Origin of the sequence: Streptomyces sp. NPDC052040 (genome assembly GCF_044548405.1) — a bacterium.
Taxonomy (GTDB): domain Bacteria; phylum Actinomycetota; class Actinomycetes; order Streptomycetales; family Streptomycetaceae; genus Streptomyces.
Window position 1 is genome coordinate 395879 of sequence record NZ_JBIUBV010000003.1, and the last position, 57671, is coordinate 453549.

General features: G+C 73.4%; 47 protein-coding genes and 1 pseudogene (2 of these 48 running past the window's edge). 30 read left to right on the forward strand and 18 right to left on the reverse strand.

Going from position 1 to position 57671, the window contains the following annotated elements:
* Window positions 1–939: the 5' portion of an MFS transporter gene (locus tag ACIHAA_RS10160; protein WP_399815182.1), read on the reverse strand. The gene continues 480 nt to the left of window position 1, outside the view; the window shows 939 of its 1419 coding nt (coding positions 1–939); the start codon lies at window positions 937–939; its stop codon lies beyond the left edge, outside the window.
* Between the two features lie 597 nt (window positions 940–1536).
* Between ACIHAA_RS10160 and ACIHAA_RS10165 the strand changes: the two genes are divergently transcribed.
* From ACIHAA_RS10165 to ACIHAA_RS10175, 3 genes are all read left to right on the forward strand, one after another.
* Window positions 1537–2463, forward strand: a complete 927-nt coding sequence (locus tag ACIHAA_RS10165; RefSeq protein WP_399815185.1) for a DUF3027 domain-containing protein — start codon at window positions 1537–1539, stop codon at window positions 2461–2463.
* A gap of 427 nt (window positions 2464–2890) precedes the next feature.
* Window positions 2891–6007 (forward strand): sacsin N-terminal ATP-binding-like domain-containing protein, encoded by a 3117-nt coding sequence (locus ACIHAA_RS10170; RefSeq protein WP_399815188.1) that lies wholly within the window; start codon window positions 2891–2893, stop codon window positions 6005–6007.
* Window positions 6008–6226: 219 nt separating this feature from the next.
* Window positions 6227–7018 carry a hypothetical protein gene (locus ACIHAA_RS10175; protein WP_399815190.1) on the forward strand — a complete coding sequence of 264 codons (792 nt, stop codon included), beginning with the start codon at window positions 6227–6229 and terminating at the stop codon, window positions 7016–7018.
* A gap of 76 nt (window positions 7019–7094) precedes the next feature.
* Here the strand turns inward: ACIHAA_RS10175 and ACIHAA_RS10180 are convergent, their stop codons facing one another.
* Window positions 7095–9512 (reverse strand): cation-translocating P-type ATPase, encoded by a 2418-nt coding sequence (locus ACIHAA_RS10180; RefSeq protein WP_399815193.1) that lies wholly within the window; start codon window positions 9510–9512, stop codon window positions 7095–7097.
* Window positions 9513–9667: 155 nt separating this feature from the next.
* Complete coding sequence (locus ACIHAA_RS10185; RefSeq protein WP_399815196.1) at window positions 9668–9943, reverse strand: DUF2530 domain-containing protein; 276 nt, start codon at window positions 9941–9943, stop codon at window positions 9668–9670.
* A gap of 247 nt (window positions 9944–10190) precedes the next feature.
* On the opposite strand from ACIHAA_RS10185, the gene ACIHAA_RS10190 reads away from it, so the two are divergent.
* Window positions 10191–11639 carry an NCS2 family permease gene (locus ACIHAA_RS10190; RefSeq protein WP_399815198.1) on the forward strand — a complete coding sequence of 483 codons (1449 nt, stop codon included), beginning with the start codon at window positions 10191–10193 and terminating at the stop codon, window positions 11637–11639.
* Between the two features lie 69 nt (window positions 11640–11708).
* Here ACIHAA_RS10190 and ACIHAA_RS10195 read toward each other — a convergent pair whose 3' ends face one another.
* Window positions 11709–11891, reverse strand: a complete 183-nt coding sequence (locus tag ACIHAA_RS10195) for a ribbon-helix-helix protein, CopG family (protein WP_399815200.1) — start codon at window positions 11889–11891, stop codon at window positions 11709–11711.
* Between the two features lie 201 nt (window positions 11892–12092).
* Here ACIHAA_RS10195 and ACIHAA_RS10200 point away from each other — a divergent pair, with 201 nt between their 5' ends.
* Both ACIHAA_RS10200 and ACIHAA_RS10205 read left to right on the forward strand, forming a co-directional pair.
* Window positions 12093–12530: a MarR family winged helix-turn-helix transcriptional regulator gene (locus ACIHAA_RS10200; protein WP_399815204.1), complete on the forward strand. Its 438-nt coding sequence runs from the start codon at window positions 12093–12095 to the stop codon at window positions 12528–12530.
* Between the two features lie 406 nt (window positions 12531–12936).
* On the forward strand, window positions 12937–14280 hold the full coding sequence (locus ACIHAA_RS10205) for an MFS transporter (RefSeq protein ID WP_399815205.1): 1344 nt from the start codon (window positions 12937–12939) through the stop codon (window positions 14278–14280).
* An 84-nt stretch (window positions 14281–14364) separates the two neighbouring features.
* On the opposite strand, the pseudogene ACIHAA_RS10210 reads toward ACIHAA_RS10205, so the two are convergent.
* A pseudogene (locus tag ACIHAA_RS10210) lies at window positions 14365–14761 on the reverse strand (Uma2 family endonuclease).
* A gap of 139 nt (window positions 14762–14900) precedes the next feature.
* Between ACIHAA_RS10210 and thpR the strand changes: the two are divergent.
* Complete coding sequence (gene thpR, locus ACIHAA_RS10215) at window positions 14901–15506, forward strand: RNA 2',3'-cyclic phosphodiesterase (protein ID WP_399815208.1); 606 nt, start codon at window positions 14901–14903, stop codon at window positions 15504–15506.
* 154 nt (window positions 15507–15660) lie between these two features.
* Here thpR and ACIHAA_RS10220 read toward each other — a convergent pair whose 3' ends face one another.
* From ACIHAA_RS10220 to ACIHAA_RS10230, 3 genes are all read right to left on the reverse strand, one after another.
* On the reverse strand, window positions 15661–16653 hold the full coding sequence (locus ACIHAA_RS10220; RefSeq protein WP_399815211.1) for an aldo/keto reductase: 993 nt from the start codon (window positions 16651–16653) through the stop codon (window positions 15661–15663).
* 64 nt (window positions 16654–16717) lie between these two features.
* Entirely contained in the window at window positions 16718–16984 is a 267-nt protein-coding gene (locus ACIHAA_RS10225) for a Uma2 family endonuclease (protein WP_399815214.1), read from the reverse strand.
* A 36-nt stretch (window positions 16985–17020) separates the two neighbouring features.
* Window positions 17021–17728 (reverse strand): GDSL-type esterase/lipase family protein, encoded by a 708-nt coding sequence (locus ACIHAA_RS10230; RefSeq protein ID WP_399815216.1) that lies wholly within the window; start codon window positions 17726–17728, stop codon window positions 17021–17023.
* A 140-nt stretch (window positions 17729–17868) separates the two neighbouring features.
* Here ACIHAA_RS10230 and ACIHAA_RS10235 point away from each other — a divergent pair, with 140 nt between their 5' ends.
* A complete protein-coding gene (locus tag ACIHAA_RS10235; protein WP_399815219.1) occupies window positions 17869–18837 on the forward strand; it encodes a WD40 repeat domain-containing protein in 969 nt (322 codons plus the stop codon).
* Between the two features lie 98 nt (window positions 18838–18935).
* On the opposite strand, the gene serC is transcribed toward ACIHAA_RS10235, so the two are convergent.
* Window positions 18936–20054 (reverse strand): phosphoserine transaminase, encoded by a 1119-nt coding sequence (serC, locus tag ACIHAA_RS10240; protein ID WP_399815222.1) that lies wholly within the window; start codon window positions 20052–20054, stop codon window positions 18936–18938.
* A 216-nt stretch (window positions 20055–20270) separates the two neighbouring features.
* Between serC and ACIHAA_RS10245 the strand changes: the two genes are divergently transcribed.
* Window positions 20271–23243, forward strand: a complete 2973-nt coding sequence (locus ACIHAA_RS10245; protein WP_399815225.1) for an FAD-binding and (Fe-S)-binding domain-containing protein — start codon at window positions 20271–20273, stop codon at window positions 23241–23243.
* Window positions 23244–23587: 344 nt separating this feature from the next.
* On the forward strand, window positions 23588–24712 hold the full coding sequence (locus ACIHAA_RS10250) for a lipid II:glycine glycyltransferase FemX (protein WP_399815227.1): 1125 nt from the start codon (window positions 23588–23590) through the stop codon (window positions 24710–24712).
* 25 nt (window positions 24713–24737) lie between these two features.
* Here ACIHAA_RS10250 and ACIHAA_RS10255 read toward each other — a convergent pair whose 3' ends face one another.
* Window positions 24738–25631 carry an EamA family transporter gene (locus ACIHAA_RS10255; protein WP_399815230.1) on the reverse strand — a complete coding sequence of 298 codons (894 nt, stop codon included), beginning with the start codon at window positions 25629–25631 and terminating at the stop codon, window positions 24738–24740.
* Window positions 25632–26026: 395 nt separating this feature from the next.
* Here ACIHAA_RS10255 and ACIHAA_RS10260 point away from each other — a divergent pair, with 395 nt between their 5' ends.
* The 10 genes from ACIHAA_RS10260 (at window position 26027) to ACIHAA_RS10305 (ending at window position 37009) form a co-directional block, all read left to right on the forward strand.
* A complete protein-coding gene (locus ACIHAA_RS10260) occupies window positions 26027–26341 on the forward strand; it encodes a hypothetical protein (RefSeq protein ID WP_399815232.1) in 315 nt (104 codons plus the stop codon).
* A 56-nt stretch (window positions 26342–26397) separates the two neighbouring features.
* Window positions 26398–26844, forward strand: coding sequence for a MarR family winged helix-turn-helix transcriptional regulator (locus tag ACIHAA_RS10265; RefSeq protein ID WP_399815235.1), 447 nt, complete (start codon window positions 26398–26400; stop codon window positions 26842–26844).
* Between the two features lie 237 nt (window positions 26845–27081).
* A complete protein-coding gene (locus ACIHAA_RS10270; RefSeq protein ID WP_399815238.1) occupies window positions 27082–27879 on the forward strand; it encodes a TIGR03084 family metal-binding protein in 798 nt (265 codons plus the stop codon).
* On the forward strand, window positions 27876–29597 hold the full coding sequence (locus tag ACIHAA_RS10275) for an acyclic terpene utilization AtuA family protein (protein ID WP_399815241.1): 1722 nt from the start codon (window positions 27876–27878) through the stop codon (window positions 29595–29597). The genes ACIHAA_RS10270 and ACIHAA_RS10275 overlap by 4 nt, the downstream gene beginning before the upstream one ends.
* Window positions 29594–31192: an acyl-CoA carboxylase subunit beta gene (locus ACIHAA_RS10280; protein WP_399815244.1), complete on the forward strand. Its 1599-nt coding sequence runs from the start codon at window positions 29594–29596 to the stop codon at window positions 31190–31192. Before ACIHAA_RS10275 ends, ACIHAA_RS10280 begins: the two co-directional genes overlap by 4 nt.
* A gap of 5 nt (window positions 31193–31197) precedes the next feature.
* Complete coding sequence (locus ACIHAA_RS10285) at window positions 31198–33036, forward strand: biotin carboxylase N-terminal domain-containing protein (RefSeq protein ID WP_399815246.1); 1839 nt, start codon at window positions 31198–31200, stop codon at window positions 33034–33036.
* A 20-nt stretch (window positions 33037–33056) separates the two neighbouring features.
* Window positions 33057–34217 carry an acyl-CoA dehydrogenase family protein gene (locus ACIHAA_RS10290; protein ID WP_399815248.1) on the forward strand — a complete coding sequence of 387 codons (1161 nt, stop codon included), beginning with the start codon at window positions 33057–33059 and terminating at the stop codon, window positions 34215–34217.
* Window positions 34218–34303: 86 nt separating this feature from the next.
* On the forward strand, window positions 34304–35035 hold the full coding sequence (locus ACIHAA_RS10295) for an enoyl-CoA hydratase family protein (protein WP_399815251.1): 732 nt from the start codon (window positions 34304–34306) through the stop codon (window positions 35033–35035).
* Window positions 35023–35637: a TetR/AcrR family transcriptional regulator gene (locus ACIHAA_RS10300; RefSeq protein ID WP_399815253.1), complete on the forward strand. Its 615-nt coding sequence runs from the start codon at window positions 35023–35025 to the stop codon at window positions 35635–35637. Before ACIHAA_RS10295 ends, ACIHAA_RS10300 begins: the two co-directional genes overlap by 13 nt.
* A gap of 331 nt (window positions 35638–35968) precedes the next feature.
* Complete coding sequence (locus ACIHAA_RS10305; RefSeq protein ID WP_399815255.1) at window positions 35969–37009, forward strand: isopenicillin N synthase family dioxygenase; 1041 nt, start codon at window positions 35969–35971, stop codon at window positions 37007–37009.
* Between the two features lie 91 nt (window positions 37010–37100).
* On the opposite strand, the gene ACIHAA_RS10310 is transcribed toward ACIHAA_RS10305, so the two are convergent.
* Window positions 37101–38201: a citrate synthase 2 gene (locus tag ACIHAA_RS10310; protein WP_399815259.1), complete on the reverse strand. Its 1101-nt coding sequence runs from the start codon at window positions 38199–38201 to the stop codon at window positions 37101–37103.
* Window positions 38202–38735: 534 nt separating this feature from the next.
* Here ACIHAA_RS10310 and pdxH point away from each other — a divergent pair.
* On the forward strand, window positions 38736–39374 hold the full coding sequence (pdxH, locus tag ACIHAA_RS10315) for a pyridoxamine 5'-phosphate oxidase (protein WP_399815452.1): 639 nt from the start codon (window positions 38736–38738) through the stop codon (window positions 39372–39374).
* Between the two features lie 428 nt (window positions 39375–39802).
* Window positions 39803–41266: a PAS domain S-box protein gene (locus tag ACIHAA_RS10320; RefSeq protein WP_399815263.1), complete on the forward strand. Its 1464-nt coding sequence runs from the start codon at window positions 39803–39805 to the stop codon at window positions 41264–41266.
* An 89-nt stretch (window positions 41267–41355) separates the two neighbouring features.
* On the opposite strand, the gene ACIHAA_RS10325 is transcribed toward ACIHAA_RS10320, so the two are convergent.
* On the reverse strand, window positions 41356–42171 hold the full coding sequence (locus ACIHAA_RS10325; protein WP_399815264.1) for an SIS domain-containing protein: 816 nt from the start codon (window positions 42169–42171) through the stop codon (window positions 41356–41358).
* Between the two features lie 304 nt (window positions 42172–42475).
* On the opposite strand from ACIHAA_RS10325, the gene ACIHAA_RS10330 reads away from it, so the two are divergent.
* Both ACIHAA_RS10330 and ACIHAA_RS10335 read left to right on the forward strand, forming a co-directional pair.
* Window positions 42476–43168, forward strand: coding sequence for a metal-dependent transcriptional regulator (locus tag ACIHAA_RS10330; protein ID WP_399815267.1), 693 nt, complete (start codon window positions 42476–42478; stop codon window positions 43166–43168).
* A gap of 667 nt (window positions 43169–43835) precedes the next feature.
* Window positions 43836–44693 carry an alpha/beta fold hydrolase gene (locus tag ACIHAA_RS10335; protein ID WP_399815271.1) on the forward strand — a complete coding sequence of 286 codons (858 nt, stop codon included), beginning with the start codon at window positions 43836–43838 and terminating at the stop codon, window positions 44691–44693.
* A 168-nt stretch (window positions 44694–44861) separates the two neighbouring features.
* On the opposite strand, the gene ACIHAA_RS10340 is transcribed toward ACIHAA_RS10335, so the two are convergent.
* From ACIHAA_RS10340 to ACIHAA_RS10350, 3 genes are all read right to left on the reverse strand, one after another.
* Entirely contained in the window at window positions 44862–46454 is a 1593-nt protein-coding gene (locus tag ACIHAA_RS10340) for a transporter (RefSeq protein WP_399815274.1), read from the reverse strand.
* Window positions 46451–47242 carry an ABC transporter ATP-binding protein gene (locus ACIHAA_RS10345; RefSeq protein WP_399815276.1) on the reverse strand — a complete coding sequence of 264 codons (792 nt, stop codon included), beginning with the start codon at window positions 47240–47242 and terminating at the stop codon, window positions 46451–46453. Before ACIHAA_RS10345 ends, ACIHAA_RS10340 begins: the two co-directional genes overlap by 4 nt.
* A 96-nt stretch (window positions 47243–47338) precedes the next feature.
* On the reverse strand, window positions 47339–47992 hold the full coding sequence (locus tag ACIHAA_RS10350) for a bifunctional DNA primase/polymerase (RefSeq protein WP_399815279.1): 654 nt from the start codon (window positions 47990–47992) through the stop codon (window positions 47339–47341).
* Window positions 47993–48374: 382 nt separating this feature from the next.
* Here ACIHAA_RS10350 and ACIHAA_RS10355 point away from each other — a divergent pair, with 382 nt between their 5' ends.
* Together ACIHAA_RS10355 and ACIHAA_RS10360 are read left to right on the forward strand one after the other, a co-directional pair.
* The gene (locus ACIHAA_RS10355) at window positions 48375–49760 is read left to right on the forward strand and encodes a transcriptional regulator (protein WP_399815282.1); all 1386 of its coding nucleotides are present in this window, start codon (window positions 48375–48377) and stop codon (window positions 49758–49760) included.
* A 335-nt stretch (window positions 49761–50095) separates the two neighbouring features.
* On the forward strand, window positions 50096–51565 hold the full coding sequence (locus tag ACIHAA_RS10360) for a hypothetical protein (RefSeq protein ID WP_399815284.1): 1470 nt from the start codon (window positions 50096–50098) through the stop codon (window positions 51563–51565).
* 21 nt (window positions 51566–51586) lie between these two features.
* Here ACIHAA_RS10360 and ACIHAA_RS10365 read toward each other — a convergent pair whose 3' ends face one another.
* Window positions 51587–52927 carry an ABC transporter substrate-binding protein gene (locus tag ACIHAA_RS10365; RefSeq protein WP_399815287.1) on the reverse strand — a complete coding sequence of 447 codons (1341 nt, stop codon included), beginning with the start codon at window positions 52925–52927 and terminating at the stop codon, window positions 51587–51589.
* A gap of 117 nt (window positions 52928–53044) precedes the next feature.
* Here ACIHAA_RS10365 and ACIHAA_RS10370 point away from each other — a divergent pair, with 117 nt between their 5' ends.
* Together ACIHAA_RS10370 and purU are read left to right on the forward strand one after the other, a co-directional pair.
* Entirely contained in the window at window positions 53045–53545 is a 501-nt protein-coding gene (locus ACIHAA_RS10370; RefSeq protein ID WP_399815290.1) for a hypothetical protein, read from the forward strand.
* A 107-nt stretch (window positions 53546–53652) separates the two neighbouring features.
* Window positions 53653–54534, forward strand: a complete 882-nt coding sequence (gene purU / locus ACIHAA_RS10375) for a formyltetrahydrofolate deformylase (RefSeq protein ID WP_399815293.1) — start codon at window positions 53653–53655, stop codon at window positions 54532–54534.
* Window positions 54535–54695: 161 nt separating this feature from the next.
* Here the strand turns inward: purU and ACIHAA_RS10380 are convergent, their stop codons facing one another.
* Window positions 54696–55877 (reverse strand): maleylpyruvate isomerase N-terminal domain-containing protein, encoded by a 1182-nt coding sequence (locus ACIHAA_RS10380; RefSeq protein WP_399815295.1) that lies wholly within the window; start codon window positions 55875–55877, stop codon window positions 54696–54698.
* Window positions 55874–56440, reverse strand: a complete 567-nt coding sequence (locus tag ACIHAA_RS10385; protein ID WP_399815297.1) for a sigma-70 family RNA polymerase sigma factor — start codon at window positions 56438–56440, stop codon at window positions 55874–55876. The genes ACIHAA_RS10380 and ACIHAA_RS10385 overlap by 4 nt, the downstream gene beginning before the upstream one ends.
* Window positions 56441–56735: 295 nt before the next feature.
* On the opposite strand from ACIHAA_RS10385, the gene ACIHAA_RS10390 reads away from it, so the two are divergent.
* Together ACIHAA_RS10390 and ACIHAA_RS10395 are read left to right on the forward strand one after the other, a co-directional pair.
* A complete protein-coding gene (locus tag ACIHAA_RS10390; protein WP_399815300.1) occupies window positions 56736–57116 on the forward strand; it encodes an STAS domain-containing protein in 381 nt (126 codons plus the stop codon).
* A gap of 339 nt (window positions 57117–57455) precedes the next feature.
* Window positions 57456–57671, forward strand: partial view of an EF-hand domain-containing protein gene (locus ACIHAA_RS10395; RefSeq protein WP_399815302.1) — the start only. The gene runs 297 nt beyond the window's last position; only the first 216 of its 513 coding nucleotides appear in the window; its start codon is at window positions 57456–57458; its stop codon lies beyond the right edge, outside the window.

Genomic DNA, 57671 nt, shown 5'->3' on the forward strand with positions numbered 1-57671 from the left:
CTCGCGCAGCAGGAAGGCCAGGAAGAAGGTCAGAAAGCCGGACAGGCAGCGCAGGGCGGCGTTGGCGCCCAGGGCGTGGGTGACGGCGGGCCCGACCGTGCGCAGCCCCGGGCGGCGCACGGCGGCCCTGCGGTGCGGCCCGCGCAGATGTGCGTCGTCCGCGGCCAGCAGCGCGGTGTCCTCGCCCTTGGCGGAGTCGACCTTCGGGGGCAGCGAGAACGACAGAAACGTCCCGGCTACGAAGATCACGAAGGCCCCGTAGAGCGGCCACTCCGGTCCTACGGTCTGGAGGGCCGCCCCGGCGGGCGCGGCCGCACCGGTGGCGAGCAGCCCGCCCAGGGTCACCCGGGAGTTGGCCTTCACCAGGGAGAAGCCGGGCGGCAGCAGCCGTGGCACCACCGCGCTGCGGACCACCCCGTACGCCTTGGAGGCCACCAGGACGCCGAGCGCCGCCGGGTACAGCTCCAGGCTTCCGCTCGCCACCGCCCCGGAGATGATCAGCGCGAGCAGGCACCGGGCGAGCATCGCGGCCGCCATGGCGGCCCGGCGGCCGTGCGGCAGCCGGTCCAGCAGCGGGCCGATCACGGGTGCGAGGACCGTGAAGGGGGCCATGGTGATGGCGAGGTAGAGGGCCACCCGGCCGCGGGCCTCGTCGGTCGGCACGGAGAAGAAGACCGTGGAGGCGAGGGCGACGGTGACCATGACGTCGCCGGCGCCGTTCACGGCGTGCAGCTCGATCAGCTTGCCGAGGCCGGACTCGCCCGCGCCATGGGCATGGGTCACCCGGCGGATGCCGCGCGCGGTGCCGGTGAAGGGGAGGTGCAGGGCACGCCCGACCGCGCGGACGGAACCGCCGATCCGGCCCGAACCGCCACCCCGGCTGTGTCCTTCGACTCCGCCCACCCCGGCGGTCTTCTGGGACGACCTCGCGGCTGCCACCCCGTCATAGTGCCCCGAGAAGGCCGGGGGTAGTGCGGTCACCGCGCGGATGGAGGCGTGTGGTGTCCCACGCAGGGGACGGGGGGAAGGGAGCTGCCGGTGGCTTCTACGGGCCCGGGGGCCTTCTTCGGGTGGGATCCTGGTGGCCTTCTTCGGGCGGGGGCGGGGTGGGGGCGTCTCCCCGGGAATGCGAGGGGCTTCGGGCGGCCCGCGCAGGGCCCGACTCCGGGAGTGCAGGGGCCTTCGGGCAGGGCCGCGGAAGGGCCAGGGAAGGGCCGTGGAGGGGCCGATTCCGGGGGTACGGAGGGGTCGAGTCCGGGGGTGCGCGGGCCCTCGGACAGGGTCCCGGAGGGGTCCCCTCCGGGAAAGCGCGGCCACTCGGTGTGGGCCCCGGGGCGCGGAGAGGGTAGCGTGCGTAGCGCGCCGTGGCGATTGTTCTCGGCCGCGCGCCTCTCATCCATCCCGCAGAATGGATGGGGTAGGTGCGCCCGAGCGCGATCGGGCGCGGACGTCGACGCGGTCCGCCGGTCCGCTCCGTCCGCACCCCCAGCCGGGAGAGGCGCACCCGTGAGACGGCGTAGGAGAGAAGCGATACCTGTGAGCGCAGCGACAACGCGAAGCCGCACCCCCGACCGCCTGTGCGCCGAGGCCGTCGACCTCGCCCGCACCGCCGCCGAGGAGGCCGCCGCGCCCGGCGTCGTCGGCGAGCACGTCGGGCTGGTGTCCGAGGGCGACCGCGTTGTCACGCACTTCTTCGAGTGCAAGGAACTGGGGTACCGGGGCTGGCGCTGGGCGGTGACGGTCGCCCGGGCCTCCCGCGCGAAGATCGTCACGCTGGACGAGACGGTGCTGCTGCCCGGCTCCGACGCGCTGCTCGCCCCGGAGTGGGTGCCGTGGAGCGAGCGGCTGCGCCCCGGTGACATGGGCCCCGGCGATCTGCTGCCCACGGACGCCGAGGACCTGCGGCTGGAGCCCGGCTTCTCCGGTGAGGAGGAGGCTCCGCCGAACTCCCCGGTCTCCGGCGAGATGGCGGAGCTGGTCGAGGCCGAGGACGTGGAGGTGACCGCGGGCGCGCCCGCGAACCTCCCGATGGCGCCCACGCGCGGCTCCATCGCGGCCATCGCCGAGGAACTGGGCCTGCGCCGCGCCCGGGTCCTGTCCCGCTACGGACTCCATGTCGCCGCCGACCGCTGGGAGGAGGCCTTCGGCCCCCAGACCCCGATGGCGCAGGCGGCCCCGGCGACCTGTGTCAGCTGCGGCTTCCTGGCGCCGATCGGGGGCTCGCTCGGCCAGGCCTTCGGGGTGTGCGCCAATGAGTTCTCCCCGGCCGACGGCCGTGTGGTCGCCCTCTCCTACGGCTGTGGGGGCCACTCGGAGGCCGCGGTGATGCCGAAGGCCCCGCAGCCGCCTCCGCCGGTGGTGGACGAGACCAAGGTGGAGCCCTTCCCGCTGCGTCCCGCCCCGGACTCGGGCTCGGTCCCGGCGGTCCCGGACGAGGCAGCGGCGGAGCTGGGGCACTCGTAGGGCGCCCGTCTGCGGGGCTGCCCCGGAGCACGTACGGCCTCTGCCCTTGCCGCAGCGCGGCCGGTTCCCCGCCGCAGGGGCCCCGTACGGCACGGCCTCTGCTCTCACCGCGGTGCGCCGGGTTCTCCGCCGCCGGGCCCCGTACGGCTTCGCTGCCGGGGTCCCGTACGGCCTCTGTCCTCGCCGTGCCTCGCCGCGCCGCCGTGGCCGCTGTCCCGTCCGGTGGGGTCCCCTCCGGCCGCTCCCCCTGCGGCGGTCCAGCCGGGCTCCCTCCCGCTGCCGGTCTGCCCACCGCCCCGCACCGCGCCCTGACCCGGTGTCCGGTAGGGCCCGCAGAGTGTCACGACCGCCGCGGAGGCCCGGACCGGCAGGGGGTACGTTCGTCCCGCGGCGGGCACGGGCGCGCCGCGCGAGGGAGAGTGAAAGCGTGAGCGCATACGTGCGGCCTGCGGCCGAGGGCGCGGACCCGTTCGGAACGGCCCGGCTGCGGCGCGGCGTGCTGGACGCCTGGGCCACCAGCCCGGCCCGGTTCCGCGAGGACGCCAACGCCGAGGAGGACCTCGTACTCGGCGGCTACCGCGACCGGCTGGTCGTGGAACTCGCCCAGAACGCCGCCGACGCGGCGGCCCGGGCCAAGGCTCCCGGCCGACTGCGCCTCACCCTTCGCGACGGTGTGCTGATCGCCGCCAACACCGGGGCGCCGCTGGACGCGGCGGGCGTCGAGTCGCTGTCCACCCTGCGGGCCTCCGCCAAGCGCGACCTCCACGAGGGGGCCGTCGGCCGCTTCGGCGTCGGTTTCGCGGCCGTCCTCGCCGTCAGCGACGAGCCCGCGGTCGTCGGCCGGCACGGCGGGGTCCGCTGGTCCCTGGCCGAGGCCCGGGAACTGGCCTCCGGCACCGCACGGCACAGCCCCGGCCTCGGGGACGAGATCCGCCGCCGCGACGGCCATGTGCCGCTGCTGCGGCTGCCGTTCGCCGCCGAGGGCACCGCCCCCGACCCGTACGACACCGCCGTCATCCTCCCGCTGCGCGACACGGCCGCCGCCGACCTCGCCGAACGGCTGCTGCACACCGTCGACGACGCCCTGCTGCTCGCCCTGCCCGGGCTGGCGGAGGTGGTCGTCGAGACCGGGTCGGAGGTGCGGACCCTGCGCCGCCGCGCCGAGGGCGACGACACCGTGGTCGAGGACTCCCGCGAGGGCACCACCCGTTGGCGTACGGTCTCCCGGCACGGCCCCCTCACCGCCGACCTGCTCGCCGACCGGCCCGTCGAGGAGCGGCTGCGCCCCCACTGGTCCGTCACCTGGGCCGTCCCCGTCGCGGACGACGGCGCCCCGGCCCGGCCCCGCACCGCACCCGTGGTGCACGCCCCCACGCCCAGCGACGAGGCACTCGGTGTGCCCGCGCTGCTGATCGCCTCGTTCCCGCTGGACGCCACCCGCCGCCACGCCGCGCCCGGCCCGCTCACCGACTTCCTGGTGGAGCGCGCGGCCGACGCCTACGCCGAACTCCTCACCGACTGGCGCCCGGTGGCCCCCGGCGTCATCGACCTGGTGCCCGGCCCGCTGGGCAAGGGCGAACTGGACGGCGCCCTGCGCCGGGCCGTGCTGGAGCGGCTGCCGCGCACCGCCTTCCTGCCGCCCGCGCACGACCCGGGGGAGGACCCGGAGCTGCCCGGGGCGCTGCGGCCGAGGGACGCCGAGGTCGTCGAGGGCGCCGGTGCCACAACCGTGCGGGTCCTCTGCGAGGTGCTGCCCAGCCTGCTCCCCGCGGGCCTCGAACGCCGGGCCGAACTTGGGACCCTGGGCGTCGCCCGGCTGCCGCTGACCGAGGCGGTCGACCGGCTGGCGGGCCTGGAGAAGGAGCCCGAGTGGTGGTGGCGGCTCTACGACAGCCTGGCCGGGGTCGACCCGGACCGGCTGACCGGGCTGCCCGTGCCGCTCGCCGACGGCCGGACCACCCTCGGGCCCCGGCAGGTGCTGCTGCCGAGCGTGGACGGGCCGCCGGTCGCTCCCGAGGTGCTGGCCCGGCTGGGCCTGAAGGTCGCCCACCCGGAGGCCGCCCATCCGCTCCTGGAGAAGCTGGGCGCCCTGCCGGCCACCCCGCGCGCGGTGCTCACCACCCCGCAGGTGCGGGCCGCGGTCGCCGCCTCCCTCGACGACGAGGGGCCGGGCTGGGACCAGGACGGCCTGGATGCCGAGGAGTTGGCCGACACCGTGCTCGCCCTCGTGCGGGAGGCCGCGCTCGACCCGGGCGACGAGCCCTGGCTCGGTGCCCTCGCGCTGCCCGACGAGGACGGCGAACTCGCCCCCGCGGGTGAACTGGTGCTCCCCGGCAGCCCCTTCGCGTCCGTGATGCGCGAGGGCGAACTCGCCCTGGTGGACGAGGAGCTGGCCGACCGCTGGGGCGGACAGCCGCTGACCGCCTGCGGGGTGCTGGCGAACTTCGCCCTGGTCCGCGCCGCCGACGTGGTCCTGGACCCCGATGAACTGGAGCCCCGCGACTCGGACTTCGCCGAGCCGGACGACATCGGGCTGCTGGACGCCGTCGACGTGTGGTGCGAGGACGTCCTGGACCGGCTGCCCGACACCCCCGTGCCGCCGGTGGCGACCGAGATCGTCGCCGTGCGCGACCTGGACCTCGTCGACGACGACCACTGGCCGAAAGCTCTCGCACTGCTGTCCGAGCCCCCGCTGCGGGACGCGCTCACCCAGCCGGTGCGGATCCTGCTGCCCGACGGCACCCACGAGGTCGTACGGCCCTACGCCGCCTGGTGGCTGCGCGACCACCCGGTGCTCGACGGCCGCCGCCCGGCGGGCCTGCGCGCCGCGGGCGGCGACCCGCTGCTGCACGGGCTCTACGACGAGGCCGACGCCACCGGCTTCGACGACGAGCAGGTGCTGCGGGCGCTCGGCGTCCGCACCTCCGTGGCCGCCCTGCTCGACGAGCCCGGTGGCGCCGCCGAACTGCTCGACCGGCTCGCCGACCCCGCCCGGCCGGTCTCCGCCGCCCAGTTGCACGCCCTCTACACGGCCCTCGCCGACCTCGACCCGGAGCAGGTGACCCTGCCGGACGAGCTGCGTGCGGTCGTCGACGGCCGGGTGACCGTCGTGGACGCCGCCGACGCGGTGGTCGTCGACTCGCCCGACCTGCTGCCCTTCACCGAGGGCGTGCCGCTGCTGCCGGTGCGCCCGGCGCGCGCCGCCGACCTCGCCGAACTGTTCCAGGTGCGGCGGCTGAGCGAGTCGGCGACGGGCGGGGTGACCTCCGAGGGGGAGGGGCACGAGGTCCCGGAGTCCGTACGGGTCCTGCTCGGGCCGTCCACCCCGGACGCGTACGTCGAGCACGGGGAACTCGTCGTGGACGGCGTGGAGATCGACTGGCGGCTCGCCCCGGACGGTGTGCTGCACGCCGCCACCCTGGAGGGGGTCGCCGCGGGCCTGGCCTGGGTGACGGCCCAGTGGCCGCGCCGCTTCGAGGTGGCCGCGCTGCTGGAGGACCCCTCGCGCACCGACGAACTGGCCCGGGACCGCTGGTTCGACTAGCGCCCGAACCCCCTCGCCCGAACCCCCTCGTCCGGAGCTGCGGCAGGACGCCCGCCGCGGCTCCGGGCGGGGGGTTGGTCATGCACAGGCAAAAAAGATCCACTCCGTACAACCATGCTTTTCGGCCAGGGATCTGATCGTGCGAGTCAACCGACTCCCCAGACACTCGGGGCCCGCGCGGGACAACGCGCGGCCCCTTTCTCCCCTTGGGGAAATGCCATGCGCATCCGTGCCACCGTGGCCGCCGTCTCCGGCGCCCTGGCCCTCTCCGCCCTCGCCGTACCGGCCGCCCACGCCGCCGCCGGTACCGCCGGGCCCGCCGTCACCTTCTCCAACGTCAAGGTGGCCCAGGGCAAGAGCATCGTCGTCGGCGCCAAGGCCAAGGTCGTCGTGCCCGTCACGTACACCCTGACGCACCCCGCGAGCCTCAAGCCGGGCAGCTTCGCCGCAGGCCCGGTCATCTACCTCGGCGACAAGATCACCGCTCCCACCGGGTTCCAGGCCGGCGACGAGCCCGGCACCTGCAAGACCGTCTCCGCGACGGTGCTCAACTGCACCGCGTCCCTGGACATCTACCCGACCGACCACGACCTGCTCAACTCCCAGGCCGGTACGTGGAAGGTCGGCGGCCTCGCTGTGGACGCCGCAAAGCACCTCACCTGGGGGGGCGACCTCGGCTACACCAAGGTGCTGCGCGGCGCCGCCCTCACGGTCGACGCCTCCCCGGAGCCGGTGAAGAAGGGCGCGGCCCTCACGGTCAAGGGCACGCTGTCCCGCGCCGACTGGTCGGCCAACAAGAACACCGGATTCGCCGGTCAGTCGGTGGCGCTCCAGTTCTGCAAGGCGGGCAGCAGGACCTACACCACCGTCAAGACCGTCAAGACGGACGGCGCGGGCAACCTGAAGACCACGGTCACGGCCTCGGTCGACGGCTACTACCGCTACTCCTTCGCGGGTGTCGCGACCACCGCGGCGGTCAGCGCCGCGGGTGACTACGTCGACGTGAAGTAACCTCCCGCCGCACAGCTGCCGCCCCGCCGGAACCCCGGCGGGGCGGCCGTGTTCCTGCCCCGGTTCTTGGCCGGCCCTAGGCCGTGCTGCCGTCCCGGTCCTGGCCGGGCGCGCGCCGGTCGACCCACTTCCAGACCAGTTCCAGGACGGCCGCCGCGAGTACCGCGATCCCCACCGCGATCCACGGGACCGCGACCCCCACCAGCCGGAGTGCGAAGAAGTGCTGGAGCACGGGCACCGCCAGGACGAAGAGGAACGCCAGGCCCATCGCGGCCACCAGGGCGATCCGCCACCAGGTGTAGGGCCGGGCGATGATCGCCAGCACCCACATGGAGATCAGGAAGAGGGTGAGGGTCGCGGCGCTGGTCTCCGCCTCCAGCGAACCGGGTCCCGTGTAGTGGTGCCGGGCGAACAGATAGGTGGCGAAGGTCGCGAGCGCCGCCACCACCCCGCCCGGGATCGCGTACCGCATGACCCGCCGCACGAAGTGGGGCCTGGCCCGCTCCCGGTTGGGGGCGAGCGCCAGGAAGAAGGCCGGGACGCCGATGGTCAGCGTCGACAGCAGGGTCAGATGCCGGGGCAGGAAGGGGTACTCCACCTGCCAGCACACCACCAGCACCGCCAGCAGCACCGAGTAGACCGTCTTCACCAGGAAGAGGGTGGCGACCCGGGTGATGTTCCCGATGACCCGGCGGCCCTCGCCGACCACCGACGGCAGCGTGGCGAAGCTGTTGTCGAGCAGCACGATCTGCGCCACGGCCCGGGTCGCCTCGGAGCCCGACCCCATCGAGACGCCGATGTCCGCGTCCTTCAGCGCGAGCACGTCGTTCACCCCGTCGCCCGTCATCGCCACCGTGTGCCCGCGCGACTGGAGGGCGCCGACCATGTCCCGCTTCTGCTGCGGGGTGACCCGGCCGAACACGGTCCCCTTGTCCAGGGACTTGGCCATCTCCGCCTGGTTCGGGGGGAGGCGGCGGGCGTCCATGACCTCGCCCGCGATGCCGAGCTTCCCGGCCACCGCGCCCACGGACACCGCGTTGTCGCCGGAGATCACCTTGGCGCGGACGTTCTGGTCGGCGAAGTAGCGCAGGGTGTCGGCGGCGTCCGGGCGCAGCCGCTGTTCGAGCACGACCAGGGCGGCGGGCCGGGTGCCGTCCGCGACCCGGGGGTCGTCCAGCTCCCGGGAGGTCCGGGCCAGCAGCAGCACCCTGAGGCCCTGCTCGTTGAGGCGCCCGGTCTCGGCCAGGGCCGGGTCGTCGGGGTCCAGCAGGACGTCCGGGGCGCCGAGCAGCCAGGTGCTGGCCTCGCCGTCGCCCTCGCTGAAGGACGCGCCGCTGTACTTGCGGGCGGAGGAGAAGGGGAGCGCCTCGGTGCAGCGCCAGTCCTCGCTGTCCGGGTAGGCGTCGATGATCGCCCGGAGGGAGGCGTTGGGGCGCGGGTCGGACTCCCCGAGGGCGCCGAGGACCTTGCGCAGATACGTCTCGTCGGCGCCCTGGAGCGGCCGCAGTTCGGTGACGTCCATACCGCCCTCGGTGAGGGTGCCCGTCTTGTCCAGGCAGACGGTGTCGACGCGGGCGAGGCCCTCGATCGCGGGGAGTTCCTGGACGAGGACCTGTTTGCGCCCCAGCCGGATGACACCGATGGCGAAGGCCACGGAGGTGAGCAGGACCAGTCCCTCGGGCACCATGGGCACGATGCCGCCGACCGTGCGGGCCAGGGAGTTCTTGAAACCGGACTGCTTGACCACCAGTTGGCTGATGACCAGGCCGATGGCGGTCGGGACCATCATCCAGGTGACGTATTTGAGGATGGTGGAGATACCGGTGCGCAGCTCGGAGTGGACCAGGGTGAAGCGGGCGGCCTCGTCGGCGAGCTGGGCGGCGTAGGCCTCGCGTCCCACCTTGGTCGCCCGGAAGGCGCCGCCGCCCGCGACGACGAAACTGCCCGACATCACCGGCGCCCCGGCCCGTTTGACGACGGGGTCGGCCTCGCCGGTGAGGAGTGACTCGTCGATCTCCAGACCGTCGGCCTCGACGCAGACGCCGTCGACGACGATCTTGTCGCCCGGTCCGGTCTCGATGATGTCGTCGAGCACGATCTCGGAGGTGCCGATCGCGGTGGCCACCCCGTCCCGGCGCACCGTGGGCCGCGCCTCGCCGATCACCGCGAGGGAGTCCAGGGTCTTCTTGGCGCGCCACTCCTGGATGATCCCGATGCCGGTGTTGGCGATGATCACATAGCCGAACAGGCTGTCCTGGAACGGCGCCACGAACAGCATCACCAGCCAGAGCACGCCGATGATCGCGTTGAAGCGGGTGAAGACATTGGCGCGGACGATCTCGCCCAGGGAGCGGCTGCTGCGCACCGGGATGTCGTTGACGTCACCGCGGGAGACCCGCTCGGCCACCTCGGCGGCGGACAGTCCCCGCGTCCGCCCGGGTGCGGGGGCGGGGTGCACGGGATCGAGTTCGGCGCCCGCGTCGATGTGGCTCATGCCATCGACGGTACGTGCGGATGTGCCCCTTCACCCGTTGAGCGGGACAAAGATCCGACCGGGGGAGGACCCTTATCCTGCGGTGGTTGTACGCGGCTCGGGGTGCCGGTTTCGGAGGGCTGCCCGGGCAGCGCTCGGGTCCGCGCCCGCCGGTGTCAGGCCGCCGTCTCCCCGGCGGGGGTCTGCCCGGCCGCCGCCCTCTTGATCGCCGCGTCCCGTCGGCGCACGTACCAGATGCCGATGCAGCCGAGCCCCGCCCCGGCCAGGCAGGTCCACAGCCACCAGGTGTGCCCGTGGTCGGAGAACCAGCCGTAGAACGGCAGCTGGGCCAGGAAGAGGACGAACCAGAGGATCGTGCCGCCGGTGATGGTGGCGACCACGGGGCCCTCCAGGGGCTCCGGCGCCTCGTGCTTGGGGGTCCACTTCGCCATGCGGACAGCTTACGAGGGAGGGGAAACGGGGCCGGGGCGGACCCCGGGGGCCTTGTCCGGCAAGGGTCTACGCGCGGAGATAGCGATCTACGCCTCATATGTTCATACTGAAACGGTTCGAGTCTGGCCGCTTATATTCGTAGGAATCACCAACATCACCCGGGGGGACCCGTTGGTGATCGGGCGGCGGCGAGACTCGATCACTTCTGTTCAGCGTCCGCAGCTCCCCGCACCCCTGAGGTCACGCATGTCCACCTCGGCCCCCGACAAGGCCGCCCCGCAGCAGCCGGGCACCCGTCCCCCGTCCGGTGCTCTCGACCGCTACTTCAAGATCTCCGAGCGGGGCAGCACGCTTCCCCGGGAGATCCGCGGCGGTTTCGCCACCTTCTTTGCGATGGCGTACATCATCGTGCTGAACCCGATCATTCTCGGCAGCGCGAAGGACATGTACGGGCACCATCTGGACCACGGCCAGTTGGTCACCGCGACCGCCCTCACCGCCGCCTTCACCACCTTGCTCATGGGCGTGATCGGCAATGTCCCGATCGCCCTCGCGGCCGGGCTCGGCGTGAACACGGTCGTCGCCCTCCAGCTCGCCCCCCGGATGTCCTGGCCGGACGCGATGGGCATGGTGGTCCTCGCGGGCCTGGTGGTGATGCTGCTGGTCGCCACCGGTCTGCGCGAGCGCGTGATGAACGCCGTGCCGCTCGGTCTGCGCAAGGGCATCTCCATCGGCATCGGCCTGTTCATCATGCTGATCGGACTCGTCGACTCCGGCTTCGTCACCCGTATCCCGGACATCGCGCAGACCACCGTCCCGCTCCAGCTCGGCGGGGACGGCCATCTGAACGGCTGGCCGGTCCTGGTCTTCGTCCTGGGCACCCTGCTCACCTTCGCGCTGATCGTCCGCAAGGTGCCGGGCGCCATCCTGATCTCGATCGTCGCGATGACCGTGCTCGCGCTGATCCTCAACGCGACGGCCACGATCTCCTCCTGGGGCCTGACCGTTCCGAAGTGGCCGGGCAACCCGGTCGCCAGCCCCGACTTCGGACTGATCGGCAAGGTCAGCCTGTTCGGCGGCTTCGGCAAGGTCGGGGTGCTGACCGGCATCCTCTTCGTCTTCACGGTCCTGCTGTCGTGCTTCTTCGACGCGATGGGCACGATCATGGGCATCAGCGACGAGGCCAAGCTGACCGACGCCGAGGGCTATATGCCGGGCATCAACAAGGTGCTCTTCGTCGACGGCATCGCGGTCGCCGCGGGCGGCGTCAGCTCCTCCTCGGCCACCACCTGCTTCGTGGAGTCCACGGCGGGCGTCGGCGAGGGCGCGCGCACCGGCTTCGCCAACGTCGTCACGGGCGCCCTGTTCGCGGTGGCCCTCTTCCTCACCCCGGTCGCCACGATGGTCCCGTCCCAGGCGGCCACCCCGGCCCTGGTCGCGGTCGGCTTCCTGATCCTGTCCAACTCGGTCCGGGAGATCGACTGGGCGGACTACACCATCGCCGTCCCGGCCTTCGTGACGATGCTGATGATGCCCTTCACCTACTCGATCACCAACGGCATCGGCATGGGCTTCATCACCTTCACGGTGCTGCGCCTGGCCGCGGGCCGCGCCCGGGAGATCCCCGTCGCGATGTACGTGGTGTCGGCGGTGTTCGCCTTCTACTACCTGATGCCGGCCCTGGGTCTGACCTGATCTGCCCTGATCTGACCCGGCCCGAGCTGCGGGGGTCCCTGATTCAGGTGACCCCCACGGGTCCCCGGTTCAGGTGACCCCGTAGAACCTCTCCGTCTCCTCGACGGCGGCCTGTATCCGCTCGTCGACGTCCTCCCGAATGAGCGTCCGGACCACATAGTCCTGGACGCTCATTCCTCTTTTCGCGGCGTGCCTGTGGAGCCGCTCTAGCAGCTCCCGGTCCAACCGCACGCTGAGCACACTGGTCCCCATGCGTACGAGGGTGGCCGGATCCGCCCGACCGCCGTGTCACGTTCGTCCGCCGTATCACTCGTTCGGGTGAGTTCCGGTACGTGGTGCGGCGTCCCCCGTCTCCCGGGATCCGGGGCGTACGGGGCCGTAGTGGCGGGAGTCACCCGCGCGGCGGCGTCCCGCGGTGGTCCTTAGGGAAAGTAATGAGTTATGCTAAAGAGCATGGCTGACCTGACCCATGGCGACGACGCCGCCGCCGTGAACGCTCTCCGCTCCGCTGTGATGCGTCTCTCGCGCCGACTCAAGCACCAGCGGGTCGACGAGTCGCTGAGCCCGACCGAGATGTCGGTGCTCGGCACCCTGTTCCGCTGCGGCTCCGCCACCCCCGGTGAGCTGGCCCGCAAGGAGCATGTCCAGCCGCCCTCGATGACCCGCATCGTGGCGCTGCTGGAGAGCAAGGGGCTGGTCAGGCTGGAGCCGCACCCCGAGGACCGGCGCCAGAAGGTGGTCACCCAGACCGAGCGGGCCGAGACGATGCTCGAAGAGAGCCGTCGCAAGCGGAACGCCTTCCTGGCCGGTCTGGTCGAGGGCCTGGACGAGGACGAGTGGGCGAAGATCCGCGCCGCCGCCCCCGTCCTGGAGAAGCTCGCCCACATGTGACGGCGGGCGTCTTTGCCGGACGCCCTCCGTGCCGTACGCGGCCCCACCCGCGGACGCAGAAGAACCCCGCCACCGCGCGTCACGCGCCCCCATCGCCAAGGAGGCGACCCCTTTGAGTTCGGGATCCGGAGCAGCTTCCGCCCCCGCACCAGCCACCCACGACTCCCCGCCCGCCCGACCCGAACACCCCGAGACCCCCACGGCCCCCGGCACCCCCGAGCCCCCGGCCGACCTGGCAGCCCCGGACCCCGCAACCCAGGACCCGGCGACCGCGGAACCGGCGCGCGAGATCCCCACGACCGCGGACCCGGCGCGTATCGACCCCGTGACCGCGGAGCCGGTGACGGAACCGGGCTCCGAGGACCGGCGGGCGAGACGCTCGCCATCGCCATCGCCCTCGTCCTCCATGTTCAGCTCCCTGCGCGTGCGCAACTACCGCCTCTTCTTCCTGGGCCAGGTCGTCTCCAACACCGGCACCTGGATGCAGCGCATCGCCCAGGACTGGCTGGTACTGAGCCTGACCGGCTCGTCCACCGCCGTGGGTGTCACCACCGCGCTCCAGTTCCTGCCGATGCTCCTCTTCGGCCTCTACGGCGGTGTCCTCGTCGACCGGCTCCCCAAGCGGCCGACCCTGCTGGTCACCCAGTCCGCGATGGGCGCGACGGGACTGCTCCTCGCCTTTCTGACGCTCTCCGGGCATGTGCAGGTCTGGCATGTGTACGTCGCCGCCTTCGCCGTCGGGCTCGCCACGGTCCTGGACAACCCGGCCCGCCAGTCCTTCGTCTCGGAGATGGTCGGCCCCGGCCAGCTCCAGAACGCGGTCAGTCTGAACTCGGCGAACTTCCAGTCCGCCCGGCTGGTCGGCCCGGCCGTCGCGGGCCTGCTGATCACGGGGGTGGGCACGGGGTGGGCCTTCCTCTTCAACGGCCTGTCCTTCCTCGCCCCCATCGCCGGACTGCTGCTGATGCGGGCCCGTGAACTGCATGTCGTGGACCGCGCCCCGCGCGGCAAGGGCCAGCTCCGCGAGGGGCTGCGCTATGTCGCCGGGCACCCGGAGCTGATCTGGCCGATCGTGCTGGTCGGCTTCATCGGCACCTTCGGCTTCAACTTCCCGGTCTGGCTCTCGGCCTACGCGGACGACGTCTTCCACGCGGGCGCCGGTGCCTACAGCCTCTTCAACACGCTGATGGCGCTCGGTTCGCTGACCGGCGCCCTGCTCGCCGCCCGCCGCGGCACGGCCCGGCTGCGGGTGCTGATCGCGGCGGCGGCGCTGTTCGGCGCGCTGGAGGTGGTGACCTCCGGGGCCCCCTCGCTGTGGCTGTTCGCGCTGCTGATGGTCCCGATCGGCATCTGCGGGCTGACGGTGAACGTCACGGCGAACACCACCGTGCAGATGGGCACCGACCCGGCGATGCGCGGCCGCGTCATGGCCCTGTTCATGATGGTCTTCATGGGCGGTACGCCGCTCGGCGCACCCGTCGTCGGCTGGATCACGGACGTCTACGGCGCCCGGGTCGGCTTCGCCGCGGGCGGCCTGGTCTCCCTGGCGGCAGCCGTGACGATCGGCCTGCTCCTGGCCCGCTCCGGCGGCCTGCGCCCCGCCCTCGCCTGGCACCAGGGCCGCCCCCGCGTCCGCTTCGTCCCCCGCGAACACCAGGAAAGCGGCGCCCCGGAGCAGGACGGCGAGGGAAAGCCGGACCGCGAGGGGAAGCCGGACCACGAACGCCAACCGGACATGACGACGGCCTGACCCCGGCTGCCGACTGCCACCCTGCCCGCCCTGCCCTGCCCGCCCCCCGGACCTCGGGGGGCGGGCAGGGCAGGGCGGCCCGGTTCAGCCCCGGGGAAACTCGCCGGTCCCGTTCACCAGCCCCACCACCGTCCCGGTCAGATCGACCTCCGCCCCGAAGTCCAGACTCAGCCTGCCGCGGTACTCGCCGTCCTGCGGGAGGGTGTGCAGATGCCAGGTGCCGCTGTACGGATCGGCGATCAGATACACCGGCACCTCGGCGGCGGCGTAGGCGGCCTTCTTGGGGCCGTAGTCGTTGCGGGCGGTGTACCTGTACGCAATTGCTCGACGATGTCCAGGATGATCTCCCAGTGCGTGTCGCGCTGCGGCGTCACGAAAATGCCGCCCTCGACGATCTCGGCCTTGAAACCCTCGGGGATGTGCATCTGCTCCACCACTCGAACTTAGTGTCGAGGCTGAGCTCCTTGCCCTGGTCGGCCATCTCGATCCTGTCTGCCAGAACAGTCACCGCGCCGCTCCTCCCCGCCGCTGCCTGTCGCATGCGGCCGCGCGGTACAACGATACGTACGGTGACCGGGTTGCGTCCGTGTGTGCGGGGGTGGGCCGGGGAGACTGGGATCATGAGACTCTTCGCCGCGGTGCTGCCGCCGGAGGACGCCGTGCGGGAACTCGCCCGGGCGGTGGACGCGTTGCGGCGGCTGCCGGGGGCGGACGGGCTGCGCTGGACCGGGCGGCCCGGCTGGCACTTCACCCTCGCCTTCTACGGGGAGGTCGGCGAGGAGACCGTGGCGGACCTCTCGGCGCGGCTGGAGCGGGCGGCGCGCCGTACGCCGTGCTTTCCGCTCGCGCTGCGGGGCGGTGGACAGTTCGGCCGGGGTCGGGCGCTGTGGACGGGGGCCGAGGGTGATCTGCCCACCCTGCGGCTGCTGGCCGAGCGCGCGGAGGCGGCGGCGCGCAAGGCGGGGGTGCCGATGGGGGAGCACCGCCGCTACAAGGCCCACCTCACGGTGGCGCGCGGCCGGGAGGCGGTGGATGTGCGCCCCTATGTCGACGCCCTGGACGGCTTCCACGGCCGCAGCTGGACGGTGGACGCGCTGGTGCTGGTCCGCAGCAATCTCCCGAGGTCCGGTGTGCCCGGCGAGCAGCCCCGCTACGAGCCGGTCGCCCGCTGGCCGCTCAGACAGGCCCTGGGGTCCCTTGAGGACGGTCCGGCGGAGGACTCGTAGGACGGGCCGGTTAGTCTCGAAGGCGTGGACCCGAAAACCCGGAACCGGATCATGGCCGGTGCGCTCGTGCTGATGTTCGTCGTCGTCGCCATGGCGGCCGCGCTCGGCAGGTGACACCGAGCACGGCCGCCGGCCGCTCACCGGACCGGCACCCTCACCAGGCGAACGCCTCCGGCGACGGCCCGGGGCCCGGGAAGATCTCCTCCAGGCCCGCGAGGACCTCGTCGGAGAGTTCCAGTTCGACCGCCCGCAGCGCCGACTGAAGCTGTCCCGCCGTGCGCGGGCCGACGATGGGGCCGGTGACGCCGGGCCGGGTCAGCAGCCAGGCCAGGGCGGTTTCGCCGGGTTCGAGGCCGTGCTTGTCGAGCAGATCCTCGTAGGCCTGGATCTGTGCACGGATCGTGGTGTTGGCGAGGGAGTCCGCGGCCCGGCCGCTCGTCCGGCGCCCGCCCTCGGCCTCCTTCTTGATGACACCGCCGAGCAGTCCGCCGTGCAGCGGCGACCACGGGATGACCCCGAGACCGTAGTCCCGGGCCGCGGGGAGGATCTCCATCTCGGCGCGGCGCTCGGCGAGGTTGTAGAGGCACTGCTCGCTGACGAGACCGAGGGTGCCGCCCCGGCGGGCGGCGGTCTCGTTGGCCTGGGCGATCTTGTAGCCGGGGAAGTTGCTGGACCCCGCGTAGAGGATCTTGCCCTGCTGCACCAGGACGTCCACGGCCTGCCAGATCTCCTCGAAGGGGGTCCGCCGGTCGATGTGGTGGAACTGGTACACGTCGATGTGATCGGTTTGCAGCCGCTTGAGCGACGCGTCGACCGCGCGCCGGATGTTCAGCGCGGAGAGCCTGTCGTGGTTGGGCCAGGCCTCGCCGTCGGCGGCCATGTTGCCGTACACCTTGGTGGCGAGCACGACCTTGTCGCGCCGTCCGCCGTCCTGGGCGAGCCAGTTGCCGATGATGGTCTCGGTACGGCCCTTGTTCTCGCCCCAGCCGTACACATTGGCGGTGTCGAAGAAGTTGATGCCCGCGTCCAGCGCCGCGTCCATGATCGAGTGACTGTCGCCCTCCTCGGTCTGCGGGCCGAAGTTCATGGTCCCGAGGACGAGGCGGCTGACCTTGAGTCCTGTGCGTCCGAGCTGCGTGTACTCCATGACCCTCCAGCCAACTCCGTGGAGTGCGCTCCAGGCAAGGGAACCGGCTGTACGGCACGCGGGTTCAGTCGCGGGGGAATCCGCCGGTGGGGAGGGTGAGGTCGACGACGGTGCCGACGAGGTCCAGGTCCTCGCCGAAGGGGACCCTGGTCTCGGTGGCGTAGTCGCCGTCCTTGGGGTGCCGGTAGATGTGGCACCTGCCGCGGTAGGGGTCGGCGATGACGTAGAGGGGGACCTCGGCGACGGCGTATGCCCGCTTCTTGGGGCCGTAGTCGGTTGGCGGCGGTGCGACTCCCCGGCCGCCCCGGGCGGGCGCGGCCGCGCGGTTCAACGATACGCATCGGGTACGGGACCCGCCGTGAACCGGTCAGTCTCTTTTGGTCTCGCCGGGGACCGTGATGTCGGCCGTATAGGGGCCCGCGATGTCCCAGCCCTGGTGCAGGGTCTGTGCGAAGGCCTGTGCGATGCGGTGTTCGCCGTGGGGGTTGGGGTGGGTGCCGTCGTAGGTGTCGCGGTGGATGTCGTACGACGGCGGGGCGGAGGCCAGCAGGATCGGCGAGCCCGGTTCGTCCAGGTCCGCCACCGCCTTCGCCAGCAGCTCGTTGAAGAGGGCCACCTCGGCTCCGAACGCCTCGTCCGCCTCGGCCCGGATGTTGGGGATCACCGGCAGCAGGACCATCCGGATACGGGGGTTGGCCCGGCGTGCCTCCGCCACGAACGTCGCCACGTTCTCCGCGGTCTGCACCGCGTTGGTGTAGAAGCCCAGGTCGATCAGGCCGAGGGAGACCAGCAGCACGTCCGCGCGCGACTCCCGGACCGCCCCGCCGATCAGCGGCGCCATGTGCATCCAGCCCTCGCCCCAGCCCGCGAGGTGTGCACGAGGGAAGCCCGGGTCGGCGTACGCGTGGGACGTCGGGGCGTCCGTCGTCTTGTCGTACAGCGTCTCGCGGGGGCCGACGAGGGAGAAGGGGCCGTCGTATGTCGCGCACAGGTGCTGCCACAGCCGATAGCGCCACGTGTGCTCGCCCGCGCTGCCGATCGTCATGGAGTCGCCTACGGGCATGAACCTGAGCATCCGCTCATGATGGACGATCCGCCGGGGGCCGAGGGGCGATGCGGGGGGCGGTCCGGTGTGAGGATCGACACGCCGTGCCGCGCCGGTTCACCGGTCCGCCCGGACCGGTGAACCGGGCGGCCGGATGGCAGGCTTGGGGCATGCGTCGATCGCTCGCGTTCCTTGCCGGGGTCCTCCTTGCCGGTGCGTCCGCCGTGCCCGCCGTCGCCGACGACGGCGGCTTCACCATCAAGGACCCCCGGATCACCGAGTCCAGCGGGCTCGCCGCCTCGCATCTGCACCCCGGGATCTACTGGACCCACAACGACAGCGACGACGGCCCGTACCTCTACGCCGTGGACAGCCGCACCGGGAAGACCGTCGCCACCGTGACCCTCCGCGGCATCGGCAAGCCGCGTGACGTCGAGGCCATATCCATCGGCCCGGGGAACCAGATCTACGTCGGCGACATCGGCGACAACCTGGACGGCACCTGGCCGTATGTGTGGATCTACCGGCTGCCCGAGCCCACGGTGCTCAAGGACCAGACGGTCCGCGCCGACCAGTACGTGGTCAAGTACGCGAACGGACCCCGGAACGCCGAGTCGCTGGTGGTCCATCCGAAGACCGGGCGGGTCTACATCATCGACAAGAAGGAGGACGGCGGGCACCTCTACGAGGGTCCCGCCCGGCTGTCCGCCACCGGCGCCAACGTCTTCCGGCCCATCGCCCCCGTCGACCTGTGGGCCACCGACGCCGCCTTCTCGCCCGACGGTACCCAACTCGCCGTACGCGGCTACTTCGGCGGTATCGCCTACGCGTGGAACGGCGGCCGCATCAAGCGGCAGGGCCAACTGGACGTACCCCTCCAGCGGCAGGGCGAGTCGGTCACCTACACCGCCGACGGCTCCACGCTCCTCTACGGCAGCGAGGGCGCCGACAGTCCCGTACAGGCCGAGAGCGTGCCCTACCGGGAGGGCGGCGGTTCCGCGTCGCCCTCCGAGCAGGGGAAGGACGGCACCGGCGACGGCCCGGTCCTCAACGCCGACTACAAGGTCGGCGCCGTGGTCCTGGCCCTGGGGCTGGCACTCGTCTTCGGCCTCAAACGGCTGCTGCGCAGGCGGCCGTAGGCCGTGGGCTGCGACAGGTACGGGCGAGGCGAGGGGCGCCCGGTGTTCAACACCGGGCGCCCCTCGCCCACTTGACTGCCGTGCCGGGATGCGGACGGTCAGAGCCGCTCGATCACATGGTCGATGCAGCGGGTCAGCGCCTCGACGTCCGCCGGGTCGATCGCCGGGAACATCGCGACGCGGAGCTGGTTGCGGCCGAGCTTGCGGTACGGCTCGGTGTCGACGATGCCGTTGGCGCGCAGCACCTTGGCGACGGCGGCCGCGTCGATCTCGTCCGCGAAGTCGATCGTGCCGATGACCTGGGACCGCTTGGCCGGGTCGGTGACGAACGGGGTGGCGTACTTGGACTCCTCCGCCCAGCTGTACAGGCGGGTCGAGGAGTCCTTCGTACGGCCGGTCGCGAAGTCCAGGCCGCCCTGGCCGTTCAGCCACTCCAGCTGCTGGTCGAGCAGGAACAGGGTGGCGAGCGCCGGGGTGTTGTACGTCTGGTTCTTGCGGGAGTTGTCGATCGCGGTGGGGAGCGAGAAGAACTCCGGGACATGGCGCCCGGAGGCGTGCACACGCTCGGCGCGCTCGATGGCGGCCGGGGAGAACACACCGATCCACAGGCCACCGTCGGAGGCGAAGGACTTCTGCGGCGCGAAGTAGTAGACGTCGGTCTCGGCGATGTCGACCGGCAGGCCGCCCGCGCCGGAGGTGGCGTCCACCAGGACCAGGGAGCCCGCGTCGGCGCCCGCGACACGCCGGATCGGCATGGCGACGCCCGTGGACGTCTCGTTGTGGGTGAAGGCGTAGACGTCGACGCCCTCCTCCGCCCGGGCCTCGGGGTGGCTGCCGGGGTCGGACGAGATGACCGTGGGCTCGGCGAGCCACGGGGCAAGCTTCGCGGCCTTGGCGAACTTGGAGGAGAACTCGCCGAAGGTGAGGTGCTGGGACTTGTTCTCGATCAGACCGTGGGTGGCGATGTCCCAGAACGCCGTGGAGCCGCCGTTGCCGAGGACCACCTCATAGCCGTCGGGCACCTGGAACAGATCGCGGATCCCGTCCCGCACCTTGCCGACCAGGTTCTTGACCGGTGCCTGGCGGTGGGACGTACCGAGAAGGGAGCTGCCCGTGGCGGCGAGGGCGTCCAGCGCCTCCACCCGTACCTTGGAGGGACCCGCGCCGAAACGACCGTCCGCGGGCTTGATGTCAGCAGGAATCTGGATATCAGCCACGAGCCGGAGGGTAGCGGCTCGGGGAAACGGGACGGAGCCGTGTCCGTCCGATGAGACGAAGCCTCCGGTCCGTGGACTTGTGAGGATCTACGAGAGTTTCCGCGCGGGGGCGGCGCCGTGGCCCTGGAAACCGGGCCGGCCCGGTTGTTTGTTTCCCGGGTGACCCCGATGTCGCGTACCGGACCCGTCCGTTGGCCCCGCGGGCATCCTGGGCACATGACGAATCCTGGGGAAGGACGGCCGGGGGCCGCGGGCGCGGACGCCGACGCGCTGGGCGCCGAACTGAGGGCAGCGGTGCGCGGTTCCGTCGACTTCGGTACGACGGCGCGGGCACTGCACACCATGGACGCCTCCAACTACCGCCGGGTGCCGCTCGGTGTGGTCGCCCCCCGGGACGCGGACGACGTGGCGGCCGTACTCGCCGTGTGCCGGTCCCATGGAGTGCCGGTGGTCGCGCGCGGCGGCGGCACCTCGATCGCCGGGCAGGCCACGGGCACCGGAGTGGTGCTCGACTTCACCCGGTTCATGAACGGGCTCGTGTCCCTGGACCCCGAGGCGCGCACGGCGGTGGTCCGCCCCGGTCTCGTCCTCGACCGCCTCCAGGAGGCCGCCGCACCGCACGGACTGCGCTTCGGCCCGGACCCCTCCACCCATGCCCGCTGCACCCTCGGCGGCATGATCGGCAACAACGCGTGCGGCTCCCACTCCGTGGCCTGGGGCACCACGGCCGACCAGGTGCGCGAGCTGTCGGTGCTCACCGCCCGGGGCGAGGCGCTCACCCTGGGCCGGGACGGCAAGGGCGCGCCCGCGGGCCTGCGTACCCTGGCGGAGGGCGGGGCCGCGCTGCTGCGCACGGCCTACCCGGACCTTCCGCGATGCATCTCCGGATACGCGCTGGACGCGCTGCTCCCCGAGAACGGCGCCGACGTGGCCCGCTCCTTCTGCGGCTCCGAGGGCACCCTCGGCATCCTGACCGAGGCGGTCGTGGACCTCGTCGAGGTTCCCCCCGCCCGGGCCCTGGCCGTGCTGGGCTACCCGGACGAGAGCGCGGCGGCCGAGGCGGCGGCCGGGCTGCTGCCGTGGCGGCCGGGGACCGTCGAGGGCATGGCCGCCGACCTGCTGCCCTCGACGGCGGGGCTGCCGCGCGGCGGCGCCTGGCTGTTCGTGGAGACGGGCGGCGCGAGTGCCGCCCAGGCGCGGGCGCGCGCGGAGGCGGTCGTCCGGGCGGCGGACGCCCTGGACGCCGCGGTGGTCACCGACCCGGCGGCGCAGCGCGCGTTGTGGCGGCTGCGCGAGGACGCGGCCGGCACGGCGACCCGTACCCCCGACGGCCGGGAGGCGTGGCCCGGCTGGGAGGACTGCGCGGTGCCCCCGGCCCGGCTCGGTCCGTATCTCAGGGACTTCAGGCGGCTGTTGAGCGAGCACGGGCTGCGCGGGACGCCGTACGGCCACTTCGGGGACGGCTGCATCCATGTCCGGATCGACTTCGACCTGCTCTCCCCGCCGGGCGTCGCCCGCTTCCGCCGCTTCTCCGAGGAACTCGCCGCGCTGGTCGTCTCGTACGGCGGCTCGCTCTCCGGGGAGCACGGCGACGGGCAGGCCCGCGCGGAGCTGCTGCCGGTGATGTACGGGCCGGACCTGGTGGCCCTGTTCGAGCGCGCGAAGGGCATCTGGGACCCGGACGACCTGCTCAACCCCGGGATGCTGGTCCGCCCGGCCCCGCTGGACTCCGGTCTCCGCTTCGCCGTGCTGCCCCGCGAACCGGTGGAGGTCGCCTTCGGCTACCCGGAGGACGGCGGCGACTTCTCGGCGGCGGTCCGGCGCTGTGTGGGCGTCGCCAAGTGCCGTACAGCCGAGGTGTCCGGCGGCGGGGTGATGTGCCCCTCCTTCCGGGCGACCGGCGAGGAGGAGCACTCCACCCGCGGACGGGCCCGGCTGCTGCACGAGATGCTGGCGGGCGAGGTGGTCACCGACGGCTGGCGCTCGACGGAGGTCCGGGACGCCCTGGACCTGTGCCTGTCCTGCAAGGGCTGCCGCAGCGACTGCCCGGTGGGCGTCGACATGGCCACCTACAAGGCGGAGTTCCTGCACCACCACTACGCGGGGCGGCGCCGCCCCGCCGCGCACTACGCGATGGGGTGGCTGCCGCTGTGGCTGCGGGCCGTCGCCCGTACGCGCACCGCGGCGGCCGTCAACGCGCTCGCCGCCCTGCCCCCGGCCGCCGCGCTCGCCCGGCGACTGGGCGGGCTCGCACCCGAGCGGCCACTGCCCCGCCTGGCGCGGGAGACGTTCACGCGGTGGTGGGGGAGGCGGGGGCGGCGGGAGGGGGCCGGTGCCCGCACTCATGCCTGGACCGGTGCCCCGGCCGGTGCCCCGATCGTTCCCCCGGCCGGTGCCCGGGTCGTCCTCTGGCCGGACACCTTTACCGAACACCTGTCCCCGTCCGTCGGCAGGGCGGCCGTACGGGTGCTGGAGGCGGCGGGACTGCGGGTGCTGCTGCCGCCGACGGCACGGAACCGGCGCGCCCCGCTGCCCGCCCGGCACGGCCGGGTCTGCTGTGGTCTGACCTATGTCTCCACGGGCCAGCTCGACCGCGCCCGCGCCGTCCAGCGCCGCACCCTGGACCTGATGGAACCCGTCCTGGCGTCCGGCCTCCCGGTCGTCGTCCTGGAACCGAGCTGCGCGGCCGCCCTCCGCACGGACCTCCCGGAACTGCTGCACGACGACCCGCGCGCGGCCCGCCTGGCGGCGGCCGTGGTGACCTTCGCGGAAGCCCTGGAGCGGTACGCCCCCGACTGGACGCCCCCCGCCGTGGACGCCCCGGCGGTCGGCCAGACCCACTGCCACCAGCACGCCGTCCTGGGCGACGCGGCCGACCGCCGGGTGCGCGCGGCGGCGGGCCTGACCGGGGAGCTGAGCGGCGGCTGCTGCGGACTGGCCGGGAACTTCGGCTTCGAGAAGGGCCACTACGAGGTCTCGTCGGCCTGCGCGGAGGAGCACCTGCTCCCCGCGGTGCGTTCGGCGCCCGGGGACGCGGTCCTCCTCGCCGACGGCTTCTCCTGCCGCACCCAACTGGAGCACCTGGCGGGACGGCGGGCACGGCATCTGGCGGAGGTGCTGGCGGAGCGGCTGGGGGACGGGGGAGGAGTCGGCTTGACGGACCGGGGAGGAGACGGTTCGGGGGACTGATGTGGGGCCGGGCGGCCGACGGGTGGGTCGTGGGAGCCGGGGGCGTCGAGGGAGCCCGGGTGACGACCAGCGCAGTGAAATCCGCCCGCCCCGGATGAAGGCCCGGCGGGTGTCCGCGAGGATCGAGGGGCGGGGTGCGGACACCGGCCCCGGCCCGGCGGGCGACGGACCCGGTGCCGCCGGAGCCGTTCCGGGTCCTTCCGGCGTCCTCCCCTGTGTCCGGGCCGCAGTCCGTGTCCCGCAGTCCGCGCCCCGTCGCGCGGCTTCCGTGGCCCGGCGTCCCCGCCGGTCCGGGGGACGGCCGCCGTACCGGTGCCACCGTGTCACCCACCGAGGAGCTCCGTATGACCCTCCGCGTCCGCCCGATCTCCCGCGAAGAACACCTGGCCTTCGTTGCCGCGCGCGGTTCGGCCAGCCATATGCAGGTGCCGTCCTGGGGCGAGGTGAAACCGGACTGGCGGGCGGAGAGCCTCGGCTGGTTCGAGGGAGAGGGCACCCGCCCGGTCGGTGTGGGCCTGGTCCTGCTGCGCCCGCTGCCCCGGACCCGGTGGTATCTGGCGTATCTGCCCGAGGGCCCGGTGATCGACTGGTACGACACGGATCTGGACCGCTGGCTGCGGCCGCTGCTGGCGCATCTGAAGAGCCGCGGCGCCTTCTCGGTGAAGATGGGCCCGCCCGTGGTCGTACGCCGCTGGAGCGCCGACGCGGTCAAGGCGGCGATCGCGGACCCGGCGGCGCGCAGGCTGGGCGATGCCCCGCCGACCGAGGAGGACCCGGCCGCCGTACGGGTGGCGGAGCGGCTGCGGGGCCTGGGCTGGCGGCAGTCGGAACCGGGCGGCGAGGACGGCTTCGCCGCGGGCCAGCCGCGCCATGTCTTCCAGGTGCCGCTCGCCGGACGGACGCTGGAGGACGTCCAGCGCGGGATGAACCAGCAGTGGCGGCGCAATGTGAAGAAGGCCGAGAAGGCGGGCGTCAAGGTGGTCCAGGGCGGCTACGACGACCTCCCCGCCTTCTACGCCCTCTACACGGAGACCGCCGAACGCGACCGCTTCCTCCCGCGCCCCCTGCCGTACTTCCAGCGGATGTGGACCGCACTCACCGCGGAGCACCCGGACCGGATGCGGCTCTATCTCGCCCATCACGACGGTGAGGTGCTGGCCGCCGCGACGATGCTGACGGTCGGCTCGCATGTCTGGTACTCCTACGGCGCCTCCACCGCCCGCAGGCGCGAGGTGCAGCCGAACAACGCGATCCAGTGGCGGATGCTGGGCGACGCCCATGCGCTGGGCGCCGCCGTCTACGACCTGCGCGGTATCACCGACACCCTGGAGGAGAGCAACCATCTGCTCGGCCTGCTCCGCTTCAAGGCCGGTACGGGCGGGCACGCGGCGGAGTACCTGGGCGAGTGGGACTTCCCCCTCAACCGCCTGCTGCACAAGGCGCTGGACCTGTACATGGCCCACCGCTGATCCACCGCGGAGAGGGGACGTGCGGTTACGCCCCCGGCTCGGCCAGGGGCGGGCGGCGGCGGGTCTGGGTGCGGACCGCGCCCATGCTCGCCGCGATCACCAGGGCGATCGCTGCGGCCTGGGGCGCGGTCAGGGACTGGCCGAGGACCAGGAAACCGGCGGTCGCCGCGAGCGCCGGTTCCAGGCTCATTAGGATCGCGAAGGTGGAGGCGGGCAGTCGGCGCAGGGCGAGCAGCTCCAGCGTGTACGGCAGCACCGAGGAGAGCATCGCCACGCCCGCGCCCAGCCCGAGCGTCGACGGCACCAGCAGTCTCGAACCCGACTCGGCGATCCCCAGCGGCATGAACAGCACCGCGGCGACCCCCATCGCCAGGGCCAGCCCGTCGGCCTGCGGGAAGCGCCGTCCGGTACGGGCGCTGAAGACGATGTACGCCGCCCACATCGCGCCCGCCGCGAGGGCGAAGGCGACTCCCGCCGCGTTGAGGTCGCCGAAACCGCCGCCGCCCAGCAGGAAGACCCCGGCCAGGGCGAGGCCCGCCCAGAGGAGGTTCACCGCGCGGCGGGAGGCGAGCACGGACAGGGCCAGCGGTCCGAGGACCTCCATGGTCACCGCGAGGCCCAGCGGGATGCGGTCCACGGCCTGGTAGAAGAGGCCGTTCATGGCGGCCATGGTGATGCCGAAGACGACCACCGTGCCCCAGTCGGCGCGCGAGTGGCCGCGCAGCCGGGGGCGGCAGACCAGGAGCAGCACCAGGGCCGCGACGACGAGCCGCAGGGTCACCACGCCGAGCGCCCCGGCCCGCGGCATCAGGCTCACCGCGAGCGCCCCGCCGAACTGCACGGAGACCCCGCCGGCGAGCACCAGCCCCACCGGCCCGAGGGCCCCGCGCCGCCCCGGCCCCCCGCTCCCCGACGACACGCTCCCCGCCCCTCCGGTGACCGGAACCGGGACAGGAGCCGGAACCGGTGAAGCGGGAGCGGGGCTGGCGGAATCCACGGGGGCCTTCCAAGGAACTCGACGGACGCGATACGGAGGGGGCGCTGGCGCATGTGCAGTGTGCTGCACCCAGAAGTCCAGGGTAGTAGACCGACCCTCGCATGTGAACCCACGGCAAGTGAACCCGCGACAACGAACCCGGCGCGGGTGACCAGGCCCGCGACGCCCCCGCTCTTTCCCCCTCCCTCGGCATGCCGAGGTCTTCGCGGAGCCGGTGCCGCTGGACGGGGTGGAGGGTGACGGAGGCGGCGGCGAGTGTGCTCTCCGCCCGGTCCGGGTCGGCCTCCGGGGGGCTCGGCGGGGGTGCCGGGCAGGGTGTGCGCCTGCTCGTCCAGCGCGACGAAGGCGGCGTCGAGGCGTATGTGCTCGGCCGCCGGCGCGTCGGCCGCCCGCGGGGCCCGCTCCCGCAGGAGCTGATGGATGAAGACGTCCTCGTGGCCGGCGTGCTCGCGCAATTCCCGGGTCATGGCGAGACAGCGGTCCGCCTGCTCGGCGGCGGCCGCGCGATCGGAGACGTCCGCGGCGCCCAGCTCGGTGGCCAGCGCGAACAGCCGGGCGCGCTGCCCCATGTGAACATTCCGGTACAGGTCGATCTTGGGCATGGTCTGTCCTCGAGACGGCTCGCCCCATAAGATGACAACATAGTGCATATATGACAACGTGTTGCCAAGAAAGAAAGGGATGTGTGATGGCGGACGAGGCGGCCCTGCTGGTTGCCGATGTCTTCGAGGCGGCCGGGGCCCTGCGCCGGCTGGGCGAGGAGACCGCGGGTGCGGAGGGGCTCACCCAGGCCCGTTGGCAGGTGCTGAGCGTGGTGTCCGAGGACCCGCTCACGGTCCCTCAGGCCGCGCGCCGCCTGGGCGTCAGCCGCCAGAACGTCCAGCGGGTCGCCAACGACCTGGTGGCGCAGGAGCTCGCGGCCTACGCCCCCAACCCCGACCACCGCGGCTCACCCCTGCTGACGCTCACCCCCCGCGGCAGGGAGTCCCTCACCCGCGTCACCGCCAGAGCCACGGACGTCCACCGCGCACTCTTCGCATCCATCCCCGACGAGGAGATCCGCGCCACCAGAACCTTCCTCCGCACCCTCCTGACCGAACTCGACCGCCACGAGAACACCCCGGGCGAGCGCTAGGACGCCCCGCCCGGCTGCCGCCCAAGCCCCCTGCCCGGCCGGGCGGCCCGCCCCATCTCCCGCCCCCGGAAGCCGAGTTGTGGAAAACAAAACCATGCAAGCATGCTTGATTGTTTTCTGGCCCGCTGCCATGCTCCTCTCCGCACCGCCTACGCACCGCCACGCACTGCCAACGCAGCGCCAATGCACCGCCACGCACCGCCAACGCACGCCGTCGTCCCCGGAGGGGAGCGCATTGTGTCCGATGTGTCGTCAGTGATTGACGATCTCGGCCGGGAGAGCGAGGAACTCGACCTGCTGGTCGCCGGGTTGGGGGAGGATCGCTGGGCGCTCGACACGCCCGCCGCGGGCTGGACCGTCGCCCATCAGATCGCCCATCTCGCCTGGACGGACCGGGCCGCGCTGGTGGCCGTCACCGAGCCGGAGGCGTTCGCCGCGGAGGTGGAGAAGGCGCTCCGGTCGCCGGAGACCTGGGTCGACGAGGCCGCCCGGGAGGGCGCCGCGCTGCCGCCCGCGCGGCTGCTCGCCGAGTGGCGTGCCGGGCGGGCCGCCCTGGACCACGCGCTGCGGGCCGCCCCCGCCGGGGCCCGCTTCCCCTGGTACGGGCCGCCGATGTCCACCGCCTCCATGGCCACCGGGCGGCTCATGGAGACCTGGGCGCACGGACAGGACATCGCCGACACCCTCGGTGTGGTGCGCGCCCCCACCGACCGGCTGCGGCATGTGGTCCGCATCGGGGTGCGGGCGCGCGACTTCGCCTTCGGGGCGCGGGGGCTGAGCGCGCCGGGTGAGGAGTTCCGGGTGGAGCTGGCGGCGCCCGGCGGGGGCGGCCTGTGGACCTACGGGCCCGAGGACGCCGCCCAGCGGGTGACCGGACCGGCGCTGGACTTCTGCCTGCTGGTCACCCAGCGGGCGCACCGGGCGGATCTCGCGGTGCGGGCCGAGGGGCCGGACGCGGCCCGCTGGCTGGACATCGCGCAGGCGTTCGCCGGGCCGCCGGGCGCCGGGCGGCCCCCGCAGGGAGCCGGGGCGTGAGGCCGCTGCGGATCGGCAACGCCTCCGGGTTCTACGGCGACCGCTTCGACGCCCTGCGCGAGATGCTCACCGGCGGCCCGCTCGACGTGGTCACCGGGGACTACCTCGCCGAACTGACCATGCTGATCCTCGGCCGCGACCGCCTGAAGAACCCCGCCGGGGGCTATGCGCGCACCTTTCTGGGTCAGTTGGAGGAGTGCCTCGGGCTCGCCCAGGAGCGCGGGGTGAAGATCGTGACCAATGCGGGGGGTCTGAATCCCGCCGGACTCGCCGACGCCGTACGCGCGTTGGCCGACCGGCTCGGCATTTCCGTACGGGTGGCGCATGTCGAGGGGGACGACCTCACCGCCTCCTTCTCCCAGGGGCCCGGGCCGGGGGAGAGCTCCCCGGGCGTCCTGGCCGCCCACGCCTACCTCGGCGGGCAGGGCATCGCCGCCTGTCTGCGGGAGGGCGCGGACATCGTGGTCACCGGGCGGGTCACGGACGCGGCGCTGGTCACCGGGCCCGCCGCCGCCCACTTCGGCTGGGGACCGGAGGAGTACGACCGGCTGGCGGGCGCCGTGGTCGCGGGGCATGTGCTGGAGTGCGGGACGCAGGCCACCGGCGGCAACTACGCCCTGTTCACCGAGCATCCGGCCGGACTGCTGAGCCGCCCCGGCTTCCCGCTGGCCGAACTCCACGAGGACGGCAGCAGCGTCATCACCAAGCACGAGGGCACCGGCGGTGTCGTCGACATCGGCACGGTCACCGCGCAGCTGCTCTACGAGACGGCCGGTGCCCGGTACCTCGGCCCGGACGTCACCGCCCGCCTCGACACCGTCCGGCTCACCCAGGAGGGGCCCGACCGGGTGCGGGTCGAGGGGGTGCGCGGGGAGGCGCCGCCCCCGACGCTCAAGGTGGGCCTGAACCGGCTGGGCGGCTTCCGCAACGAGGTCACCTTCGTACTCACCGGCCTCGACATCGAGGCCAAGGCCGCCTTCGTCCGCGGCCAGCTGGAAGCGGCCCTGGGCGCGGCCGAGTCCCGGCCCGCCGAGGTGCGCTGGGACCTCGTCCGCACCGACCGGCCCGACGCCCCGACCGAGGAGACGGCCAGCGCCCTGCTGAGGCTGGTGGTGCGCGACCCCGGCCAGGAGGCGGTGGGCCGGGCGTTCAGCGCGGCCGCGGTGGAACTGGCGCTCGCCAGCTACCCCGGCTTCCAGGTGACCGCCCCGCCCGGAAAGGGCGCCCCCTACGGCGTCTTCGAGGCGGCCCGGGTCGACCGCGACGTCCCCCGCCACACCGCGGTGCTCCACGACGGGCGGCGGATCCCGGTGCACCCGGGCCCCGGCAGCCGCGTACCCGAGGAGGTACCGCAGCCGCCGCTGCCCGGGCCGCCGCCCCCGGGCCCGGTCCGGCGCGCCCCCCTCGGCCTGGTCGCCGGGGCCCGCAGCGGGGACAAGGGCGGTGACGCCAATGTCGGGGTGTGGGTGCGCACGGACCCGGCCTGGCGCTGGCTGGTCCGGGAGCTGACCGCCGACCGCTTCCGCGCCCTGCTGCCGGAGACGGCGGGGCTTCCCGTCGTACGGCATGTGCTGCCGAATCTGCGCGCCCTGAACTTCGTCGTCGAGGGCCTCCTCGGCGAGGGCGTCGCCGCACAGCACCGCTTCGACCCGCAGGCCAAGGGCCTGGGCGAATGGCTGCGCGCCCGCCATCTGGACATACCCGAGGAGCTGTTGTGACCGTACTGGCCTCGGCCCTGGACACCGGCGGACCCGACTACCGGGCCCACCGCGAGGCCATGCTCGTCAAGCTCGCCGAACTGGAGGGCGAACACGCCAAGGCGCTGGCGGGCGGCGGTGAGAAATACGTGCAGCGGCACCGCGGCCGCGGCAAGCTCCTGGCCCGCGAGCGGATCGAGCTGCTCCTCGACCCGGACACCCCGTTCCTGGAGCTGTCGCCGCTGGCCGCCTGGGGCAGCGACTACGCGGTGGGCGCCTCGCTCGTCACCGGTATCGGTGTCGTCGCGGGCGTCGAGTGCCTGATCACCGCCAACGACCCCACCGTGCGCGGCGGCGCCAGCAACCCGTGGAGCCTGAAGAAGGCCCTGCGCGCCAACGAGATCGCGCTGCGCAACCGGCTGCCCTGCATCAGCCTGGTGGAGTCCGGGGGCGCGGACCTGCCGTCCCAGAAGGAGATCTTCATCCCCGGCGGGGCGATCTTCCGGGATCTGACCCGCCTGTCCGCCGCCGGGATCCCCACCATCGCCGTCGTCTTCGGCAACTCCACCGCCGGGGGCGCCTACATCCCCGGCATGTCCGACCACGTGATCATGGTGAAGGAGCGGGCCAAGGTCTTCCTCGGCGGGCCCCCGCTGGTGAAGATGGCCACCGGGGAGGAGAGCGACGACGAGTCCCTGGGCGGCGCCGAGATGCACGCCCGGCTGTCGGGCCTCGCCGACTACTTCGCCGCCGACGAGCAGGACGCCCTGCGCCAGGCCCGCCGGGTGGTCGGCCGCCTCAACCACCGCAAGGCGTACGCCGATCCGGCCCCGGCCGCCCCGCCCGCGTACGACGAGGACGAACTCCTCGGGATCGTGCCCGGCGATCTGAAGGTGCCCTTCGACCCCCGCGAGGTCGTCGCCCGGATCGTCGACGGCTCGGATTTCGACGAGTTCAAGCCGCTCTACGGCAGAAGCCTGTGCACCGGGTGGGCCGCCCTGCACGGCTATCCGGTCGGGGTGCTGGCGAACGCCCAGGGGGTGCTGTTCAGCGAGGAGTCGCAGAAGGCCGCCCAGTTCATCCAGCTCGCCAACCAGCGCGACATCCCGCTGCTGTTCCTGCACAACACCACCGGCTACATGGTCGGCAAGGAGTACGAGCAGGGCGGCATCATCAAACACGGCTCGATGATGATCAACGCCGTCTCCAACAGCCGGGTCCCGCATCTGTCCGTCCTCATGGGCGCCTCCTACGGAGCCGGGCACTACGGCATGTGCGGACGGGCCTACGACCCCCGCTTCCTCTTCGCCTGGCCCAGTGCCAAGTCCGCGGTGATGGGCCCGCAGCAGCTCGCCGGTGTGCTGTCGATCGTGGCCCGTCAGTCCGCGGCCGACCGCGGCAGGCCCTACGACGAGGAGGCCGACGCCGCGCTGCGCGCCATGGTGGAGCAGCAGATCGAGTCCGAGTCCCTGCCGATGTTCCTGTCCGGGCGGCTGTACGACGACGGGGTCATCGACCCCCGCGACACCCGTACCGTCCTCGGCCTGTGCCTGTCCGCGATCCACACGGCGCCCTACGAGGGCGCGCGTGGCGGATTCGGCGTCTTCCGGATGTGAGGCCCGTGATGCAATCCGTTCTGGTGGCGAACCGCGGCGAGATCGCCTGCCGCATCGTCCGCACCTGCCGCGAACTGGGCATCCGTACCGTCGTCGTGTACTCGGACGCCGACGCGGACGCGCTCCCCGCCCGCCTCGCCGACACGGCCGTACGGCTGCCGGGGGCGGCGCCCGCGGACACCTATCTGCGCGGCGACCTGATCGTGCGGGCCGCGCTCACGGCCGGTGCCGACGCCGTGCACCCCGGCTACGGCTTCCTCTCCGAGAACGCCTCCTTCGCCCGGGAGGTGCTCGCCGCGGGCCTCACCTGGATCGGGCCGCCGCCGGAGGCGATCGAGGCGATGGCCTCCAAGACCCGCGCCAAGAAGCTGATGGGCCTGGAACCCCTGACCACCGTCACCGCCGCCGACCTGCCCGTCCTGGTCAAGGCGGCGGCGGGCGGCGGCGGACGCGGCATGCGGGTCGTACGGGACCTGGCCGACCTGGACGCCGAGCTGACCGCCGCCCGCGCCGAGGCCCTCTCCGCCTTCGGCGACGACGAGGTCTTCGTGGAGCCGTATGTGGAGGGCGGCCGCCATGTCGAGGTCCAGGTCCTCGCCGACACCCACGGCACGGTGTGGACGCTCGGTACCCGCGACTGCACCCTCCAGCGGCGTCACCAGAAGGTGATCGAGGAGGCCCCCGCACCGGGACTCGACCCCGGACTCACCGACTCCCTCTGCGAGATGGCCCGGCGCGCCGCCCGGTCCGTCGACTACGTGGGCGCGGGCACCGTGGAGTTCCTGGTCGCCGACGGCCGGGCGCACTTCCTGGAGATGAACACCCGGCTCCAGGTCGAACACCCCGTCACCGAGGCCGTGTTCGGGATCGACCTGGTCGCGCTCCAGATCCGGGTCGCGGAGGGCGCCGCCCTCGACGGCGAACCGCCCCGCCCGAGCGGCCACGCCATCGAGGCCCGCCTCTACGCCGAGGACCCCGCACGCGACTGGGCCCCGCAGACCGGTGTGCTGCACCGGCTCGCCGTACCGGACGTGCGCCTGGACACCGGCTACCGGGACGGCGACACGATCGGCGTCCACTACGACCCGATGCTCGCCAAGGCCGTCGCCCACGCCCCCACCCGCGCGGAGGCCGCCCGCAGGCTCGCGGGCGCCCTGGAACGCGCCGAGATCCACGGCCCGGTGACCAACCGGGACCTGCTGGTGCGCTCACTGCGCCATGCCGAGTTCACGGCGGCCCGCATGGACACCGGCTTCTACGACCGCCACCTGCCCGCGCTGACCGCGCCCGCCCCCGACCCCTGTGCGCCACTGGCCGCCGCCCTCGCCGACACCCACGGCCGCTCACGCTTCGGCGGCTGGCGCAATCTGCCGTCCCAGGAGCAGGTCAAGCGGTACCTCGTGGCGGGCGAGGAGCACGAGGTGCGCTACCGGCACACCCGCGACGGCCTCGCCGCGGACGGGGTGCGGATCCTGCACGCGGACGCCGGGCGGGTGGTCCTGGAGGCGGACGGGATACGGCGGACCTACGCGGTCCACCGCTACGGCGACCAGGTCTACGCCGGACCCACCGCCCTCATCGCCCTGCCCCGCTTCCGGGAACCCGCCCCCGACCACGCCCCCGGCTCCCTGCTCGCCCCGATGCCGGGAACGGTCGTCCGTGTCGCCGAGGGCCTCGCCGTCGGATCCGCCGTACAGGCCGGGCAGCCCCTGCTCTGGCTGGAGGCGATGAAGATGGAACACCGGATCACGGCCCCCGTCACCGGAACGCTCACGGCCCTCCACGCGGTCCCCGGCCGCCAGGTGGAGGTCGGCACGCTGCTCGCCGTCGTACAAGCCCCTTGACCATCCTTTCAGGAGGCCCCATGACCCCCGTCGCAGAGACCGAAGAGCACCAGGCCCTCCGTACCGCCGTCGCCGCCCTCGGCAGGCGCTACGGCCGCGACTACCTCGCCGCGGTCGTCGCCGAGGGACGCCACCCCACCGAACTCTGGGCCGAGGCCGCCAAGCTGGGCTACCTCGGGGTCAACCTCCCCGAGGAGTACGGCGGCGGAGGCGGCGGCATCACCGAACTGTCCCTCGTTCTTGAGGAGTTGGGTGCCCAGGGCTGCCCCCTCCTCATGCTGGTCGTCTCGCCCGCCATCTGCGGCACCGTGATCGCCCGCTTCGGCACGGACGCCCAGAAGCGGCAGTGGCTGCCCGGCCTCGCGGACGGCACCCGCACCATGGCCTTCGGCATCACCGAACCCGACGCGGGCTCCAACTCCCACCGCATCACCACCACCGCCCGCCGCGACGGCGACGACTGGATCCTCAGCGGCCGCAAGGTGTTCATCTCCGGAGTCGACATCGCCGACGCCACCCTGATCGTCGGCCGCACCGAGGACGCCCGCACCGGAAAGCTCAAGCCCTGTCTGTTCGTCGTCCCCCGCGAGACGCCCGGCTTCGAGCGGCGCCCGATCGACATGGAACTGAGCAGTGCCGAGAAGCAGTTCGAACTGACCCTGGACGACGTACGGCTGCCCGCCGACGCCCTGGTCGGTGACGAGGACGCCGGGCTGCTCCAGCTGTTCGCCGGGCTCAACCCCGAGCGCGTCATGACCGCCGCCTTCGCGATCGGCATGGGCCGCTACGCCGTCTCCCGGGCCGTCGAGTACGCCCGCGACCGCACCGTCTGGAAGCAGCCCATCGGTTCCCACCAGGCGATCGCGCACCCTCTGGCCCAGGCGCACATCGACCTCGAACTGGCCCGGCTGATGATGCAGAAGGCCGCCTTCCTCTACGACGCCGGGGACGACCTCGCCGCCGGGGAGGCCGCCAACATGGCCAAGTACGCGGCCGGGGAGGCCTGTGTACGCGCCGTCGACCAGGCCGTGCACACCCTCGGCGGCAACGGCCTCACCCGCGAGTTCGGGCTCGCCTCACTGATCACCGCGGCCCGGGTCACCCGGATCGCGCCGGTCAGCCGGGAGATGGTCCTCAACTTCGTCTCCCACCAGAGCCTCGGCCTGCCGAAGTCCTACTAGGGGTCTCCGTTCGGATCGGGTCCGGCCCGATCCGAACGAGAGGCCCTGGGCCGCGAGGCCGTACCGCGTCACGTCCAGGAGGAGCCATGTCCGTCCGCGCCGCCGACCACCGGGGCATCACCACCCTCACCCTCGATTCGCCCGGCACCCGCAACGCCCTCTCGGCCGAGCTGGTCGGCGGCCTGGCGGAGGCGCTCGGCCGCTGCGCCAAGGACCACGACGTACGCGCCGTGGTCCTCACCCACACCGGCACCACCTTCTGCGCGGGCGCCGATCTGCGCGACCCCCCGCACCCGGACGCCCTGGTCGCCCTGTTGCGGCAGATCGTCGAACTGCGCACCCCCGTCGTGGCCCGGGTCACCGGGCACGTCCGGGCGGGCGGCCTCGGACTGCTCGGCGCCTGCGACATCGCCGTCGCCTCCGCCGCCGCCACCTTCGCCTTCACCGAGGTCCGGATCGGTGTGGCCCCCGCCGTGATCTCCCTGCCCCTGCTGCCCCGCGCCGACCCCCGCGCGCTGGCCCGCCACTGCCTCACCGGTGAACGCTTCGACGCCGCCGAGGCCGTACGCGCCGGACTGCTCACCGACTGGGGAGCCGACGTGGACGAGGTCCTCGCACCGGTCCTCGACGGGCTGCGCCGGGCCTCGCCCCAGGGCCTGGCCGAGACCAAGCGGCTGCTCACGGCTAGGGTGCTGGAGACCTTCGACCGGGACGCGGCCGTCCTGACCGCGCTCTCGGCCCGGCTGTTCGCCTCCCCGCAGGCCCGCGAGGGGATGACGGCCTTCCTTGAGAGACGGGATCCCGTATGGGTGGTGTGAGCACGGCCGACCGCGTCCCCAAGCAGGACCGTTCCCGGGCCACCCGGCAGAAGCTGCTCCAGGCCGCGGTGGCGTGTCTCGCCGAGCGCGGCTGGGCGGGCTCCACGGTGACCGTCGTCGCCGAACGCGCGGGCGTCTCCCGCGGCGCCGCCCAGCACCACTTCCCCACCCGCGAGGACCTCTTCACCGCGGCCGTCGAGTACATGGCCGAGGAGCGCTCCACGGCGATCAGGGCGCTCTTCCCGCGGGGGGCCGCCGACCGGGGCGCGGTGGTCGCCGCCCTCGTCGACCTCTACACCGGGCCGCTGTTCCGTGCCGCCCTGCATCTGTGGGTCGCCGCCGCCAGCGAGGCCCAGCTCGGCCCGCGGGTGGCGGAACTGGAGGCCCGGGTCGGCCGGGAGACCCACCGGATGGCGGTGGACCTGCTGGGCGCCGACGAGTCACGGCCCGGGGTGCGCGAGACGGTCCAGGGACTGCTGGACATGGCCCGCGGACTGGGCCTCGCCAACCTCCTCACGGACGACGCGGCCCGCCGGGAACGGGTGGTGGCCCAGTGGGCGGCCCTGCTGGACCGGGCCCTGGACGAGGCCCCCGGAGTGTGACCGAAAAGGCACCGGGAGCGCGGCCGGGGGCGGGTTACTCTGGGCGCATGTTTGTGATGCTCGTCCGACGCCGACACGTGGACTACGTGCGCGTCACGAGCATGGGCTGTCGACGCTCGGCCTGATCCAGCCCTTTTCCCGGCTTGCGGTTCTTCGCTTCTCTGCACTTCCGCACTTCCGTACCTCTGCACTTCCGCACTTCCGCGCCCTTACGCGCAGGCATGAGCAGCCCTGCGCGTCCGTGCGCGTCCTCGCTCTTTCCACCCGGCACCCCGGCCTCCGCCACACCCCCGGCGGCGGCCGGGGACCCGTAGACCCCGCGGACGCACCCATGACTCACACGGCGACACACTCGTCGAACCCGTCCCAGCAGCGGCAGCTCCCGATCATCGACCTCTCCGCGGCCGACCGCGGCCCGAAGGACCGGGCGCTGCTGCACGCACAACTCCACAGCGCCGCCCATGACGTGGGCTTCTTCCAGCTCGTCGGGCACGGCGTCACCCCCGCCGAGACCGACGCCCTGCTCGCGGCCATGCGGGCCTTCTTCGCGCTGCCCGAGGCGGACCGCCTCGCCCTCGACAACGTCAACTCGCCCCACTTCCGCGGCTATACGCGCACCGGCGACGAGCGCACCGGAGGCTCCCGCGACTGGCGCGACCAGCTCGACATGGGTGCGGAGCGCCCCGCCCGCACGCCCGGGCCCGACGAGGCGCCCTACTGGTGGCTCCAGGGCCCCAACCAGTGGCCCGCGGCCCTGCCCGAGCTGCGCACCGCCGCGCTCACCTGGATCGACCGGCTCAGTGCGATCGCCCGGCGGCTGCTGCACGAGCTGCTCGCCGCGATCGGCGCGGCCCCCGACTTCTACGACCCGGTCTTCGGCGGCCTCGCCCATTCGCATCTGAAGTTCGTCCGCTACCCCGGCAGCGCGGCCGACGGCGCCGACCAGGGGGTGGGCGCGCACAAGGACTACGGCTTCCTGACCCTGCTGCTCCAGGACCGCGTCGGCGGGCTCCAGGTGCAGCGCGAGGACGGCCTCTTCCACGACGTGCCGCCGCTTCAGGGGGCGTTCGTGGTCAATCTGGGCGAGCTGCTGGAGGTGGCCACCAACGGCTATCTGCTGGCCACCAACCACCGGGTGGTCAGCCCGCCCGGCGCCACCGAGCGCTTCTCCGTGCCCTTCTTCTACAACCCCCGCCTGGACGCCCGTATCGAGCCGCTGCCCTTCCCGGGTGCCTCCGCCGCGCCCGGCATCACCGCCGATCCGGCCAATCCGCTGTTCGCCGAGTACGGCTACAACGAGCTGAAGGGCAAGCTCCGGGCCCACCCCCGCACCGCCGAGCGCCACCACGGGGGGCTGCTGACACCGGCGTGACCCGCCCGGCGGGTGGGCGGGTCACCGTCCGGCGGGCCTCCGGGCCATCGGGCCGTGTGGCCGGACCGTCCTCGACGGTCCGGCGGACGGCTCAGTGGGCGGCGGTGTCGTAGCCCTCGATGTCCTGGAGGCTCCGCGAGCCCGGGCCCACATAGCGGGCCGACGGGCGCACCAGGCGGCCCGTGCGCTTCTGCTCCAGGATGTGCGCGGACCAGCCGGCGGTACGGGCGCAGGTGAACATCGAGGTGAACATGTGCGCGGGGACCTCGGCGAAGTCCAGGATGATCGCCGCCCAGAACTCCACATTGGTGGCGAGGACCCGGTCCGGGCGGCGGCTGTGCAGCTCCGCCAGGGCCGCTTTCTCCAGGGCCTCCGCGATCTCGAAGCGCGGGGCGCCCAGCTCCCGGGCCGTGCGGCGCAGCACGCGAGCCCGGGGGTCCTCGGCGCGGTAGACCCGGTGCCCGAAGCCCATCAGCCGCTCGCCGCGGTCCAGGGCCTGGCGCACATAGGCCTCCGCGTCCCCGGTCCGCTCGATCTCCTCGATCATGCCGAGCACCCGGGAGGGCGCACCGCCGTGCAGCGGGCCCGACATGGCGCCCACGGCGCCGGAGAGCGCCGCGGCCACGTCCGCGCCGGTGGAGGCGATCACCCGGGCGGTGAAGGTGGAGGCGTTCATGCCGTGCTCGGCGGCCGAGGTCCAGTAGGCGTCGACGGCCGCGACATGCTTGGGGTCCGGCTCGCCCCGCCAGCGGATCATGAACCGCTCGACGACGGAGTTCGCCTTGTCGATCTCCCGCTGGGGCACCATCGGCAGCCCCTGGCCGCGGGCCGACTGGGCGACGTAGGACAGCGCCATGACGGCCGCGCGGGCCAGGTCCTCGCGGGCCTGCTCGGCGTCGATGTCCAGGAGGGGCTTCAGGCCCCAGACGGGGGCGAGCATGGCGAGCGCCGACTGCACGTCCACCCGGATGTCACCGGAGTGCACCGGGATCGGGAACGGCTCGGCGGGCGGCAGTCCGGGATTGAAGGCCCCGTCGACCAGCAGTCCCCAGACATTGCCGAACGAGACATGGCCGACCAGTTCCTCGATGTCGACGCCCCGGTACCGCAGGGCACCGCCCTCCTTGTCGGGTTCGGCGATCTCCGTCTCGAACGCGACGACTCCTTCGAGCCCGGGTACGAAGTCGGACATCAGGCGGCTCCTCGTGATGTGTGCGGCGGGTGTGGTCGGTGGGATCCCCGTCGAGGCGGTCCAGGGCCAAGGCTGGAGGGGTTGGCGCGGTGGACCTCGGCTGCGGGGAAAGGGGGCGGCCGCCCCGGTTCCACGGTCCTTCGCGGTCGTTCTCGAAGACTCGCGGTCCAAAAAACGGTCACTCCGGTGATGCCCCGATCGGCTGGCGGTCACCCCAACCGAGCGGCATCAGCACCATATCCCCGAGTGCCACCTTTGGGGAGGGGGAGCGGCACTCAGTGCCACTGAGTGACGAACGGCACCCGCCCCCGTAAGCCCCCGACGATGCGGCAAGATGACCGCGTGACCGACCGCCGACCGGACGAACCGGCACCCGAAACCGCAGCCCACGGCCGATCCGGACGCTCCGCCCGGCCCTCCGCCCAAGACCTCCGCGCCGCCGCGGACGCGGACGCGGCGGAACCCGCCCTCGAAGCCATCGTCGAACGCGCGGCCGAAGGTCCGGCCGGGGAGCTGGCCCACAACCCCGCCGAGATGCGGGCCCACTACCGCGCCGAGGGCCTCGACGCCTCCTCGCTCGCCGCCCACCCGATAGAGCAGTTCGCCCGCTGGTTCACCCAGGCCGCCCAGGCCGCCGTGGCCGGGATGATCTACGAGCCCAACGCGATGGTCGTCTCCACCGTGGACGCGGAAGGACGCCCCAGCTCGCGCACGGTTTTGATGAAGAGCTACGACGACCGGGGCTTCGTCTTCTACACCAACTACGACTCCCGCAAGGCGCGCGATCTCGCGGCCAACCCGCACATCGCGCTGCTCTTCCCCTGGCACCCCATGGCCCGCCAGGTGATCGTGACCGGGACCGCGCTGCGCACCGGCCGCGAGGAGACGGCCCGCTACTTCCGCACCCGGCCCCATGGCTCCCGGCTCGGCGCCTGGGCCAGCGCCCAGTCCTCGGTCATCCCCGGCCGGGACGGCCTGGACACGGCCTACGCGGAGCTGGCCGCCCGCTATCCGGAGGGCTCCGAGGTCCCGGTCCCGCCGCACTGGGGCGGCTTCCGGATCGTCCCCGAGACCGTCGAGTTCTGGCAGGGCCGCGCGAACCGGCTGCACGACCGCCTGCGCTACGCCGCCGGGCCCGACGGGAGCTGGCGGGTGGAGCGGCTCAGCCCCTGAGCCGCCGCGGAACGCAGACGACCCGCGGGCTCTGGTCCCTCCGCCGTGCGGCGGAGAAGCCGGCCGGACGATACCGGCGAGCCCGCGGGTCGGGTGACTGCGTTGGATTAGGCCGGCTGCGCGTGACACGCACGCGCCGGTCCGGCACCGCACCGAGTGTGGTGACGGGCCTCAGCCCGCAGCCACCTCCGACGTCCGGTGTGCATACATGCTCCGAACCACCTCCTTTCTTCGGTGCCTCCCACCCTAGGAACCTCCGGGCCGCCCATCAACACCTTTTTCCGGCGGCGGCGGTGGTGCTGGCGGTGGCGGTGGCGGTGGCGGTGGCGGTGGCGACGGGGCAGGGCAGGTCGGGAGGCCGGGACCGGGCCGGGATTTCGCCGGAATCTTTCCGGAAGTGCATATGGGCCAGGTCACGTTCGAGTTGAATGAAAGAGAGTGAGGGACTGGCGCCGTACGTACGGACGCAGCAGCCTGAGGGGGTCCAGGTGAGTGCTTCCCGGCGCAGGGGGACCACGGACGAGCTGGGCCCGGGCGGGCCCGAGCGGGACGGTTCCGATCTGCTGGCCGCCCTCCTCGACGGCATGGACGCGGCCCTGTGCGCCTTCGACGCGGCGGGCGTGGTGACCCACTGGAACCGCGAGGCCGAGCGGATCCTCGGCTGGTCCGCCGCCGAGGCCGTGGGGCGCCGCGGATTCGCCGGATGGGCCGTACGGAGCGCGGACGCCGCCGAGGCCGAGGCGTGGCTGAAGTCCGCCATGCGGGCCGCGGGCCGCCAGGTGCACGAGTTCGCGCTGCTCACCAAGGACGGCGGCCGGGTGCTGGTGCGGACCCAGTCCGCGACGGTGCGCGGACCCGCGGGGGAGCCCGCCGGTGTCTACTGCGCCTTCGGCGAGGTCCATGCCCAGATCGACCTGGAGCGGTCCATCGCGCTGAGCGAGGCCCTGTTCGAGGACGCCAGCTGGGGCGTGGTGCTGGTCGACGTGGATCTGCGGCCCGCCGTGGTCAACGCCCATGCCGCCCGGGCGCTCGGCACCGGCCGTGCGGCCGTGCTCGGCCGCCCCCTCGGAGACCTGCTGGCACAGGGGGTCGAGGAACTGGAGGGCGCGCTGACCCATGTGCTCGCCGAGGGCGCCCCGCCCGCCCCCGCCGAGATGTGGGTGAGCGTGCGGACCGCCGAGGGCGACCGGCGGCGGTGCTGGCGCAGCGGTTTCGTACGGCTGGCCTCCCCGCTCTCGGAAGAACCGGTTCCGCTGGGCGTGGGATGGCTGTTCCAGGACGTTACCGAGGCCAAGCAGGCCGAGCAGGAGGCCGCCCTGCTGCGCTTCCGGGCCAACCAGCTGCACCGGGCCGCGCGGGCGGCCGCCGAGTGCGAGGACCCGGCGGAGGCGGCCGCCGTGCATCTGGACTTCGCGCTCGCCGGGTTCGCCGACCATGCGGTGGTCGACCGGGTGGCCGGCGGCCCGGCGGCGGACGGGCCGGGCCCGGTGCGGCTGGTGCGGGCCGCCGAGACACCGTCCGGCGCGCCCGGGCCCAGCCTGCTCACCGGGAAGGCCGGGCTGCCCGTCCGGTACGCCGAGGGTCACCCCGCCCTCCAGTGCGTGGCGCGCGCCGGATGCGTACGCGCCGGGGCGGGCGCCGTGGACCCCGGGCAGGCCCGTGAGTGGGCGCTCGCCCGGCAGTGGCCCCCGGACGCGGTGCACGCCCTGTGCGCGGTGCTCCGCAGCCGGGGCCGGACGCTGGGCGTGGTGACCTTCCTCCGGGGCGCCGGACGCACCCGCTTCGAACGCGCGGACGCGGTCTACGGGGAGGACGTGGCGGTACGGATCGCCGCCGCCCTGGACCTCGCGGACCTGACCGGCACGGACGGCCGGGCGGAGGGGGGCCGGTAGGCGGTGGCCGGGGCCCAGGCGCCGCGGAGCCCCGGGGAGCCGGGGGCCCAGGGGCCGCAGAACCCGGGGGTGCCGGGGGACCCGGGGGCCTACTGCCGGTAGAAGATCCGGTCGCCGTACTCCCGCAGGATCCGCCCGTTCCACTCGTGGCCGCCGTCGACGTTCCCCGACCGGAGCAGCGGCGGCTCGGTCCCGCGGGCCGACAGCTCGGCCGCGGCCGTGGCCATCACCGCCTGGAGCAGGGCCGTGGTGACCACGGTGGAGGCGGGGGCGAAGGGGGCGGGCACGGTGTCGAGGGTCAGCTCGGCGTCCCCCACCGCGATCTTGGAGTCCAGCACCAGATCGCAGTGGTCCTTCAGAAACGTGCCCGAGGCGTGCCGGGACGTCGTCTCCGCGGCGTAGGCCACCGAGGTCACCCCGATGACGCGGATGCCGAGGGCGCGGGCGTTCATGGCCATCTCCACCGGCAGCGCGTTGCGGCCGGACAGGGAGATCACCACCAGCAGGTCCCCGGACCGCAGCGGGCTGGAGTCGAGCACCGCGGCCGCGAGACCGTCGACCCGCTCCAGCGCGGAGCCCAGGGTGGCCGGGCGGACGTCGACGCCCACCACACCGGGGACCGCGAGCAGATTCATCAGGGCGAGACCGCCCGCGCGGTAGACGAGGTCCTGCGCGGCCAGCGAGGAGTGCCCCGCGCCGAAGGCGAACAGCCGTCCGCCCGCGGCGACGGTGTCCGCGATCAGGGCCCCCGCCTGCGCGACCGGCCCCGCCTCCTCGTCCCGCACCCGCTCCAGCAGCCCGATCGCCGCGTCGAGGAACCGCCCGGCCGGTGTGCCCCCGTGCCCGGGCTCCCCGTCCTGCCGCCGCTCGCCCCGCGGTTCCCCGCCCGTCGGGCCTTCGCTCATCGCAGGCGCCCCCTTCGCAGTCTCGATGTCCGGATCCCGGCGCCCCGGCACACCGGCCGCGCGGCACACCGATCACGTACCGGCGCCCCTGACGGCCCGTGTCGCGGATCACGTTGCGGTCCGGACCAGCGGGATGTCAATACGGCGCCCGCGCGGGCGCCGCGCACCCGTCTGCGGGGCCGGGCGCCCCGCGGTCGCCCCACCGCGCCACGGTTGTCGGCGCGATGCGTCAGAATTGAGTCCAGGGCCAGCGCACGCGCCGGTGAGCCGTCAAGCCTCCGGCACATCTCATCGAGGGGCATGTATGTCCGGACTGATCGACACCACGGAGATGTATCTCCGCACCATCCTCGAGCTGGAGGAGGAAGGCGTGGTCCCCATGCGCGCCCGGATCGCCGAGCGGCTGGACCAGAGCGGCCCGACGGTCAGCCAGACGGTGGCGCGGATGGAGCGCGACGGTCTGGTGGCGGTCGCGCCGGACCGCCATCTGGAGCTGACGGACGAGGGCCGCCGCCTGGCCACCCGGGTCATGCGCAAGCACCGCCTCGCCGAGTGCCTGCTCGTCGATGTGATCGGGCTGGAGTGGGAGCAGGTGCACGCCGAGGCGTGCCGTTGGGAGCATGTGATGAGCGAGGCGGTGGAGCGCCGCGTGCTGGAGCTGCTGCGCCACCCCACCGAGTCGCCGTACGGGAACCCGATCCCGGGCCTGGAGGAGCTGGGCGAGAAGGACGGCGCCGACCCGTTCCTGGACGAGGGCATGGTGTCGCTGGCCGACCTGGACGCGGGCACGGACGGCAAGACGGTCGTCGTACGGCGTATCGGGGAGCCCATCCAGACGGACGCCCAGCTCATGTACACCCTGCGGCGCGCGGGCGTGCAGCCCGGCGCGGTGGTGAGTGTGACGGAGTCCGCGGGCGGGGTACTGGTGGGCAGCGGCGGCGAGGCGGCCGAGCTGGGCGCCGAGACCGCGTCCCATGTGTTCGTGGCCAAGCGCTGAGTCCCGCCGTCAACTCCCGTGAGGGTTGGGGCGGTTGAGGCCGCCCCGCGATGGTGGCTTCGGCAAGATTCTGTGTGCCGAATCGCAGCGCTGTGGCCGTTTGCGTGCGAGGCTGTGGCACGGGCATATGACCTGAGGGCTCTTGGCCGACGGGTGACCGCGATGTCGCCCGGTCAGGGAGGGGACGGACGGATGTGCCACGGACCTGGGGCTGGGCCCCGGCACCCTGGAGCGCCGGGGCCTGTCCTCCCCTGTTCCGACCCGGAGCCCCGAGCTCCCAGGGTCGTCCCCCTCGGACCGTCTTTCCCCGAGCGGTCCGCCTCCCGCAGAAGATCTCCCCACGCAGGCGGCGGCCAATCATCGGGGGGCGTCACCCGAAGGAGGGGTGTTGCCGCCCGGCCCCCCATTTTCGAATAGTCATTCGATAGCGTGAGGGTGACGATCTCGCTGGACCGCGCGCTGTAAGAACCGGCACGTTGTACGGCAGAACGGCCACAGGCCACCCCGGCACCGGACGTCACTCGGTGCACCGGGGCGGCCCGCACCACCGGCAACACCAGCAACACCAGCAGGAGCAGCAGGACGACAGCGGCAGCAGGACGAGCGCACGGGCCGACCGCGGGCAGCGGGGCAGAAGGTCCGTGCGGAGCAGGGGGGTGCCTGGAGCATGGTGCGGCGCATCGATGTGACCGGAGCAGGGGGCGTACGCCTGGCCGCATGGGAGTTCGCCGACCCGCCGGGGACCGGGGAGAGCGAGCACCGGCCCGGGGTGCTGTTACTGCACGGTCTGATGGGCCGAGCCGCCCACTGGGCGTCCGCCGGCCGGCTGCTCTCCGCGCGCCATCGGGTCGTCGCGCTCGACCAGCGCGGCCACGGCCGCAGTGAGAAGCCGCCCGGCCAGTACACCCGGGAGGACTACATCGACGACGCCGAGGCCGCCGTCGAACAGCTCGGCCTCGCCCCCGTCGTCCTCGTCGGCCACGCGATGGGAGCCTTGACCGCCTGGCAGCTCGCCGCCAAGCGGCCCGACCTGGTCCGCGGGCTGGTCATCTGCGACATGCGGGCCTCCGCGCTCGGCGCGGCCTCGCAGCGCGAGTGGGAGAGCTGGTTCAAGTCCTGGCCGCTGCCCTTCGCCACGCTCGCCGACGTCCGGACGTGGTTCGGCGAGGAGGACCCCTGGGTGGAGAGCCCCCGCCCGGCCCGCGGCGCCTTCTACGCCGAGGTGATGGCCGAGTCGGAGGACGGCTGGCGGCCGGTCTTCGATCCGGAGCAGATGCTGAGGTCCCGCCAGACCTGGGTGTACGACGCGCACTGGGAGGAGCTGGCCCAGGTCCGGTGTCCGGCCCTGGTCGTCCGCGGGCTGGACGGCGAGCTGGGCCGGGCGGAGGCCCAGGAGATGGTGCGGGTGCTGCCGCACGGCCAGTACGCGGAGGTGCCCGACGCCGACCATCTCGTCCACTACGACCGGCCGCAGGACTGGGCGGCGGCGGTGTCCCCCTTCCTGGACGGCCTGCCGACCGCCTGACGCGGGGCGGCCTGCCGACTGTTTGACGCGGGGCGGCCTCCTGGTCCGGGGCCCGGCCCCCGGACCAGGGCCCTGCCCCGCGCCTCAGCCCTTGCTGACCGCTGACCGCGCCTCAGCCCTTGCTGACCGCTGACCGCGCCTCAGCCCCTGCTGACCGCTGACCGCTCCTCAGCCCTTGCTGACCGCCGTCAGGATCTCCGGCAGCCGCCGTGCCGTCCGGGGTGCCGCGAGGCGCAGCCCGGCGAGGACGAGCAGCGCCCCGTACCCGGCCCCGGCGGGCCCCAGCAGCCAGGTCCAGCGGTCCCCGCCCGCCATGACGTTCAGCCAGATCACGGCCGCGATCACGGGCGAGGAGAGCAGGGCCGCCGCGACCATGCCGCCGAAGACGGAGATCCAGGCGAGCCCGGCCTGTCCCGGGACCACGTTCTTGTGGCCCTCCTGCGGGATCGAGTACGGGAAGGAGGCCGAGGACCAGGCGCCGGCCGCCAGCATCGCCCCGAGCAGGGAGAAGGACAGCCCGAGCACCTCCGGCAGCCGGTGCCAGGCGCCGAGCAGCGCGGTGGTGAGGACGGTGACCGCGGTGGCGTAGGGCAGGGTGATCAGCAGCAGGGCCAGCGCCCGGCCGCGCAGTTCGGCGTGGGCGTCCCGGGGCGAGGAGATGGTCGTCGCGACCATCCAGAACGCCGAGGTGTCCTGGCCGAACTGGTTGTACATCTGGATGCCGAGCATCCCCGCCGCGAAGCAGGCGAAGTAGACGGAACCGGTGCCCTGGAGGGCGTTGAAGACCGGCACGATCATCCCGATGGCGAGCGAGGTCACCCAGGCGGCCTTGGTCTTGGGGTCGCGCCAGACATAGCGCAGGCTGCGCTCCATCACGGTGCCCGTGCGGCCCGCGGGCAGCAGCCGGGACAGCCCGGACGAGGTGCGCTCCCGGGGGCCCGGTTCGGCCGCCTGGAGCGTGGAGCCGTCCGGCGCGGTCATCAGTGTGGTCAGACTGCGCGACCACAGCGCCAGCAGCCCCGCCAGCGCCGCGGCGCTCAGGCCGAGCTGGGCGAGCCCGGTGCCGTAGGAGCCCCTGCCCATGGAGTCCACCGCGCCGATCGCGGAGGCGGGCGGGATCCAGCGCAGTACGTCCGCGACCGGGTCCAGCTGGGCGAGTCCGCCCGGCCCCAGCCGCTGCGCGCCGAAGTTCACCACCTGGGCGCCGACGGCGACGAGCAGTCCGCTCAGTACGGCGAGATCGCGGCCCTTGCGGCTGGTCAGCAGGCGGACGTTGGCGGCGGCGACGGCCCGCGCCAGCGCCACGCACACCAGCGGGGCGAGCACGACGGCCACAACGGCGGTCGCCCAGGCGGCCGCCCCGTGCGCCACGGACACCACCGAACCGGCGAACAGGCACAGGGTGAACAGCGGTCCGATGCCGACCAGCGACACCACCAGCAGTGCCCGTATCAGCGGTCGCGGGCGCAGCGGCAGCATCACCAGACGGGTCGGGTCCAGCGTCTCGTCCCCGCCGGGGAAGAACAGCGGCATCACCGCCCAGCCCAGCGCCAGGATCTCCGCCAGCAGCACCGCGACGCTCGCGGCGTGCGCCGAGCCGCGCAGGGCGATCAGCCCGATCAGCTGGAGCGCGGCGAAGAGGAGCACCACGACGACGGTGGTGACGTACACGGCCCGCCGCCCGGCCGACTGCCGCAGCCCGTTGCGCAGCAGGGCCAGTTTGAGCCGTACGAGTGTGGGGGTGGGGCCGGGGGCGCTCATCGGGCGCCGCCGCCGAGCCAGTCGAGGTCGGTGCCCGCGGCCTGGGCGCGCGCGCCGACCAGTTCGAGGAAGGCCTGCTGGAGCGTGGGCGCGGAGCCCCGCACCTCGGCGAGCGGGCCGTGGGCGCGGATGCGTCCGGCGGCCATCACCGCGACCCAGTCGCAGAGCGACTCGACCAGCTCCATGACATGGGAGGAGAAGACGACGGTGGCGCCGGAGGCGGTGTACCGCTCCAGCACCCCGCGGATGGTCTGCGCCGACACGGGGTCCACGCCCTCGAACGGCTCGTCCAGGAACAGGACTTCGGGATTGTGCAGCAGTGCGCAGGCAAGCCCGATCTTCTTGCGCATACCGGTCGAGTAGTCCACGACCAGCTTGTGCTGGGACCCGGCCAGGTCGAGGACGTCGAGCAGCTGGGTGGCCCGCTTGTCGACCTCGGCCCCGGGCAGTCCGCGCAACCTGCCCATGTAGGCGAGGAGTTCGCGGCCGGAGAGGCGCTCGAAGAGGCGCAGGCCCTCGGGCAGCACACCGATACGGGACTTCACCGCGACCGGGTCCCGCCACACGTCGTGCCCGACGATCTGGACGGTCCCCTGATCGGGCCGCAGCAGCCCGGTGACCATGGACAGGGTGGTGGTCTTCCCCGCGCCGTTCGGGCCGACCAGCCCGATGAACCGGCCCGCGGGCAGCTCCAGATCGATCCCCGCGACGGCGATCTGCTCCCCGTACCTCTTCCAGAGCCCTTGCACGCGTACGGCGGCCTCGGCCGCGCCTGCTCCCTCGGTCATAGGAGCACCATACGGGGGGCCGCGGGGCCCTTCGGGTGCGGGCGGCGGCCGCCTCTCCCACCAGCGGCGACGGCGGATACGGAGCCGGAGGACCCGCTAGCGGTCCCTGCCGCACGCGTACGCCAGCGGGGAGATCAGCTCCTCGGCGTCCGGCAGCCAGCGGTTCGCCGCGGTCGGGCGGCGGGCCCACTGCACGGCGCCCCGGGACCCGAACCGGGTGGGGGGAGCCGCCAGATAGCCGCCCTCGCCGAGGGTGACCAGGTCGAGGGAGGACGGCGACCAGCCCAGGGCGCGCACCAGGCCGGGGACCTTCGCGGCGGCCCCGGGCAGGACGAGGAACCGCATCCGCCGGTCCGGCGACAGGGTCACCGGGCCCAGGGCGCGTTCCATCCGCTCCAGACGGGCGAGGGCCAGGAAGCCGGCCGTCTCGGGGACCTCGATGGCGTCGAAGGTGCGCCCGGTGGGCAGCAGGACGGCCGCGGCGGGGCGCTCGGCCCACATACGGCGCACGGCGGCCGCGCTTCCGGTCGCCCGCGTCGCCCAGTCGTCGTCGGCCGGGTGCGCTCCGGGGGCGGGGCACCCGGGCAGACCGCACGAGCAGCGGTGCGTGCCGTCCGCGGCCTCCAGCCAGGTGCCCGGGAACACGTCCCAGTGGCGTTCCTCGGCATAACGAACCGCGGCTTCCGGGAGTGAATCGCCGCGCTGCTTCGGGATGGGGGCAGCTTCAGGGCCCGCGATGGTCTCTTCCACGATGAACTCAACTCTAGCCGTCACCGGGGGTTACGCCCGCCTACCGGGAGCCATCTCCCCAGCGGGGGACGGTTTTTGGGCATGCCCTCTTTGTCCGCATGCGCCGGGGAGGGGCGCTGATGTCGCGGCCGGGGCGCATGGGTGCACGACCGGGGGCGCGCACGGGAAACGGCAGCGGGGGTGGGGTAACCAGGTGAGGGGGGTGTCGCAGCAGGCTTTACCCGGCAATCCTCACATGTCTCGCATCAGAGGCATGTCCGCTGGGCATCGATCTTCAAGGCCGGATCCTTTCGGTACGCGGGAAGGGAGTTCCTGGTGGTCCGGCCGTCGAAGGCACGTCAACTCGGTGCGTGAGCAGGCACCGCAGCCAAGGGGGTACGCCATGGCCGCCAGGCCACTCGTCGCACGACAGCCGAACGAACGACTCCAGGCGCTCATCCAGGAGGCGGCCTGCTCGAACGCGGGGCTCGCCCGCCGGGTCAACATGTGCGGCGCGGAGCACGGTCTCGATCTCCGCTACGACAAGACGTCGGTGGCCCGCTGGCTGCGGGGGCAGCAGCCGAGGGGCCGGGCCCCGGCGATCATCGCCGAGGCGCTCGGCCGCAAGCTGGGCCGCACGGTCACGATCGACGAGATCGGCATGGCCAACGGCAAGAACCTCGCGTCCGGGGTGGGCCTCCAGTTCTCGCCGACGGTGCTCGGCGCCGTGGAGCAGGTCTGCGAGCTGTGGCGCAGCGACGTCGGCCGCCGGGACTTCCTGTCCGGCTCGTCGGTGGCCGCCTCGGCACTGGTCGAGCCCAGCCGGGACTGGCTGATCTCCGCGCCGGACGCGCAGGTGGCACGGTCGGCCGGGCCGCGGGTGGGCCCCTCGGACGTGGCCGCGGTGCGCGCCACCACCCAGGCCCTGGTCGAACTGGACCACCAGTACGGCAGCGGGCACGTCCGCCCGGTCGTCGTCCACTATCTCAACAGCGTCGTCTCGGGGCTGCTGGCCGGCTCCTACCGGGAGGCCGTGGGGCGCGACCTGTTCGCCGCGGTCGCCCGGCTGACCGAACTCGCCGGTTACATGGCGGTCGACACCGGACAGCCCGGACTTGCCCAGCGCTACTACATCCAGGCGCTGCGGCTCGCCCAGGCCGCGGGCGACCGCGGCTACGGCGGCTATGTGCTCGCCGCCTCCATGAGCCATCTCGCCGCCCAGCTCGGAAACCCCCGGGAGATCGCGCAGTTGGCGCGGGCCGCCCAGGAGGGGGCGCGCGGCCGGGTCACCCCGCGCGCGGAGGCGATGTTCCATGCCGCGGAGGCGCGCGGGCACGCCCTGATGGGGGACGCGCGCGCCGCCCAGCTCGCCGCGGGCCGCGCGGTGTCGTCGCTGGAGGCCGCCGACCCGGCCGCCGGGGACGACCCGGTCTGGATCGCCCACTTCGACCGGGCCTATCTGTCGGACGAACTGGCCCACTGCCACCGGGACCTGGGCCAGGCCGAGGCCGCGGCGCGCTGTGCGGAGGAGTCCCTCGCCGGGCACCCCGCCTCCCGGGCCCGGCGCCGGGCGATCGGCTATGTGCTGCTGGCCACGGCCCAGGTGCAGCGGCGCGAGGTGGAACAGGCCTGCCACACCGGCCTGAAGGCCGTGGAACTCCTCGGCACCCTGCGCTCCAACCGCGGCGCCGAGTATCTGGAGGACCTCCAGCAGAGACTGGAGCCGTACCGGGAGGAGGCGGTGGTACGGGAGTTCGGCGCCCGCATGGAACTGTCCGCCGCGGCGTAGTCACCCACGCCGCCGCCGGGCCCCGGTCATCCGGCCGGGGTCCGGCGGCGTTGCCGTGGGTGACGGTCATCCGGCCGGGGCTCGACTGCGTTGCCGTGGGTGACGGCGGGACCTCTCGCGCGGGTGGCGGAAGTCATGCCCCGGAGGGGGGAATTCCGGCGGGGAACGGGGGAACTCGCCGTGGCGGGAATGCCGTCCCCGGCGGTTTGTGGCGGCTCGCGTGATTCCCCCCGCTCTCGGCGGGACGCTCGGCCCGTGCTGCGTGGCACCCGGTTCCGGGGACCCGGTAGCGTGAGCCGACGATTCCGTAGGTTCCCCCGATCGTAGGAGTCCCGGTGACGCAGAGTGGACAGGGCGAGGAGCCCTCGGCGCGGCCCGCGCGCGAAGGCATCGTGCTGCCCTCCGACGGCGGTGCACCCCTGCTGCCGAACGCGACGGGCGGACCGCACGGCGCCCCCGGTGGTCAGGCCGCTCCGACGGGCGGGCAGAGCTGGGACCGGCCGTGGGGCCCGGATCAGCAGCAGGATCCGGCCACCCAGCGCTGGGGCGCCGACACGGGCCAGTCCTGGGACGCCCAGCCGTCCTGGGAGCGGCAGCCCCAGGATCCCCGGTCCACCTGGGGCGGTGCCTCCGTGCCGCAGCAGGGCGGCGGACCGCTGCCGCCCGAGGGCGCCCACCCGTCGCCGTACGGGACGCACGGCGGGGCCCCGCAGCACGGCGCGCCGATGCCGCCCGCGGACGAGGGCGCCACGCAGTACATCCCCCCGGTGCCCGCAGGGCCCGACGAGGGCGCGACGCAGTACATCCCGCCGGTCCCCGCCGAGGGGGCGACCCAGTACATTCCGCCGGTCGGCGCGGGAGCCCTGCCGCCGGAGCAGCCGGGGGACCACGCGACCCAGTACCTCGGCCGGGCCGGGGCGGTGCCCGCCGCAGGCCCGGACGCGCAGGCGGCCACGCAGTACCTTCCGCCCGTCCCCGGGCAGCAGGGCCCCGCCCCCTACGGCACCCCGGGTGCCGCCGCCGGGCCGCCGCCCGTCTTCGACAACCTCTTCCGCGAGGGCACGGGCGGCCCCGCCTCCACCCAGAACCTGCCGCGCTTCGACCCCGCGGACGCCTCGGGGATGCCCCCGGGCCGGGCCGCGGGGCGCGGCGGCGACGAGGACGGGGGCCGCGGCCGCTCGCGCGTCCCGCTGATCGCGGCCGTCGGCACCGGCATCATCGTCCTCGGCATCGGCGCGGGCGCGCTGCTCGGCGGCGGGGGCGGTGACAGCAAGGGCGACGACAGCTCCTCCGTCGCGGCGACCGGACCGGCCTCGGACTCCTCGTCCTCCGCGCCGGGCGGCGACGGGGCCAAGGCGCAGGCCGTCGCGCTCGACAAGCTCCTCGACGACAGCGGCAACAGCCGCGGCGCGGTGATCAAGGCGGTGGCCGACGTCAAGGCCTGCCAGAACCTGGACGGGGCCGCGGGCGATCTGCGTGACGCGGCGCAGCAGCGCAACGAGCTGGTCAACCGGCTGTCCGGGCTCGCGGTCGACAAGCTGGCCCGCCACGGCGAGCTGACCGCCGCCCTCACCAGCGCCTGGAAGGCCTCCGCGGCCGCCGACACCCACTACGCGGCCTGGGCCGACCAGGTCTCGGGCAACAAGAAGGCCTGCGCGAAGGGCCAGGCGCACACCACCGGCCAGACCGCGGCGGGCAACCGCGCCAGCGGCACGGCCAGCGCCGAGAAGGCCAAGGCCGCGAACCTGTGGAACGCCATCGCCCAGGACTACGGCCTGACCCCGCGCCAGCCGACCCAGCTCTGAGCCCCCGGGCCCGCGGGTCGCTCACTCGGAGTCGGCGGCCGAGTTCTCCAGGATCTTCGACACGTTCACAAAGCCCTTGCGGGCGCCCACCAGCCGCCCGTCGCGGACCACCTGGAAGGTCACGTCCGAGTTGATCAGGCGCGGGAAGTCCACGACCGCCGTCAGGTCCTGGAAGCGCCACCGCAGGGGCGGGGTGAGACCGCCGGTGTTCACCTGGAGGCCGTTGTCGAGGGCCGCGCGGATCGTCCGCGCGGAGACCTCGCCGTTGCCGAGCGACTCGACGGCCTTCGCGAGGACGGTGTACGCGATCCAGGTGGTCTGCACCCCGGCGTCCGCCGGATCGATCCGGTTGTCGCCGAAGGCCTGCTCCTGGATCACCTTCTTCATCGGGTCCCAGCGCGCGTCCGTGGCCTCCGGGTACCAACTGGTGACGTAGGCGCCCTCGTACGGTCCCGACCCGCCGCCGGAGGCGTCGATCACCGACTGGTCGACGCTGCCCAGGACGGAGGCCGTGCGCACCGCCGGGTAGGAGTCGCTCAGCCGGCGGAAGGAGTCCATGAAGGTGCCGGTGCGCTCGTCGAGGGAGGGCACCACGCACCCCTTCTCCTGCGGGTTCACGGTCGCCCTGCGCAGTGCCTGCTCCGCCTGGTCGTCGAGGGCGGTGGCGTCCTCGGCGGCCCGCACGTCCGCGGCCCGGGTGTGGCCGCTCGCCGAGAGCCCGGAGTCGAGCAGCAGCGGCAGCTGGTCGCCCGCGATGGTGTCGGGGCGCACCAGGGCGACGGGGCCGCAGTCGCGGCCCAGCTCCTCGCCGAGACCGGCGAGCAGCGCGGGCTGCCCGCCGTTGACGGGGTAGGAGAGCACGCTCTTGAACTCGTCGTCGGTGAGGCCGTAGCCGCCGATGTAGGGGATGCCCGCCGACTCCAGCGGGGAGAGGAAGGAGGAGGCGTACTGGCTGTAGGAGCCGACGACCGCGACCACGTTCTCCTTGACGGCGGTGCGGGCGCACTTCGCGGCGCCCACATAGTCGTTGTGGTCGTTGCAGGTCAGGACGTTGAGCCGGTGGCCGGCCAGGCCGCCGTGCGCGTTGACGTAGCGGGCGTAGGCCTTGGCCATCGCGGGCATGCCGGGTTTGTTGGTCGCCGAGGTCTTCTCGGGCGCCCAGGTCATCACGGTGACGGTGCCGTCCGCGGAACCGCCCGCGGTGCCGGGGACGACACCGCATGCGGCGGCGATGGACCCGACCGCCACCAGCGCGGCCGCCGAGAGCAGGGCAGTCCGCACGCGGGGAGACGCTTTTCTGCGGACGGAACTCTGGAGGCGGGGGCGGGAGGAGGAGGTGCTGGTGCGTCGCCTGCCGGTCATGGACAGGCACGATTCCGCCACACAGCTAACCCGGGAGTGACCTCCGGTGAGCCGAAGGTGATGTAGAGGTGAATTGCGGGGGTCGATGATCCGGATTTCACAGGGAACGTACGATCGATGACCGTGCAAGGTTCGGAGAACTCTTCCCGTCGCGGCCGTCGCTCGTTCACCATGGGCGGCATGCCAACCAACGACATGCCGTGGTGGCGCTGGCGCAGCAATGTGCGCTCCGCGCTGCACATGCTCTCCGACCCGGTGTTCCAGCGGGACGTGTGGCTGGCCGGGGTCGAGGGGTACGGCGACGTCACCGACGCCGTGTACCGCCTGGTCGAGGACACCTGGCTGGACAGCTGGTCGGCCGAGAAGTACGTCGGCACGATCTTCCGCGACTCCCAGGAGGCGGCCCTCGTGGACACCGCCGTGCTGCGGGTGCTGCGGATCATGCACCAGGTCGGCCCGGACGCGCCGGTCGACGCGTATCTCGACCACCAGGGATGGCCGGAGGCGGTGCGGGCGGCCCGGGACGCGCATGTGCGGCTCGCCACGAGCGACGGCGAGGAGCCGGACACGCCGCCGCGGACGCTGGAGGTGCTCCGCATCCTGACGCGGACGGCTTAGCCGTCCGCCGGGGCGGGCGGCCCACCCGGGGCGCGGCCGTCCACCGGCCGGTCCGGGTGTCGGAACGGCACCCCGTCCGGGCGCCCGGTCATGAGACCCTGGCCTGCATGAGTGAGCAGACCTCCCGGGCCGTGGTCCCCGCCGACCAGTACGTCCTCACCCTCTCGTGCCCGGACAAGCAGGGCATCGTGCACGCCGTGTCGAGCTATCTCTTCATGACCGGCTGCAACATCGTGGACAGCCAGCAGTTCGGCGACCAGGACACGGGACTGTTCTTCATGCGGGTCCACTTCTCGGCGGAGGCGCCGGTCACGGTGGACAAGCTGCGCGCGAGCTTCACGGCGATCGGCGACTCCTTCCACATGGACTGGCAGATCAACCGGGCCGACGAGAAGATGCGCATCGTCCTGATGGTCAGCAGGTTCGGCCACTGCCTGAACGATCTGCTCTTCCGTGCCCGGACCGGTGCGCTGCCCGTCGAGATAGCGGCCGTGGTGTCCAACCACACGGACTTCGCCGAGCTGGTGGGCTCCTACGGGATCCCCTTCCACCACATCCCTGTGACGAAGGACACCAAGGCGGAGGCCGAGGCGCGGCTGCTCGAACTGGTCCGCGAGCGGAATGTCGAGCTGGTGGTGCTGGCCCGCTATATGCAGGTGCTCTCCGACGACCTGTGCAAGCAGCTCAGCGGCCGGATCATCAACATCCACCACTCCTTCCTGCCGAGCTTCAAGGGCGCCAAGCCGTACCACCAGGCCCATGCCCGCGGGGTGAAGCTGATCGGCGCGACCGCGCACTACGTCACCGCCGACCTCGACGAGGGCCCGATCATCGAGCAGGAGGTCGAGCGGGTCGGCCACGACGTCACCCCCGACCAGCTGGTGGCGGTCGGCCGGGACGTGGAGTGCCAGGCGCTGGCCCGCGCGGTCAAGTGGCACGCCGAGCGCCGGATCCTGCCGAACGGCCGCCGCACGGTGGTCTTCGCGTAAGGCTCTCGCCGGTGCCGGTGCCGGTGCCGGTGCCGGTGCCGGTGCCGGTGCCGGTGCCGGTGCCGGTGCCGGTGCCGGTGCCCGTGCCCGTGTCGATCCGGTCCCGCCCGCATCCGGCTCGTGCAACCGGTTCCTACATCCGGCTCCTGCGCAACCGGCTCCTACATCCGGCTCAGGGACGCGGCCGCGCCCAGCACGTCCCTGATCGCCTCCCGGTCGCCCATCCGGCCCGCGGCCGCCTCCTCGGGCGGCACATGACCGGCGGCCAGCCGGCAGAACTCCACTCCGTCGAGCGCGAGGTGCGCCACCTCGTGCCCGGCGGAGGCGTCGGCGCCCGGCGGTGAGTCCAGCGGGATCAGCCACTGCCCGCCGCCGGACCCCTCGATCTCCAGACGCACACTCCGCCCCGGCCCGCCCACCGGTACCAGATGCCGGGCGGGCGGGGCCGCACCCGTCCGCCGCCGGGCCGCGAGGGCGCCGGGGAGCATCCGCGCCGCCAGATCGACCATCCGGTGGAGATGGCGCGGCGCGGGCGGCTCATACGGATAGGCGACCGCCTCGGCGATGTCCTCCGCGTGGATCCAGCACTCGAAGGCCCGGTCGAGCAGCGCGTCCGGCAGCGGCAGCGCGAAGCCGCCGTAGTCCACCGGCGTCTCCCGGTCCCCGCCGGTGAACGACACGGCCCGCACCAGGCTCCGGCTCTGCTCCCGCCAGGGGACGCGCACGGACCGGGTCGGCGGGGTGCGGGCGTCGCGCCAGTACGCCTCGGTGCGCTCCTGCGGTGTCGCGGTTCCGGCGGCCGAGCCCGCGAGCGGGTCCTCCATCCCCAGCGCCACCGCCACCAGCCCGTCCACGGAGAGCAGATGGGCGATCACCCCGGCGACGGTCGTACGACGGCTCGCCGGTCCGGTGCCGTCGAACCACCGCAGCCGTACGGGGGCGTGCCACTCGGCGTCGCCCATGTCCCGGAGCAGGGAGTCCAGCCGCGCCGTCTCCGTGTCATAGGGACCGGCCCAGTCGGGCACCGGCACCCGGGGCGGGCGGCGCTCCAGACAGCCGTCCAGGACGCGGGTGCGCAGGCCCGGGTCGAGGTCCAGGCTCTCCGGGCGCTGGAGCAGGCCCACGGCCTCGCGCAGCCGCCGCGCCTCGTCCGCGCACGGGCCGCAGCCGCCGAGGTGCTCCTCCACGGCCGCGGTCTCCTCCGCCGAGCACGCGGCGAGCGCCCAGGCTCCGAGCAGCGACTTCAGCACCCCATGGTCCGGCGGCCGCGCGGGTGCCTCGTCGCGGCGGACCGCCCCCGGGGAGCGGTCCGCCTCCTCGCAGCGTCCCTGCCCGGTGCTCACGCGGCCCCCGGTTCGTCCGGAGCGTCCGAGGGGCCGCTGTCGTGGGCCGTGGCGAGCAACTGGAGGCCGAGGCGGAGGCGGCGGCGCGCCTCGTCGGCCGTGATGCCGAGGTCGGCGGCGGTCTGGCGGTAGTCCCGGCGCTGGAAGTAGGCCCGCTCCAGGGCGGTGCGCAGCGGTACCGGCATGGCGGTGACGATGTAGTCGGCGCGGGCCGCGACCGAGGCGCGGCGCACCGTGCGCTCCAGCTCCTCGGGGGTGCCCCGGCCGTCCCGGGCGAGCGCGGCGCGCAGCCGCCGCACGGCGAGCCGGTGGGTCAGCAGGGCGACCCAGGAGCGCAGCGGGCCCTCGGCCGGGTCGTACTCCCCGGGGTGCTCCCAGACCTGGGCGAACACCTCACGGGTGATGCCGTCCGCCGCCTCCTCGTCCCGGAGCACCCGGTGGGCGAGCCCGTGCACCAGTGAGGCGAACCGGTCGTAGCACTCGCCGAGGGCGGCCGCCTCGCCGCGGAGGAGCCGCTGCCGCATCCTGCGGTCCCAGCCGAGCGGTGCGTCCCCCGCCGTCATACGGCCCCTCCCCTCCGGTCGTGCCCGGTTCCGGTGCTCCGGTCCAGCCTGTGATCCCCGTCTCCTCGAATGTAGTCGGCACACAGGAGCGCGCACGCCCCTTTGCAGCAATGTGCGCCCCTTGACGCGCCGCAGGTGATAGGGGCAGGGGCGGGTGCGGCGACGGGTTGGCTCATCTGCCACGCGCTTTCGATCAATAGTTCGGTGTTTCATAAAGATGCGTTGGGGCAGCCGCGCTGAAAGGAAGCGTAGGAGTGGCTTCCGTTTTTTGTCGGAACGCGCGCGAACGGGAGGCGTGGCGGTGACGCTCAAGGTGACCCACAAGCAGCGCGGCGACTGGGCCGTGCTCCATGTCGCGGGCGAACTGGACCTGGTGACCTCGCCGGTGCTGCGCCAGCGGGTGCACGACGCGGTGGCCGACGGCCGCCACCGGGTCGTCCTCGACCTGTCGGAGGTCGTCTTCTGCGACTCCAGCGGCGTCGGTGTGCTCATCGCCACCCGGAGACTGATGCGTTCCTGTCAGGGCTGGCTCAGAATCGTCCTGCCCCCGACCGGCGCGGCGGAGGGCGCCCACGTCAACCGTGTCCTCGCGGCCCTCGGCGTGCGCCGCCTCTTCGACGTCTACGCGAACGCGGACTCGGCCGCCGACGAAGAGGCGCGCCCCCTGTCGGCGTGACCCCCTCCGGGCAACCTCCCCGCGGCGGTCCCGTATGCCTGCTCACCGGGCCCCCTGCGCCCCGGCGCCCACTCCCGTATGCCCCGGCGCCACCCCTGTGAGCCCCCTGCGCCGCGTATGCGCATCCCTCCCGCGCGCCCCTGCTGTGACTCAAGCGCCCCGGACCGCAGGGGAGCGTCGCCGGGCCGGTCCGGGAAACCTCCCCGTACAGCCACACTGTTGTCCCGGAATTCCCGCGGTCTTGGTACAAGCGTCGTTTTCCGGCTCCCCGTGTCCCCCGGCGTCGTACGCTCCCTGCGAGACGCACCCCCGATTCATGTAAGGCGGCCTCAGAACACCATGGTCAGCACCGAGTACGAGCGCAGGATCGCCGCCCGGTTCGCCACGTTCGACCAGGACGGCAACGGCTACATCGACCGCGAGGACTTCAGCGCTGCGGCCAAGGCCGTGCTCACCGAGTTCGGCACCCCCGCCCGGTCCGAGCGGGGGCAGGCCCTCTACGCAGGTGGCGAGGCGTTCTGGCAGGGCATGGCCGGTATCGCCGACCGGGACGGC

Coding starts and splice junctions, on each gene's coding strand:
- ACIHAA_RS10245 (WP_399815225.1), top strand. CDS start 20,271: ATGACGAATCCTGGGGAAGGACGGCCGGGGGCCGCGGGCGCGGACGCC.
- ACIHAA_RS10180 (WP_399815193.1), bottom strand. CDS start 9,512: ATGAGCCACATCGACGCGGGCGCCGAACTCGATCCCGTGCACCCCGCC.
- ACIHAA_RS10355 (WP_399815282.1), top strand. CDS start 48,375: ATGGCCGCCAGGCCACTCGTCGCACGACAGCCGAACGAACGACTCCAG.
- ACIHAA_RS10200 (WP_399815204.1), top strand. CDS start 12,093: ATGGCTGACCTGACCCATGGCGACGACGCCGCCGCCGTGAACGCTCTC.
- ACIHAA_RS10310 (WP_399815259.1), bottom strand. CDS start 38,201: ATGTCCGACTTCGTACCCGGGCTCGAAGGAGTCGTCGCGTTCGAGACG.
- ACIHAA_RS10365 (WP_399815287.1), bottom strand. CDS start 52,927: ATGACCGGCAGGCGACGCACCAGCACCTCCTCCTCCCGCCCCCGCCTC.
- ACIHAA_RS10335 (WP_399815271.1), top strand. CDS start 43,836: ATGGTGCGGCGCATCGATGTGACCGGAGCAGGGGGCGTACGCCTGGCC.
- ACIHAA_RS10345 (WP_399815276.1), bottom strand. CDS start 47,242: ATGACCGAGGGAGCAGGCGCGGCCGAGGCCGCCGTACGCGTGCAAGGG.
- purU (WP_399815293.1), top strand. CDS start 53,653: ATGAGTGAGCAGACCTCCCGGGCCGTGGTCCCCGCCGACCAGTACGTC.
- ACIHAA_RS10325 (WP_399815264.1), bottom strand. CDS start 42,171: ATGAGCGAAGGCCCGACGGGCGGGGAACCGCGGGGCGAGCGGCGGCAG.
- ACIHAA_RS10300 (WP_399815253.1), top strand. CDS start 35,023: ATGGGTGGTGTGAGCACGGCCGACCGCGTCCCCAAGCAGGACCGTTCC.
- ACIHAA_RS10190 (WP_399815198.1), top strand. CDS start 10,191: ATGTCCACCTCGGCCCCCGACAAGGCCGCCCCGCAGCAGCCGGGCACC.
- ACIHAA_RS10370 (WP_399815290.1), top strand. CDS start 53,045: ATGACCGTGCAAGGTTCGGAGAACTCTTCCCGTCGCGGCCGTCGCTCG.
- ACIHAA_RS10250 (WP_399815227.1), top strand. CDS start 23,588: ATGACCCTCCGCGTCCGCCCGATCTCCCGCGAAGAACACCTGGCCTTC.
- ACIHAA_RS10290 (WP_399815248.1), top strand. CDS start 33,057: ATGACCCCCGTCGCAGAGACCGAAGAGCACCAGGCCCTCCGTACCGCC.
- ACIHAA_RS10195 (WP_399815200.1), bottom strand. CDS start 11,891: ATGGGGACCAGTGTGCTCAGCGTGCGGTTGGACCGGGAGCTGCTAGAG.
- ACIHAA_RS10230 (WP_399815216.1), bottom strand. CDS start 17,728: ATGCTCAGGTTCATGCCCGTAGGCGACTCCATGACGATCGGCAGCGCG.
- pdxH (WP_399815452.1), top strand. CDS start 38,736: ATGCGGGCCCACTACCGCGCCGAGGGCCTCGACGCCTCCTCGCTCGCC.
- ACIHAA_RS10235 (WP_399815219.1), top strand. CDS start 17,869: ATGCGTCGATCGCTCGCGTTCCTTGCCGGGGTCCTCCTTGCCGGTGCG.
- ACIHAA_RS10320 (WP_399815263.1), top strand. CDS start 39,803: ATGAAAGAGAGTGAGGGACTGGCGCCGTACGTACGGACGCAGCAGCCT.
- thpR (WP_399815208.1), top strand. CDS start 14,901: ATGAGACTCTTCGCCGCGGTGCTGCCGCCGGAGGACGCCGTGCGGGAA.
- ACIHAA_RS10220 (WP_399815211.1), bottom strand. CDS start 16,653: ATGGAGTACACGCAGCTCGGACGCACAGGACTCAAGGTCAGCCGCCTC.
- ACIHAA_RS10265 (WP_399815235.1), top strand. CDS start 26,398: ATGGCGGACGAGGCGGCCCTGCTGGTTGCCGATGTCTTCGAGGCGGCC.
- ACIHAA_RS10330 (WP_399815267.1), top strand. CDS start 42,476: ATGTCCGGACTGATCGACACCACGGAGATGTATCTCCGCACCATCCTC.
- ACIHAA_RS10340 (WP_399815274.1), bottom strand. CDS start 46,454: ATGAGCGCCCCCGGCCCCACCCCCACACTCGTACGGCTCAAACTGGCC.
- ACIHAA_RS10205 (WP_399815205.1), top strand. CDS start 12,937: ATGTTCAGCTCCCTGCGCGTGCGCAACTACCGCCTCTTCTTCCTGGGC.
- ACIHAA_RS10185 (WP_399815196.1), bottom strand. CDS start 9,943: ATGGCGAAGTGGACCCCCAAGCACGAGGCGCCGGAGCCCCTGGAGGGC.
- ACIHAA_RS10175 (WP_399815190.1), top strand. CDS start 6,227: ATGCGCATCCGTGCCACCGTGGCCGCCGTCTCCGGCGCCCTGGCCCTC.
- ACIHAA_RS10305 (WP_399815255.1), top strand. CDS start 35,969: ATGACTCACACGGCGACACACTCGTCGAACCCGTCCCAGCAGCGGCAG.
- ACIHAA_RS10295 (WP_399815251.1), top strand. CDS start 34,304: ATGTCCGTCCGCGCCGCCGACCACCGGGGCATCACCACCCTCACCCTC.
- ACIHAA_RS10385 (WP_399815297.1), bottom strand. CDS start 56,440: ATGACGGCGGGGGACGCACCGCTCGGCTGGGACCGCAGGATGCGGCAG.